At 72.5% G+C, this 52,492-nt stretch carries 47 protein-coding genes and 1 riboswitch; of the genes, 39 read left to right on the top strand and 8 right to left on the bottom strand.

The genetic code is table 11. The annotated features are described in order from the left end of the window. Positions 1-192 precede the first annotated feature (192 nt). Positions 193-1,650: an amino acid permease gene (locus tag ACFULQ_RS31205; protein ID WP_383550385.1), complete on the top strand. Its 1,458-nt coding sequence runs from the start codon at positions 193-195 to the stop codon at positions 1,648-1,650. Between the two features lie 10 nt (positions 1,651-1,660). Continuing rightward, positions 1,661-2,113, top strand: a complete 453-nt coding sequence (locus ACFULQ_RS31210) for an Lrp/AsnC family transcriptional regulator (protein WP_383550387.1) — start codon at positions 1,661-1,663, stop codon at positions 2,111-2,113. Here ACFULQ_RS31210 and ACFULQ_RS31215 read toward each other — a convergent pair. Then, positions 2,106-2,564 (bottom strand): hypothetical protein, encoded by a 459-nt coding sequence (locus ACFULQ_RS31215; protein WP_383550389.1) that lies wholly within the window; start codon positions 2,562-2,564, stop codon positions 2,106-2,108. The two genes, ACFULQ_RS31210 and ACFULQ_RS31215, sit on opposite strands and share 8 nt — an antisense overlap. 41 nt (positions 2,565-2,605) lie before the next feature. Then, the gene (locus tag ACFULQ_RS31220) at positions 2,606-3,346 is read right to left on the bottom strand and encodes a GntR family transcriptional regulator (protein ID WP_383550391.1); all 741 of its coding nucleotides are present in this window, start codon (positions 3,344-3,346) and stop codon (positions 2,606-2,608) included. A 214-nt stretch (positions 3,347-3,560) separates the two neighbouring features. On the opposite strand from ACFULQ_RS31220, the gene ACFULQ_RS31225 reads away from it, so the two are divergent. The 8 genes from ACFULQ_RS31225 to ACFULQ_RS31260 all read left to right on the top strand — a co-directional run bounded on the left by ACFULQ_RS31225 (position 3,561) and on the right by ACFULQ_RS31260 (position 12,971). After that, a complete protein-coding gene (locus tag ACFULQ_RS31225; RefSeq protein ID WP_383550392.1) occupies positions 3,561-4,715 on the top strand; it encodes an ABC transporter substrate-binding protein in 1,155 nt (384 codons plus the stop codon). After that, positions 4,712-5,608 (top strand): ABC transporter permease, encoded by an 897-nt coding sequence (locus ACFULQ_RS31230; protein ID WP_383550394.1) that lies wholly within the window; start codon positions 4,712-4,714, stop codon positions 5,606-5,608. Before ACFULQ_RS31225 ends, ACFULQ_RS31230 begins: the two co-directional genes overlap by 4 nt. After that, entirely contained in the window at positions 5,596-6,408 is an 813-nt protein-coding gene (locus ACFULQ_RS31235) for an ABC transporter permease (protein WP_383550396.1), read from the top strand. Before ACFULQ_RS31230 ends, ACFULQ_RS31235 begins: the two co-directional genes overlap by 13 nt. Before the next feature lie 3 nt (positions 6,409-6,411). After that, positions 6,412-7,479: an ABC transporter ATP-binding protein gene (locus tag ACFULQ_RS31240; protein ID WP_383550398.1), complete on the top strand. Its 1,068-nt coding sequence runs from the start codon at positions 6,412-6,414 to the stop codon at positions 7,477-7,479. Positions 7,480-7,540: 61 nt separating this feature from the next. Continuing rightward, positions 7,541-8,959, top strand: a complete 1,419-nt coding sequence (locus tag ACFULQ_RS31245; protein WP_383550400.1) for an HAD-IA family hydrolase — start codon at positions 7,541-7,543, stop codon at positions 8,957-8,959. A 105-nt stretch (positions 8,960-9,064) separates the two neighbouring features. Continuing rightward, on the top strand, positions 9,065-10,288 hold the full coding sequence (locus ACFULQ_RS31250; RefSeq protein WP_383550402.1) for an MFS transporter: 1,224 nt from the start codon (positions 9,065-9,067) through the stop codon (positions 10,286-10,288). 116 nt (positions 10,289-10,404) lie between these two features. Continuing rightward, the gene (locus ACFULQ_RS31255) at positions 10,405-11,193 is read left to right on the top strand and encodes a carbon-nitrogen hydrolase family protein (RefSeq protein WP_383550404.1); all 789 of its coding nucleotides are present in this window, start codon (positions 10,405-10,407) and stop codon (positions 11,191-11,193) included. Between the two features lie 62 nt (positions 11,194-11,255). Then, on the top strand, positions 11,256-12,971 hold the full coding sequence (locus ACFULQ_RS31260; RefSeq protein ID WP_383550406.1) for a flavin monoamine oxidase family protein: 1,716 nt from the start codon (positions 11,256-11,258) through the stop codon (positions 12,969-12,971). 267 nt (positions 12,972-13,238) lie between these two features. Here ACFULQ_RS31260 and ACFULQ_RS31265 read toward each other — a convergent pair whose 3' ends face one another. After that, on the bottom strand, positions 13,239-13,925 hold the full coding sequence (locus tag ACFULQ_RS31265) for a DUF5995 family protein (protein ID WP_383550408.1): 687 nt from the start codon (positions 13,923-13,925) through the stop codon (positions 13,239-13,241). A gap of 172 nt (positions 13,926-14,097) precedes the next feature. Between ACFULQ_RS31265 and ACFULQ_RS31270 the strand changes: the two genes are divergently transcribed. Beyond that, entirely contained in the window at positions 14,098-15,228 is a 1,131-nt protein-coding gene (locus ACFULQ_RS31270) for a glycoside hydrolase family 6 protein (protein WP_383550467.1), read from the top strand. 78 nt (positions 15,229-15,306) lie between these two features. On the opposite strand, the gene ACFULQ_RS31275 is transcribed toward ACFULQ_RS31270, so the two are convergent. After that, the gene (locus tag ACFULQ_RS31275) at positions 15,307-16,518 is read right to left on the bottom strand and encodes an MFS transporter (protein WP_383550410.1); all 1,212 of its coding nucleotides are present in this window, start codon (positions 16,516-16,518) and stop codon (positions 15,307-15,309) included. A gap of 114 nt (positions 16,519-16,632) precedes the next feature. Here ACFULQ_RS31275 and ACFULQ_RS31280 point away from each other — a divergent pair, with 114 nt between their 5' ends. From ACFULQ_RS31280 to ACFULQ_RS31365, 18 genes are all read left to right on the top strand, one after another. Then, on the top strand, positions 16,633-17,814 hold the full coding sequence (locus tag ACFULQ_RS31280; RefSeq protein ID WP_383550412.1) for an ROK family transcriptional regulator: 1,182 nt from the start codon (positions 16,633-16,635) through the stop codon (positions 17,812-17,814). A gap of 212 nt (positions 17,815-18,026) precedes the next feature. Beyond that, a riboswitch (FMN riboswitch) is annotated at positions 18,027-18,157 on the top strand. A 156-nt stretch (positions 18,158-18,313) separates the two neighbouring features. Then, on the top strand, positions 18,314-18,919 hold the full coding sequence (locus ACFULQ_RS31285) for a riboflavin synthase (RefSeq protein WP_383550414.1): 606 nt from the start codon (positions 18,314-18,316) through the stop codon (positions 18,917-18,919). Further along, a complete protein-coding gene (locus tag ACFULQ_RS31290; protein WP_383550416.1) occupies positions 18,916-19,557 on the top strand; it encodes a nicotinamide riboside transporter PnuC in 642 nt (213 codons plus the stop codon). Before ACFULQ_RS31285 ends, ACFULQ_RS31290 begins: the two co-directional genes overlap by 4 nt. Next, positions 19,554-20,843, top strand: a complete 1,290-nt coding sequence (locus tag ACFULQ_RS31295; protein ID WP_383550418.1) for a bifunctional 3,4-dihydroxy-2-butanone-4-phosphate synthase/GTP cyclohydrolase II — start codon at positions 19,554-19,556, stop codon at positions 20,841-20,843. The genes ACFULQ_RS31290 and ACFULQ_RS31295 overlap by 4 nt, the downstream gene beginning before the upstream one ends. Positions 20,844-20,868: 25 nt before the next feature. Further along, positions 20,869-21,354, top strand: a complete 486-nt coding sequence (gene ribH / locus ACFULQ_RS31300) for a 6,7-dimethyl-8-ribityllumazine synthase (RefSeq protein ID WP_057583696.1) — start codon at positions 20,869-20,871, stop codon at positions 21,352-21,354. A 34-nt stretch (positions 21,355-21,388) separates the two neighbouring features. Then, positions 21,389-21,661 (top strand): phosphoribosyl-ATP diphosphatase, encoded by a 273-nt coding sequence (locus ACFULQ_RS31305; RefSeq protein ID WP_018534786.1) that lies wholly within the window; start codon positions 21,389-21,391, stop codon positions 21,659-21,661. Between the two features lie 44 nt (positions 21,662-21,705). Beyond that, positions 21,706-22,563 (top strand): ATP phosphoribosyltransferase, encoded by an 858-nt coding sequence (gene hisG / locus ACFULQ_RS31310; RefSeq protein WP_383550421.1) that lies wholly within the window; start codon positions 21,706-21,708, stop codon positions 22,561-22,563. Positions 22,564-22,578: 15 nt separating this feature from the next. Continuing rightward, positions 22,579-23,037 (top strand): PH domain-containing protein, encoded by a 459-nt coding sequence (locus ACFULQ_RS31315; protein ID WP_356464463.1) that lies wholly within the window; start codon positions 22,579-22,581, stop codon positions 23,035-23,037. A gap of 179 nt (positions 23,038-23,216) precedes the next feature. Beyond that, positions 23,217-24,551, top strand: coding sequence for a hemolysin family protein (locus ACFULQ_RS31320; RefSeq protein ID WP_383550423.1), 1,335 nt, complete (start codon positions 23,217-23,219; stop codon positions 24,549-24,551). After that, positions 24,548-25,633: a hemolysin family protein gene (locus tag ACFULQ_RS31325; protein WP_383550425.1), complete on the top strand. Its 1,086-nt coding sequence runs from the start codon at positions 24,548-24,550 to the stop codon at positions 25,631-25,633. Before ACFULQ_RS31320 ends, ACFULQ_RS31325 begins: the two co-directional genes overlap by 4 nt. A 168-nt stretch (positions 25,634-25,801) precedes the next feature. Further along, a complete protein-coding gene (locus tag ACFULQ_RS31330; RefSeq protein ID WP_383550427.1) occupies positions 25,802-27,643 on the top strand; it encodes an AAA family ATPase in 1,842 nt (613 codons plus the stop codon). Continuing rightward, on the top strand, positions 27,640-30,141 hold the full coding sequence (locus ACFULQ_RS31335; RefSeq protein WP_383550429.1) for a protein kinase: 2,502 nt from the start codon (positions 27,640-27,642) through the stop codon (positions 30,139-30,141). Before ACFULQ_RS31330 ends, ACFULQ_RS31335 begins: the two co-directional genes overlap by 4 nt. Then, positions 30,138-31,568, top strand: a complete 1,431-nt coding sequence (locus tag ACFULQ_RS31340) for a hypothetical protein (RefSeq protein WP_383550431.1) — start codon at positions 30,138-30,140, stop codon at positions 31,566-31,568. Before ACFULQ_RS31335 ends, ACFULQ_RS31340 begins: the two co-directional genes overlap by 4 nt. After that, positions 31,565-32,227 carry a 4Fe-4S single cluster domain-containing protein gene (locus ACFULQ_RS31345; protein WP_383550433.1) on the top strand — a complete coding sequence of 221 codons (663 nt, stop codon included), beginning with the start codon at positions 31,565-31,567 and terminating at the stop codon, positions 32,225-32,227. Before ACFULQ_RS31340 ends, ACFULQ_RS31345 begins: the two co-directional genes overlap by 4 nt. Further along, complete coding sequence (locus ACFULQ_RS31350; RefSeq protein ID WP_383550435.1) at positions 32,215-32,904, top strand: FHA domain-containing protein; 690 nt, start codon at positions 32,215-32,217, stop codon at positions 32,902-32,904. Before ACFULQ_RS31345 ends, ACFULQ_RS31350 begins: the two co-directional genes overlap by 13 nt. A gap of 1 nt (position 32,905) precedes the next feature. Further along, entirely contained in the window at positions 32,906-35,710 is a 2,805-nt protein-coding gene (locus tag ACFULQ_RS31355) for a CHAT domain-containing protein (protein WP_383550437.1), read from the top strand. Between the two features lie 35 nt (positions 35,711-35,745). Continuing rightward, positions 35,746-35,997: a hypothetical protein gene (locus tag ACFULQ_RS31360; RefSeq protein ID WP_383550439.1), complete on the top strand. Its 252-nt coding sequence runs from the start codon at positions 35,746-35,748 to the stop codon at positions 35,995-35,997. Between the two features lie 6 nt (positions 35,998-36,003). Next, a complete protein-coding gene (locus ACFULQ_RS31365; protein WP_383550441.1) occupies positions 36,004-36,651 on the top strand; it encodes a DUF6338 family protein in 648 nt (215 codons plus the stop codon). A gap of 15 nt (positions 36,652-36,666) precedes the next feature. On the opposite strand, the gene ACFULQ_RS31370 is transcribed toward ACFULQ_RS31365, so the two are convergent. Further along, positions 36,667-38,529: an AAA family ATPase gene (locus ACFULQ_RS31370; protein ID WP_383550443.1), complete on the bottom strand. Its 1,863-nt coding sequence runs from the start codon at positions 38,527-38,529 to the stop codon at positions 36,667-36,669. A 432-nt stretch (positions 38,530-38,961) separates the two neighbouring features. Continuing rightward, positions 38,962-39,582 (bottom strand): uridine kinase, encoded by a 621-nt coding sequence (locus tag ACFULQ_RS31375; RefSeq protein ID WP_383550469.1) that lies wholly within the window; start codon positions 39,580-39,582, stop codon positions 38,962-38,964. Positions 39,583-39,816: 234 nt separating this feature from the next. On the opposite strand from ACFULQ_RS31375, the gene ACFULQ_RS31380 reads away from it, so the two are divergent. From ACFULQ_RS31380 to ACFULQ_RS31390, 3 genes are all read left to right on the top strand, one after another. After that, complete coding sequence (locus ACFULQ_RS31380; protein WP_383550445.1) at positions 39,817-41,175, top strand: peptidase C39 family protein; 1,359 nt, start codon at positions 39,817-39,819, stop codon at positions 41,173-41,175. Positions 41,176-41,313: 138 nt separating this feature from the next. Beyond that, positions 41,314-41,454 carry an SCO1431 family membrane protein gene (locus ACFULQ_RS31385; RefSeq protein ID WP_383550447.1) on the top strand — a complete coding sequence of 47 codons (141 nt, stop codon included), beginning with the start codon at positions 41,314-41,316 and terminating at the stop codon, positions 41,452-41,454. Between the two features lie 66 nt (positions 41,455-41,520). Then, complete coding sequence (locus tag ACFULQ_RS31390) at positions 41,521-42,183, top strand: TetR/AcrR family transcriptional regulator (protein ID WP_383550449.1); 663 nt, start codon at positions 41,521-41,523, stop codon at positions 42,181-42,183. A gap of 53 nt (positions 42,184-42,236) precedes the next feature. On the opposite strand, the gene ACFULQ_RS31395 is transcribed toward ACFULQ_RS31390, so the two are convergent. Next, complete coding sequence (locus ACFULQ_RS31395; RefSeq protein ID WP_383550451.1) at positions 42,237-43,472, bottom strand: glycoside hydrolase family 18 protein; 1,236 nt, start codon at positions 43,470-43,472, stop codon at positions 42,237-42,239. Positions 43,473-43,815: 343 nt separating this feature from the next. On the opposite strand from ACFULQ_RS31395, the gene ACFULQ_RS31400 reads away from it, so the two are divergent. From ACFULQ_RS31400 to ACFULQ_RS31410, 3 genes are all read left to right on the top strand, one after another. Continuing rightward, on the top strand, positions 43,816-44,988 hold the full coding sequence (locus ACFULQ_RS31400) for an acyl-CoA dehydrogenase (protein WP_383550453.1): 1,173 nt from the start codon (positions 43,816-43,818) through the stop codon (positions 44,986-44,988). Positions 44,989-45,328: 340 nt separating this feature from the next. Next, a complete protein-coding gene (locus ACFULQ_RS31405) occupies positions 45,329-46,441 on the top strand; it encodes a hypothetical protein (protein WP_383550455.1) in 1,113 nt (370 codons plus the stop codon). Between the two features lie 69 nt (positions 46,442-46,510). Continuing rightward, positions 46,511-47,605: a phosphotransferase family protein gene (locus tag ACFULQ_RS31410; RefSeq protein ID WP_383550457.1), complete on the top strand. Its 1,095-nt coding sequence runs from the start codon at positions 46,511-46,513 to the stop codon at positions 47,603-47,605. A gap of 16 nt (positions 47,606-47,621) precedes the next feature. On the opposite strand, the gene ACFULQ_RS31415 is transcribed toward ACFULQ_RS31410, so the two are convergent. Continuing rightward, on the bottom strand, positions 47,622-48,053 hold the full coding sequence (locus tag ACFULQ_RS31415; RefSeq protein WP_383550459.1) for a hypothetical protein: 432 nt from the start codon (positions 48,051-48,053) through the stop codon (positions 47,622-47,624). 269 nt (positions 48,054-48,322) lie between these two features. Between ACFULQ_RS31415 and ACFULQ_RS31420 the strand changes: the two genes are divergently transcribed. From ACFULQ_RS31420 to fxsA, 4 genes are all read left to right on the top strand, one after another. Then, the gene (locus ACFULQ_RS31420) at positions 48,323-48,763 is read left to right on the top strand and encodes an Lrp/AsnC family transcriptional regulator (RefSeq protein WP_037714765.1); all 441 of its coding nucleotides are present in this window, start codon (positions 48,323-48,325) and stop codon (positions 48,761-48,763) included. 52 nt (positions 48,764-48,815) lie between these two features. Next, complete coding sequence (locus tag ACFULQ_RS31425; RefSeq protein ID WP_383550461.1) at positions 48,816-50,402, top strand: amidohydrolase; 1,587 nt, start codon at positions 48,816-48,818, stop codon at positions 50,400-50,402. A gap of 578 nt (positions 50,403-50,980) precedes the next feature. Then, complete coding sequence (locus ACFULQ_RS31430) at positions 50,981-51,784, top strand: polyprenol monophosphomannose synthase (RefSeq protein ID WP_383550463.1); 804 nt, start codon at positions 50,981-50,983, stop codon at positions 51,782-51,784. 91 nt (positions 51,785-51,875) lie between these two features. Further along, the gene (gene fxsA, locus ACFULQ_RS31435; RefSeq protein ID WP_383550465.1) at positions 51,876-52,445 is read left to right on the top strand and encodes an FxsA family membrane protein; all 570 of its coding nucleotides are present in this window, start codon (positions 51,876-51,878) and stop codon (positions 52,443-52,445) included. Positions 52,446-52,492 lie beyond the last annotated feature (47 nt).

Below are 52,492 nucleotides of genomic sequence, written 5' to 3' on the forward strand. Positions count from 1 at the left end.
GCCCCCGTCGAGAGGCGGGGGCCGCGCGCGTTCCGGCGCACCCGCAAGGGGTGCGGCGCAACGAACGCCCGCCCTTCGGCGCGGAACGCAACGATCTTGCGAGTGCGTGCAAGGTTGCCGCATTACGACTGTGACGCCCGGGCTCGTAGGGTGCTGCGCTGTACCCACCTGCAACGACGAAGGAGTCAGCGCGTGCTCGACCAAGGCGCACCCCCGCGACAGCCCACCCCACAGGCGACGGGGCTCGGCGCGCGCCTCATGCGGCGCAAGCCGGTGGAACGCCTCGTCGCCGAGGGCGGCCAGGGCGAGGGAGGGGCACTCCGGCGCTCGCTCGGGCTGTGGCAGCTGACGATGATCAGCATCGGCGCCACCCTCGGCACCGGCATCTTCGTCGTCCTCGGTGAGGCGGTCCCCAAGGCAGGCCCGGCCGTCACGCTCTCCTTCGTGATCGCCGGACTCACCGCCCTGTTCTCCGCCCTCTCCTACGCCGAGCTGGCCGGCACCATCCCGGTCTCCGGCTCCTCGTACTCGTACGCGTACGCAACCATGGGCGAACTGATCGCCTGGATCTGCGGCTGGTGTCTGGTCCTGGAGTACGGCGTCTCGGTCGCCGCCGTGGCCGTCGGCTGGGGCGAGTACCTGAACGAGCTGCTCGACGGGACCATCGGCGTCACCGTCCCGGACGCGCTCTCCGCCCCGCCCGGCGACGGCGGCGTCTTCAACCTGCCCGCCCTGATCGTCGTACTCCTCGCGATGACCTTCCTGCTGGGCGGCGCCCGGGAGTCGGCCCGTGCCAACACCGTCATGGTGATCGTGAAGATCGCCGCGCTGGTGCTGTTCTGCGCGATCGGCGTCCAGGGCTTCCGCTCCGGGAACTACGAGCACTTCATGCCGCTGGGCATGGCGGGCGTGAGCGCGGCCGGTGCCACGCTGTTCTTCTCGTACATCGGCTTCGACGCCGCCTCGACCGCCGGTGAGGAGGCCAGGAACCCCCAGCGCGACCTGCCGCGCGCGATCATGCTGTCGCTGGTCATCGTCACCGCGCTGTACGTCCTGGTCGCGGCCGTCGCCGTCGGCGCGAGGCCGTGGCAGGGCTTCAACGACTCGGAGGCCGCGCTCGCCCAGATCATGCGGGACGTCACCGGGCAGACCTTCTGGGGCACCCTGCTGGCGTTCTGCGCGGTCGTCGCCATCGCGAGCGTGGTCCTGACCGTGCTCTACGGCCAGACCCGCATCCTCTTCGCGATGTCCCGGGACGGACTCGTGCCGAAGGTGTTCGCGCGGGTCCACCCGAAGACCGGGGCGCCCCGGGCCAACACCGTGATCGTGTCCCTGTTCTGCGGAGTGCTGGCGGCGGCGATCCCGCTGGGGCAGCTGGCGGACGCCACCAGCATCGGCACGCTCTTCGCCTTCGCGCTGGTCAACATCGCCGTCGTGGTGCTGCGCCGGACCCGTCCGGACATGCCCCGCACCTTCCGCGTCCCGCTCTCACCGGTCTTCCCGGCCGTGGGCTTCGGCCTCTGCGTGTGGATGATGGGCAGCCTGTCCACCGTCACCTGGGTGGTCTTCGGGGTCTGGATGGCCGCCGGGCTCGTGTTCTACTTCGTGTACGGCCATCGCCGTTCCCGACTCGCAACACCCGAAGGCTGATCCACCCACCGTGCTGAACGATCTCGACGAACGCATCGTGCACGCCCTCGCCGAGGACGCCCGCCGCTCCTACGCGGACATCGGGCAGATCGTCGGTCTGTCCGCGCCCGCCGTGAAGCGGCGCGTGGACCGGCTGCGCGCCACCGGAGCCATCACCGGCTTCACCGTACGGGTGGATCCGGCGGCCCTCGGCTGGGAGACCGAGGGGTTCGTCGAGATCTACTGCCGGAGCAACACCTCCCCGGAGACCATCCAGCGGGGTCTGGAGCGCTATCAGGAGGTCGTGGCCGCGTCCACCGTGACCGGGGACGCCGACGCGGTGGTGCAGGTCTTCGCCTCGGACATGCGGCACTTCGAGCGGGTCCTGGAGCGGATCGCGGGGGAGCCGTTCGTGGAACGCACCAAGTCGGTGCTGGTGCTGTCGCCGCTGCTGCGGAGGTTCTCCTCCGGGTCGCCTACCTGACCCGCTCGGCACGTCGCCGGGCCCCGGCCACCAGTCGCCCGGTGAGCAGGGCGTGCGCGCCCGAGGAGATGACCAGCAGCCGGTAGAGGGCACCACCGGGTCCGGGGAACCGGGCCCGGGTCTCGGCCCGCAGCCGGGTGCTGCCGTCCCCGGCCTCGTCCAGGCGGAAGATCAGGGCGTACGTCGAGAAGTGGTGCCGCCCGACCAGGACGAGCTCCCGGCCGGGCCTCGCGGCGGCCACCCGGAACCCGGGGAACGCCGAGCCCTCGGCGAGGGGCCGCGGTCCGGACGCCGTACGGTCGGCGACGCCGACGAGACGGCCGTAGCGGGCGGAGCGGGGGCGCCCGAAGGACTGGTCCAGGGTCTCGCCGAGTGCGTGCCAGACGGAGCCGGCGTCGGCCCGGACCAGCGTGGTGTGCTCGTCGATCCGGGGCAGTGCGGGGATGTCCATCCGAACCTCCGTCGCCGATGGTCGTTTCGAGTCCGCGAGCTCTACTCCGCAGTCTTCCGCGCCAGCGCGTTGTTTCCTATCGAGTTGTGGACGCTGAAGCTCACCGCGTCCGAGCGGTAGCGGTCGTCGGACCACTCCACCGGGCGGCCCTCGCGGGTCGTGGTGACGCGGCGGACGCGTAGGAGCGGGCTCGTGCGGCGGATGTCCAGCAGCTCCGCGTCCCGTGCCCCCGCCGCCACCGCGTCGATGACGTGCTCCCCGTAGGCGAAGACCAACCCCGTGTCGTCGTACAGGCGTTGGGTGACCGAGGGGCAGTCCGGCTCGATCGCCTCGACGGTCGGGGAGATCCAGTCGGCGTACACCGTCCGCTCCAGCAACACCGGTTCGCCGTCCAGACCGCGGACCCGTAGGACGTGCAACACCGGGGTGCCGACGGCCACTTGGAGGCGGATCGAGTCCTCCTTCGACGCCGGACGGTACTCCTGCGCGACCACCTGCCCGGTCGCCTCCCGGCCCATCGCGCGCGCCCATTCCGCGAAGCTCCTGAGCTCCGCGAAGCTCTGGCTGCGGCGGCTGGCGAGGACCACGCGGCGGGCGCCCTGGCGGGAGCCGATGAGTCCCTCGGCGGTCAGCGCGGCGACCGCCTGGCGGACCGTTCCGCGCGAGACGCCGTAGTGCGCCGCCAGCTCCGTCTCGGCGGGCAGCAGACTGCCGACGGTGTACTCCTCGCGGTCGATCGCCCGGCGCAGTTCGTCGGCGATCTCCTCGTGTCGCGCCGTCATGCTTCCCCTCCGAGTCGAACGCTGTGCACAGCGTGACCAGCCTAGTCGACGATGCAAGTGTTCCGTGGGCGTGCGGAATGTGCGGAAAGTAGGGGGTCAACGTTTCGACGTTGTTTACGAACACGACACCATCGGCGGCCTTACTGGGGCCAACTTGTTCAGACAAGTTTCCTCCCTCTGGCTCCTGCACCCTCGCGCGTCCCTTGGAGAAGCCGTGACCGTGTCCCTGCCGAGAAGCGCCGCCGCCGGTGTTCTCGCCACCCTCGCCGCCCTCGCCCTGAGCGCCTGTGGCGCCGCTCCCGACACCGAGTCGACCACCGCCGACGGCAAGAGCGCCGCCACCGCCACCTCCGCCGCGGACTTCGGCGGCCTGGACAAGCTGGTCGCCGCCGCGAAGAAGGAGGGCACGCTCAACGCCATCGCGCTGCCCCGCGACTGGGCCAACTACGGCGCCCTGATCGACGGCTTCCAGAAGAAGTACGGCATCAAGATCTCCGTCGAGAACCCCGACGGCTCCAGCCAGGACGAGATCAACGCCGTGACCTCCCGCAAGGGCCAGGACCGGGCGCCCGACGTCCTCGACCTCGGCAGCTCCTTCGCGCTGAGCGCCGCCCAGCAGGGACTGCTCGCGCCGTACAAGGTCCAGTCGTACGACGACATCCCCACCGGACAGAAGGACGCGCAGGCCCGCTGGTACAACGACTACGGCGGCTACATCTCCATCGGCTGCGACGCCAAGCGCGTCAAGACCTGCCCCACCACCTTCGCCGACCTCCTCAAGCCGCAGTACAAGGGCCAGGTCGCCCTCAACGGCAACCCCACCAAGTCCGGTTCGGCCTTCGGCGGTGTCTACGCGGCAGCCCTCGCGAGCGGCGGCTCCTTCGACGACATCCAGCCCGGCCTGGACTTCTTCGCCAAGCTGAAGAAGAACGGCAACTACACGCCCGTCGAGTCGACCCCGGCCACCGTCGAGAAGGGCGAGACGCCCATCAGTATCGACTGGGACTACCTGAACGCCGGGTACGCCGACGAGTTCAAGTCCAAGGGCGTCGACTGGAAGGTGTCGGTCCCGAGCGACGGCCAGTTCTCGCAGTACTACTCCCAGGCCGTCAACAAGGACGCCCCGCACCCGGCGGCCGCCCGGCTGTGGCAGGAGTACCTCTACAGCGCCGAGGGCCAGAACCTCTGGCTCAAGGGATACGCCCGCCCGGCCCTGATGACCGCCATGGAGAAGGCCGGCACCCTCGACAAGGCCGCCGCGGCCAAGCTGCCCGAGGTCACCGGAACGCCCAAGTTCCCGACCGAGGCCCAGCAGGGCAAGGCCAAGACGGTCCTCGGACAGGGCTGGGCGAAGGCCGTCTCCGGATGACGGCCACCGCCGTACGGGTGGACCCGGCGCCCGCCGCCCAGGTCAGGCGGCGGCGCCGGTCCCTCGGCTGGGTCGCCGTCCTCCCGCTGCTCGCGTTCGTCGCCCTCGCCTTCGGGCTGCCCGCGATCGCCATGCTGGACGGCGCGTTCACCGCCAAGGACCCGGCCACCGGGGCGACTTCGTACACCCTCGACAACCTGACGACCTCCCTCAAGGGCGCGTACCTCACCGCGCTGCTCGGCAGCGTGAAGCTGTCGGCCGTCTCCGCGGCCCTCGGCACCCTGGTCGGACTGCCGCTCGCCCAGGCCGTCGTGACCTCCCGCTTCCGCGCCCTGCGCGAGGCCGTGCTCACCGCCTCCGGGGTCCTCGCCAACTTCGGCGGGGTCCCGCTGGCCTTCGCCTTCGTCGCCACCCTCGGCAACGCCGGCGTACTGACCAAGCACCTCGGCCTCACCGACAAGGGCTGGGACCTCTACAGCTTCTGGGGCCTGGTCATCGTCTACCTGTACTTCCTGATCCCGCTCATGGTCCTCACCATCACCCCCGCCCTGGACGGACTGCGCGTCCAGTGGCGCGAGGCCGCCCAGAACAACGGGGCGACGACCGTGCAGTACTGGCGCTTCGTCGCCCTGCCCGTCCTGCTGCCCACCCTGCTCGGCGGGTTCGTGCTGCTCTTCGGCAGCGCCTTCGCCGCCTACGCCACCGCCGCCGCGATGGTGGGCAGCTCCATTCCGCTGGTCACCCTCCAGATCGCCGACGCGATCTCCGGCAACGTCCTCGTCGGCCAGGAGAACGTGGCCCTCGCCCTCAGCCTCGACATGGTCCTGGTCGCCGGCCTGGTCATGGCCGTGTACCTGCCCCTTCAGCGAAGGAGCGCCCGATGGCTCGCCTGAACCTGTGGCGGTGGGGGGTGCTCGGCCTCGCCGGGCTGTACTTCCTGGTGCCGCTGGCCGCGTCCGTCGTCTTCACCGTCGACGTGCCGGGCCAGGGGATCACCTTCGACGCCTACACCCAGATCTTCTCCACCGACGGCTTCGTCTCCAGCCTGCTGCTCTCGCTGGAGCTGGCCCTCGCCACCATCGCCGTCGTGCTGCTGCTGATGGTGCCCGCCATGGTCGCGCTGCGGCTCGGGGCACCGCGGCTCCGGCCGGTCGTCGAGGTGGTGTGCTCGCTGCCGCTCGTGGTGCCGCCGATCGCGTTCGTCGCCGGCATCGGCACGGTCCTCAAGTGGGGCCCCGACCACCTCTCGCGCACCCCGCTGTTCGAGACCTTCGTGGCGATCCAGAACCCCGACTTCCCGTTCGTGCTGGTCCTCGCGTACGTCGTGATGGCGCTGCCCTTCGTGTACCGGGCCCTGGACGCGGGTCTGCGGGCCGTCGACGTCCGCACCCTCGTCGAGGCCGCCCGCAGTTGCGGTGCCGGCTGGCCGCAGGCCCTCGTCCGGGCCGTACTGCCCAATCTGCGGGGCGCGCTGCTCAACGCCTCCTTCCTCACCCTGGCCCTGGTGCTCGGCGAGTTCACCGTGGCCCAGCTGCTGGGCTTCCGGCCGTTCGCCGTGTGGATCGTCAACGTCAGTGGCTCCCAGGCCCAGTTGTCCGTCGCCGTGTCCGTGCTCAGCCTGCTCGTGACGTGGGTGCTGCTCCTCGTCCTGGCCGGCTTCGGCGGCCGTACCCGTACCGCTTCCCGGGGATGAACCATGACCGTTCTTGAACAGACCCAGACGACCGCGGCGACCGTCGAATTCCAAGGTCTCCGGCGGGAGTTCGGCCAGACCGTCGCCCTCGACGGGCTGGACCTGACCGTGCGGCCCGGTGAGCTGCTCGCCCTGCTCGGTCCGTCCGGCTGCGGCAAGACGACCGCGCTCAGGATGCTCGCCGGGTTCGAACACCCTGACTCCGGGCGGGTGCTGGTGGACGGCGAGGACGTCAGCCGGGTCCCCGCCCACCGCCGGGACGCCGGGATGGTCTTCCAGTCGTACAGCCTCTTCCCGCACCTCCACGCCCTCGACAACGTGGCCTTCGGACTGCGGATGCGGGGGGTCCGTACGGCCGAACGACGTTCCAGGGCAGCCGAGTTGCTGGACCTCGTCGGGCTCGCCGACAAGGGCGGGCGGTTCCCGCACGAGCTCTCCGGCGGCCAGCAGCAGCGGGTCGCGCTGGCCCGTGCGCTCGCCCTGCGCCCGCGCGTCCTGCTGCTCGACGAGCCGCTGTCCGCGCTGGACGCCAAGGTGCGGCTCAGCCTCCGCGAGGAGATCCGGCGGCTCCAGCAGGAGCTCGGCATCACCACCCTCTTCGTCACCCACGACCAGGAGGAGGCCCTGTCCATGGCGGACCGGGTCGCCGTGATGCACGCCGGCCGGCTCGAACAGTGCGCGGCGCCGAGTGAGTTGTACGGCCGGCCCGCCACCGCCTTCGTCGCCGAGTTCGTCGGCACGATGAGCCGGATCCCCGGCCGGCTCGCCCAGGACACGGTCGACGTGCTGGGACAGCGGCTGCCGGTCGACGGCCCGGTGCCGACCGTGACCGAGGTCGACGTACTGGTGCGTCCGGAGGCCGTGCGGGTGCGGGCCGAGGCCGACGGGGCGTCCCAGGTGGTCGCCACGTCCTTCCTGGGCGCGGCCGTCCGCGTCACCGTCCGGCTCGCCGACGGCACCGAGGTCAAGGCCGACCTGCCCGCCCACGAGTCCGCCGAGCTCACCGCCGGCACCCGGGTGAGCGTGTCGCTGCCCGAGCGGCCGGTGCTGGTGGCGGAACGCACTCGCTGACCCGCGGAACGCACCCGCTGACCCGCCCCCCCATGACGATCCCCCCACGAAAGAGACAACCGTGAGCCGACTCCCCCTCCAGGCCGTCCTGTTCGACATGGACGGCACGCTCGTCGACACCGAGCGGCTGTGGTGGGAGGCGGTGGAGCGGGTCGCCGGGCGGGCGCTGACCGAGGCGGACCGGCCGGACGTGCTCGGCCGCCCGGTCGAGCACACCGCCGCCTGGCTGGCCGCGGCCACGGGCACCCCGGCCGCGGACCTCGCCGACACCCTGCACCGGGAGTTCGCCGACCGCGTCCGCACCGGTGTCGTGCCCCGCCCCGGCGCCCTCGACCTGCTCGACGCGCTCGCCCGCGAGGGTGTCCCGACCGCCCTGGTGACCGCGTCCCCGCGAGCCGTCGCCGAGGTCGTCCTGGAGGCCCTCGGAGGCGCGAGCCGGTTCGCCGTCTCCGTGACCGCCGACGACACCGAGCACACCAAACCCGCCCCCGACCCCTACCTCGCCGCCTGCCGCGCCCTCGGCACGGACCCCGCGAGCTGTGTCGCCGTCGAGGACACGGAGACCGGCGTCCGCTCCGCCGAGGCGGCCGGCTGCGCGGTCCTCGCGGTGCCCTCGCTGGCCCCCATCGAGGCGGCCCCGGGCCGTACGGTCCTGACCGGAGCGGAGGGCCTGGAGGGCGTCACCGTGGCCCGGCTGCGCGCCCTGCTGCCGTACCGGCTCCGCGTGATGACCTGGAACCTCTGGTACGGCGGCACCAAGGTCCACGACCACCGCGCCAAGCAGCTCAAGGTCATCACCGAGACCGGCGCCGACGTGGTCGGACTCCAGGAGACGTACGGCACCGCCGCCGAGGAGCTCGCCGAGGCGCTGGGCTGGCACCACCACAGCGCCGGGTCGAACCTCGGCATCATCAGCCGGTTCCCGGTCATGGCCGTGCTGGGCGACCCGGACGTCGGGTTCTACGGAGCCGCCGGCGCGCGGATCGCCGTAGCGGACCAAGAGGTCGAGGTGTGGACCGCGCACCTCGACTACGAGCACTACGGGCCCTACGCGGCCGAGCCGCTCGCCCGCGAGGAGGTGCGGCTCGGGCAGATGCGGGACACCCTGCGCCGGATCGGGGACGCCGCGCCCGCCGTCCTCGTCGGGGACTTCAACTGCCCCTCCCATCTGGACTGGCCGGACGTCGAGTGGCCGGTGACGAAGGCGGCCGAGGAGGCGGGGTTCCGTGACTCGTACCGGGAGGCGCACCCGGACGCCGTGCGGGACCCGGGGCACACCTGGTCCCCGGTGCACGCCGCGCCGGAGCCGCAGGACCGCATCGACTTCGTGCTGCACCGGGGGCTCCGGGTCCTCGACTCGCTCACGCTCGTCAGCGGCACCCCGCGGACCTGGCCGGATGTCGAGGACAACGATTGGCCCTCCGACCACGCCGCCGTGATCACCACATTTTCGCTGGGCAGCGGGCCCGGGACTGTCTAGCATCGGTGACATGACCTGGCGACATTGATCCACCAGCCGTGCCTCCCGAGGGCCGCCTCGGACGCCGTACCCACGACGTCCGAACCGCCCTTCCGGGAAGGCCTCATGACACTCTCACCCGCAGGTGTGCCCGCGACCGGCGTCCGCCGGCTGACGACCACGCTGTACGGCTACGCGTTCCTCGACGACCTCGTCCTGCTCTACCCGGTGTACGCGCTGCTGTTCGCGGACACCGGCCTGCCGCTCTGGCAGATCTCCTCGCTGTTCGCCCTGTGGTCCCTCACGGCCGTCGTCCTGGAGGTGCCCTCCGGTGCCTGGGCCGACACCGTCTCGCGGCGCCGGCTGCTGTGGCTCGGCCCGCTGCTCACCGCGGCCGGCTTCGCACTGTGGGTGACCGTGCCGTCGTACGGCGCCTTCGCGCTGGGGTTCGTCCTGTGGGGCGCCGGCGGAGCTCTCGGTTCCGGTTCGCTGGAGGCGCTGGTCTACGACGAGATGGAACGGCTCGGGGCCGCCGACCGGTACGCCCGGGTGATGGGCCGGACCCGGGCGGCCCGGCTGCTGGCCACGGTGGCCGCGATGGGCCTCGCCGGGCCGGTCCTCGCGCTGGGCGGCTACCCGGCCGTCGGCGCCGCGAGCGTCCTGGCCTGTCTGCTGGCCGCGGTCACCGCGACCCGGCTGCCGGAGCACCGGGTGCCGGCCGAGAAGGGGAGCACCAGCTGGGCGGCGACCCTGCGGGCCGGGGTCGCCGAGGCCCGCGGCGACCGGGCCGTGCGGGGCGCCCTGCTGCTGATCCCGGCCGTCGCCGCGGTGTGGGGAGCGCTCGACGAGTACGTGTCGCTGCTGATCCGCGACCTCGGCGTGGCCGACACCACCGTGCCCTGGCTGGTCCTGCTGGTCTGGGCGGCCGTCACCGTCGGCAGCCTGTTCGCCGGGCCCGCCGAACGCCTCGGCACCCGGGGCCTCGCCGCGCTGATCGCGGGGGCCGCGGTGGCCCTGGCCGTGGGCGCCGGGGTCCGCACCCCGGCCGGCATCGCCCTCGTCGGCCTCGCCTTCGCCGGCTTCCAGCTGGCCGAGGTGCTCGCCGACGTCCGCCTCCAGCACCGCGTCGGCGACGCCCGGCGGGCCACCCTGACCTCGGTGGCGAGCCTGGGCACGGAACTGGTCACGGTCGCCGTGTTCGGTCTGTACACCCTGCTCGGAGCGTCACTGGCGCACAGCACGGTCTTCGTCGTCCTGTCCGTGCCGTACCTGGTGACGGCGCTGGTGCTGGTCCGGGGATGTCGGCGAGCGCGCAACGAATCGCCGCAGGAGCGCATCCGCACGCAATGAACTGCTTACCGGCGCGCAACGGCTCCTTCTTGTTCGCGCCGGTGAGCCGCCCGTACCTTCTATATGGCCCGCTACGTGGCCCCCACATCCACCTTCCGCCCCGGTGAGGATCACGCATGCGCACCGCCCTGCTCCAGAGCTCCGGCCGCCCCGGCTCCGTCGAGGGGAACCTCAAGGTCCTCGACGAGGCCGCGGCCCGGGCCGCCGCCGCGGGTGCCGCGCTGCTGGCCGCTCCGGAGATGTTCCTCACCGGGTACGCGATCGGCGACGACATCGGCCGGCTCGCCGAGGCGGCCGACGGGGACGGCGCGGACGCCGTCGCGGAGATCGCCACCCGGCACGGTCTGGCGATCGCGTACGGATACCCGGAGCGCTCCGGCGACGCGGTGTACAACTCCGCCCAGCTGATCTCCGCCGACGGCACCCGCCTCGCGAACTACCGCAAGACCCACCTCTTCGGCTGCTTCGAACGCGACCACTTCACGCCGGGCGAGCAGCCGGTGGTCCAGGCCGAACTGGGCGGCCTGCGCGTCGGGTTGATGATCTGCTACGACGTCGAGTTCCCGGAGAACGTCCGCGCCCACGCCCTCGCCGGAACGGACCTGCTGGTGGTGCCGACGGCCCAGATGCACCCGTTCCAGTTCGTCGCCGAGTCACTCGTGCCGGTGCGGGCCTGGGAGAACCAGATGTACGTCGCCTACGTCAACCGGGTCGGCCAGGAAGGGGAGTTCGACTTCGTCGGGCTCTCCGTGCTGGCCGGGCCCGACGGGGTGGCCAGGGCCCGCGCCGGGCGCGGTGAGGAGCTGATCCTCGCCGACCTCGACCCGGCCTTCCTCGCCGCCTCCCGCGAGGCCAACCCGTATCTGGCCGACCGCCGACCCGGCCTCTACGGGTCCCTCGTCTGAACACGGGTCCCTCGCCCGGCCCACCCGCTTTCCCCAAGCCCGCTTCAAGGAGTTCGCACCCCATGACGTCCACCGTGCCCAACGCCGTCGAGCACGCAGACGAGCAGCAGCCGCCGATCACCATGTTCGGTCCGGACTTCCCGTACGCCTACGACGACTTCCTCGCCCACCCGGCGGGCCTCGGGCAGATACCGGCCACCGAGCACGGCACCGAGGTCGCGGTGATCGGCGGGGGTCTCTCCGGCATCGTGGCCGCGTACGAGCTGATGAAGATGGGCCTCAAGCCGGTCGTGTACGAGGCCGACCGGATCGGCGGCCGGCTGCGGACCGTGGGCTTCGAGGGCCAGGGCACGGAGGGCCTCACCGCCGAGATGGGCGCGATGCGCTTCCCGCCCTCCTCCACGGCCCTCCAGCACTACATCGACCTGGTCGGTCTGCAGACCCGGCCCTTCCCCAACCCCCTTGCGGAGGCCACCCCTTCGACGGTGGTCGACCTCAAGGGCGAGTCCCACTACGCCGAGACGATCGACGACCTCCCGCAGGTCTACCGCGATGTCGCCGAGGCCTGGAACAAGTGCCTCGAAGAGGGCGCCGACTTCAGGGACATGAACCGCGCCCTGCGCGAGCGGGACGTGCCGCGCATCCGCGAGATCTGGGCGCGGCTCGTGGAGAAGCTCGACAACCAGACCTTCTACGGCTTCCTCTGCGACTCCGAGGCGTTCCGGTCCTTCCGGCACCGGGAGATCTTCGGCCAGGTCGGCTTCGGCACCGGCGGCTGGGACACCGACTTCCCCAACTCCATCCTGGAGATCCTGCGGGTCGTCTACACCGAGGCCGACGACCACCACCGGGGGATCGTGGGCGGCTCGCAGCAGCTGCCGGTCCGGCTCTGGGAGCGCGAGCCGGAGAAGATCGTGCACTGGGCGTACGGGACCTCGCTGAAGTCCCTGCACGTCGACGGCGAGCCCCGGCCGACCGTGACGCGGCTGCACCGGACGGCCGGCAACCGGATCACCGTGACGGACGCGGACGGTGACATCCGTACGTACCGGGCGGCGATCTTCACCGCGCAGTCCTGGATGCTGCTGTCGAAGATCGCCTGCGACGACTCGCTCTTCCCGATCGACCACTGGACGGCGATCGAGCGCACGCACTACATGGAGTCGTCGAAGCTGTTCGTGCCCGTGGACCGGCCTTTCTGGCTGGACAAGGCCGTCGACGACAGGGGAAACCCGACCGGGCGGGACGTCATGTCGATGACGCTCACCGACCGGATGACGCGCGGGACGTATCTGCTGGACGACGGCCCGGACAGGCCCGCCGTCATCTGCCTCTCCTACACCTGGTGCGACGACAGTCTGAAGTGGCTGCCGCTGTCCGCGAACGAGCGGATGGAGGTCATGCTGAAGTCCCTCGGCGAGATCTATCCCAAGGTCGACATCCGCAAGCACGTCATCGGCAGCCCGGTGACCGTCTCCTGGGAGAACGAGCCCTACTTCATGGGCGCGTTCAAGGCCAACCTGCCCGGCCACTACCGCTACCAGCGGCGCCTGTTCACCCACTTCATGCAGGACCGGCTGCCCGAGGACAAGCGGGGCATCTTCCTCGCCGGCGACGACATCTCCTGGACGGCGGGCTGGGCCGAGGGCGCGATCCAGACCGCCCTGAACGCGGTCTGGGGCGTCATGCACCACTTCGGCGGCGAAACCGACCCGACCAACCCGGGGCCGGGCGACCTGTACGACGAGATAGCGCCGGTGGAATTGCCGGAGGACTAGGGCCGTCCGGCGGTCAGGCCGGCTCCACGGAACGGCGCTGATCGTCGCAGGTGGGGCGGGTCTGGTGCGTCGACCTGCAGGCGCGGGCGAAGGGCGACGACGCGACGGGCGGCTGTCGCGCGAGGTTTGTTCGGGCGTGGGGCGTGGGGCGTGGGGCGTGGGGCGTGGGGCGTCGGCAACCGGCGACCACGCCGCGGACCGGCAGCCGGACCCCGCGACGCCGGCCTGATCCGCCGGACGGCCCCTGGGCCCTGCCCGGCCCGGGGTTCAGTCCGGAAGCGGTGTCAGCAGCATGCGGCTTGCGAAGCCCACCGCCGTGTCCAGGCGTTCGGTGAACTCGGCGGCCACGTCCGGCAGTCCGCGCAGGGCCCACAGGGCTCGGGCCGCGGTCCAGGTGGCGTCCCGGGCGCGGTCCAGGCTCCAGGAGCCGAGGAGATGGGTGAGCGGGTCGGCGATCTGGAGGAGGTCGGGGCCCGGCATCAGCTCTTCGCGGATGCGCTCCTCCAGCGAGACGAGGAGGTCGCCCACGCGGTCGAACTCGTCCTCCACCTCGACGGGTTCGCAGCCGAGGCTACGACAGGTGTCCACCACGGCGAGCGCGAGGTCGTGCCCGATGTGCGCATTGATGCCCGCCAACGCGAACTGCAGGGGTCGTACCCCGGGATGCCGGCGGAACTGGAACAGCGGCCGCCAGCAGGCCGGCGGACGGTGTTCCCGGGCGGCCGCGTCCACCGCCGCCAGATAGCGCTCGGCGAACCGCACGTCCAGCGTGATCGCGGCCCGTGCGTCCGGGAACCGGCCGCCGTCGACGCAGCGCTCGACCGCCTCGGTGACGGCGAGGTAGACGCGGTTGAAGACCGCCACGCCGTCCCGCTCGGGAAGAGCCTCGTCGAGGGCGCGCATACGGGAGAGGACCGCGTCGAGAGGAGTGGTGAACTGTTCCAATTGCGCCATAAGCGCAGGGTCCCAGTCCTAGGCTGGCCGGGGTACCGGCGGGCCCGACGCTTCCCCAGAACGGGGGACGCTGCCCGCCGCGCGAGGGGGGAGCGAGAGGGTGTCAGGCTCACGTGCCCAGCGACTGGCCGCGCGCCGCGCCGCCCGCAGGCGTGCCGTGGGCCGGAGCGCCATGGTCGCGGTGGCCTTCCTGGTCACCGCCGTCGGCACCGCGACCGGGATGGTCTCCGGGCTCGACGACCGTGCCGCCTCCGACGAGGCGCGGCCGGCACCGACCGACGGCCGGCCGAGTCCGGACAGGGACCGGGTCCCGCCATCGAGCCCCGGTTCGCCGTCCGCCGCCCCCGCCGCCTCCCCGTCCGTCTCCACCAAGGCGAGCGCGTCCCCGAAGCCCGCGAGCAGGTCACCGAGCCCCACCAGGACCCGAGCCACCACCGCGGCCCGCCTCTACCGCCATCCCTCCTCCCAGGTGCTCGAATGGGTGCGGGAGAACCCGCGCGACTGGCGGGCCGGCGTCATAGAGTCGCGTATCGCCGACCGGCCGGCCGCGGTCTGGTTCGCCGACTACACCCCGGCGACCATCACCTCCAGGGTCCGCGCGGTCACCTCCGGCGGCGCCGCGCAGGGCCGGGTCCCGGTGGTCGTGGCGTACGCGGTCCCGGAGCGTGACTGCGGCGGCGCGTCCCAGGGCGGGGCGCCGGACCTCGCCGCGTACGACGCCTGGATCGACCGGTTCGCCGCGGGGCTCGGCTCCCGGGAGGTGATCGTCGTCCTGGAGCCCGACTCGATCGCCCAGTCGGACTGCCTCTCGGCGGCCGCGCGGGCCGGCCGCTTCGCCTCGCTGGCCCGCGCCGGCCGCGTCCTGAAGGCCGCGAACCCGAGGGCACGCGTCTACTACGACGCCGGCCACTCCGGCTGGAACCCGGCCGCGCAACAGGCGGCCCTGCTGAGGCAGGCGGGCGCCGCCTCGGCCGCCTCCTCCGACGGGATCTTCAGCAACGTCTCCAACTTCCACACCACGTCCGCCGAGATCGACTACGACCGTCAGGTCCTCGCCGCTCTGGGCGGACCGCCCGGACTGGGCGCCGTCATCGACACCAGCCGCAACGGCAACGGCGCCCCGCCCGAGGGCCAGTGGTGCGACCCGGCCGGCCGGAAGATCGGGCAGGCCCCGACCCTGAACACCGGCGAACCGCGGATCGACGCCTACCTGTGGGTGAAGCTCCCGGGGGAGTCGGACGGCTGCAAGGGCACACCGGGCACGTTCAGCGCCTCGTACGCCTATGACCTGGCCTCGCCGTAAAGCCTGCTGTAAAGCCTGCTGTGAGGCCGGTTGTAAGGCTTGCCGCAAAGCCTGCCGCAAGGCCCGACGGGAGCGGTCTCAGCCCCGCGGGTCCGGAACCGCCGCCGCCGGGGCGCCGACCTTCGACCGATCCCGGTCGCCGGCCCGCAGCACCCCCGCGAAGGCCACGAGTCCGCAGGCCAGGACCGTCACCAGGATGAACGACACCATCAGGCTGGTGGCCTGGGCCAGCGTGCCGATCGCGCTCGGGGCGACCAGCCCCGAGGTGTAGGTGATCGTCGCGACACCGGCGATCGCCAGACTGGGGTTGGACCCGCTGCGACCCGCGGCGGCGAAGCACAGCGGCACCACCACCGCGATGCCGAGCCCCATCAGCGCGAACCCGCCCATCGCCACGGCCGGCTGGTCGGCGACCACGATGAGCAGTCCGCCGAGCACCGCCAGGACCCCGCTCGCCCGCACCGTGCGCACCGCGCCGAAGCGGTCCACCAGCCGGTCCCCGGCGATCCGCGCGAGAGCCATGGTGAGCGTGAAACCGGTCGTGCACGCGGCCGCGAGCCCGGCCGAAGTCTCCAACTGGTCCCGCAGATACACCGCCGACCAGTCCAGACTCGCCCCCTCCGCGAACACCGCGCAGAACCCGACCGCGCCGATGAGCAGCGCCGACTTCGGCGGCAGCGCGAACCGGGGCGGCGGCTCCTCGTCCTCGGTGGGCTGGAGGTCCAGCACCCAGCGGCAGGCGAGCAGACCGAGCAGGGTGAGGGTGACCGAGGCGAGCGCGTGGTGCAGCCGGGCGTCCGAGCCCAGGTGCGCGGCGAGGGTGCCGGCCGCCGAGCCGATCAGGGCGCCCGCGCTCCACAGGCCGTGCAGCCCGGACATGATCGAGCGGTCGAGGCGGTTCTCGACCTCGACGCCCAGCGCGTTCATCGCCACGTCCGCCATGCCGGCCGTGGCGCCGTAGACGAACAGGGCCACGCAGAGCGTCAGCAGGTTCGGGGCGAGCGACGGCAGCACCAGGGCCAGCGTCCACAGGGAGATCAGGCCGCGCAGCGCGTTCCGGGCCCCGAAGCGGTGACTGACCCGGCCGGCCAGCGGCATCGCCACGGAGGCGCCGAGCGCCGGGAAGGCGAGCGCCAGGCCCAGCTGGCCGGCGCTCACCGAGGAGTGCTCCTGGATCCACGGCACCCGTGTCGCGAACGAGCCGGTCACGGCCCCGTGCACGGTGAAGACGGCGGCCACCGCGTACCGGGCCCGCCGTACCTCCACTGATGTGTGGACCACATCGCTCATTGTCGGGCCCCTCCCCGGATCCTCGTCGTCCCGCTGTCGCCGCCGTAAACTATCAGGAACCCTGCCTGATAGATAGCGCATATCCGGCTCTGTGGATCTGAGAGGATTCCCGGCATGCCCGCATCCCCGAGCACCGCCCGGGCCATCAACGACCGGCTCGCCCTGCGCCTGCTCCAGCAGGAAGGCCCGCTGACGGCAGGCCAGTTGAAGCAGCTCACCGGGCTGTCCCGGCCGACCGTCGCCGACCTCGTCGAGCGCCTCGCCGCCGCCGGACTGATCGGCGTGGTGGGGGAGTCGGGGGAGCAGCGCCGCGGCCCCAACGCCAAGCTGTACGGCATCGTCGCCGACCAGGCCCATCTGGCGGCCCTAGACGTCCGGACCGAGGGCGTCTCCGTCGTCGTCTCCGACCTGCTGGGACGCGTGCTGGCCGAGGCGTCGGTGCCGATCGGCGGGGACACCGGGACGGGCCCCGCGGTCGAGCAGGCCGTCGCGCTGGTCGAGCGGGCGGCGAAGGAGGCGGGGGTGGCCGAACTCCACACCGTCGGCATCGGCGCCCCCGGTCTGATCGACCCGGCGAGCGGCGAACTCCGTGACTCCACCGGCCTGCCGGAATGGCACCGCCGACTGGTCCTGGCGCTGGGCGAACGGCTCCCCGGGACCCGTATCCACGTCGAGAACGAGACCAACCTCGCCGCGCTGGCGGAACAGCGCGAGGGGATCGCCCGGGACCGGGACACCTTCGTGCTGTTGTGGCTGGGCCAGGGCACCGGCGCGGCGGTGGTCCTGGACGGCATCCTGCGGCGGGGCGCCTCGGGCGGCACGGGGGAGATCGGGTTCCTGCCGGTGCCGGGGACGGCGGGACTGCCCTCGGCGGTGGACTGTGAAGGCGGCTTCCATTCGCTGGCCGGCTCGGCGGGGATCGTGAGACTGGCGGTGGAGTGCGGCCTGACGCTGCCAGCGGACGGGGCCGCCGGCGTGGTGCGGGAGGCGGTGGCGCACGACGAGTCCCGCTTCCTGGACGCTCTGGCCGACCGGCTCGCCGTGGGAGTCGCCTCGGTCGTCGCCGTCCTGGACCCGGGCTGCGTGGTGCTAGGGGGCGAGGTCGGCCAGGCGGGCGGGACGGACCTCGCCGGGCGAGTGGAGCGCAGGGTCCGCGGCATGTCACCGCTGCCCACCCAGGTGCGCGCGAGCACGCTGGGCGGCGGGGCGGTTCTGCGCGGAGCCCTGCTCACGGCGAGCGGCAGGGCCCAGGACGAGGTGTTCGCACCCCGCCAGGGGCGAAACGGACGTACCTGAGACCCATCGGCTTCACGATGAAGACCCGGCGGCGGGCAAGGGCCGTCGTCACCGCCGCCGGGCCCGTCTCTACGGGTGTCCACCCACGGCGACCCTAAAAAGGACTAGACCATTAGGTCAAGAGGTTTCCGGCCACGGGGTTGTGAGCCACTGCACACGCCTCGCCCGTATGGACGCCGATCGGGCGTGGCAGACTGGTTGCGTACCAGAAGCAGCGCACTCCGGGGTCGGTGAAAGTCCGAACCGGCGGTTACAGTCCGCGACCCGACCGCTTCCAGCGGCCGGTTGACCAGGTGAAATTCCTGGACCGACGGTTAAAGTCCGGATGGGAGGCAGTGCGCGGCGGGCGGGCATACCTGTATGCGCGCCGCCGTAACAGGCTTCACCCTCGCGGGGGTGAGTCCCGTCCGGCGTCGCCCTCGGTGTCCCTGCTCGTTCATTCTGTCGTCATCGACAGCCCCGGAGTCCGTGCCCGAATGAGGCAGGGAGGACCCGGGAAGTGTTCACCGGAATCGTCGAAGAGCTGGGCGAGATCACCGCCGTCGAGAACCTCGGCGACGCCTGTCGCTTCCGACTGCGCGGCCCCGTCGTCACCGAAGGCGCGCACCACGGAGACTCCATCGCCGTCAACGGCGTCTGCCTGACCGTCGTCGAGCACGAGGGCGACGAGTTCACCGCCGACGTCATGGCCGAGACCCTCGACCGCTCCAGCCTCGGCGCGCTGGGCGTCGGCTCCCGTGTCAACCTGGAGCGTCCCACCGCCGTCGGCGCACGCCTGGGCGGCCACATCGTCCAGGGGCACGTGGACGGCACCGGCGAGGTCCTGGAGCGCAAGCCCTCCGAGCACTGGGAGATCATCAAGATCTCGCTGCCCGCGGACCTCTCGCGCTACGTCGTCGAGAAGGGCTCCATCACGGTCGACGGCATCAGCCTCACCGTCGTGGAGGCCGGGCCCGACTACTTCACCGTCAGCCTCATCCCCACCACCCTCGCCCTGACCACGCTCGGCCTCAAACAGCCCGGCTCCCCGGTCAACCTCGAGGTCGACGTCGTCGCCAAGTACGTCGAGCGCCTGCTCGCGAGCGGTCAGGGGGCGGGGAAGTGAACTCCCTGAACACCGAGGCCTTCACGCTGTTCGGCCAGCACATCCTCTGGTCGGACATGATCGGCAACATCCTCGGCCTGATCGCCCTCGCCCTCGGCTGGCGCCGCAACCTCTGGAGCTGGCCGGTGCAGTTCGTCTCCGGCCTCATCCTCTTCGGCGCCTTCTACGGGCACCTCACCGGCAGCGCGGGCAAGCAGGCCGTCGTCATGCTCGTCGCCCTGTACGGCTGGTGGCAGTGGAACCGCACCAAGGGGCAGTCGGGCGACGGGCACATCACGCCCCGGTTCGCCTCCTGGCGTGAGCGCGGGGCCCTCGTCGGCGCCGCCGCCGTCGGCACCGTCGCCGTCGCCCTGCTCTTCAAGGCCTACCCGAGCCTGTCCTGGGACCCCTGGCCGGACGCGTACATATTCGTCGGCACCGTCGTCGCCATGTACGCCCAGGCCCGCGGCATGGTCGAGTTCTGGTTCGCCTGGCTCCTCGTCGACCTCGTCGGCGTCCCCCTGAACTTCGCCAACGGCTACGCCTTCTCCGGCTTCGTCTACGTCATCTACGGCGCGCTCGTCCTGTGGGGCATGCGCGACTGGTGGCTGCGCTCCCGGCAGTCCGCGCGGCCCGTCATGGAAGGAGCGCCGGCATGAGCGCGGCACCGATTCTCTACAGCACCGACGGGTTCGAGGACTTCGCGCTGGACCCGGTCGAGCAGGCCATCGCCGACATCGCGGCCGGCCGACCCATCGTGGTCGTCGACGACGAGGACCGCGAGAACGAGGGCGACCTGGTCGTCGCCGCCGAGAAGATCACCCCCGAGATCGTCGCCTTCATGATGAGCGAGTGCCGCGGCCTGATCTGCGCCCCCATGGAGGGCGACGAACTGGACCGGCTGAAGCTCCCGCAGATGGTCGACGACAACACCGAGTCGATGAAGACCGCCTTCACCGTCTCCGTGGACGCCTCCGGCGCGCACGGTGTGACCACCGGGATCTCGGCCTCCGACCGCGCCACCACGCTCCGGCTCCTCGCGAGCGGCGACGCCGAGCCCACCGACTTCGTCCGGCCCGGCCACATCTTCCCGCTGCGGGCCCGCGACGGCGGCGTGCTCACCCGCAACGGCCACACCGAGGCCGCCGTCGACCTCGCCCGGCTCGCGGGACTGCGCCCGGCCGGCGCGATCGTCGAGATCGCCGGCGAGGACGGCCGGATGCTGCGCCTCCCGGAGCTGATCCCCTTCGCCCGCAAGCACGGCCTGACGATCATCTCCATCGAGGACCTGATCGCCTACCGCCGCACCAGCGAGCCCACCGTCCGCCGCGAGGCCGAGACCCGGCTGCCCACCGCCCACGGCACCTTCACGGCGTACGGCTACCGCTCCACCGTCGACGGCGTCGAGCATGTCGCCCTGGTGCACGGCGAGATCGGCGACGGCGAGGACGTCCTGGTCCGCGTCCACTCCGAGTGCCTCACCGGTGACATCTTCGGCTCCCTGCGCTGCGACTGCGGCCCCCAGCTCGACGCCTCCCTGGAGCGCATCCAGGAGGAGGGCAGGGGAGTGCTGGTCTACCTGCGCGGCCACGAGGGGCGCGGCATCGGTCTGCTGTCCAAGCTGCGGGCCTACGAGCTCCAGGAGCAGGGCCGGGACACCCTCGACGCCAACCTGGAGCTCGGCCTGCCCGCCGACGCCCGGGACTACGGCGCGGGCGCGCAGATCCTGGAGGACCTCGGCGTCCGCAGCCTGCGCCTGATGACCAACAACCCCGACAAGTCCGACGCCCTCCTGCGCCACGGCCTCAAGGTCACCGGGCGGGAGCCGATGCCCGTACAGGCGGGCGAGCACAACCTCCGCTACCTGCGCACCAAGCGGGACCGGATGGGCCACGACCTGCCCTGGCTGGACGCCGCCCCGGTGTCCACCTGCAGCAACCAGTAAGCACTTCGAGGGAGAGTTCGAGAACGTGAGCGGCAAGGGTGCACCGGAGCTGTCCGTACGCAACGTGGGGGACCTGCGGGTCGCCGTCATCGCGGCGCAGTGGCACGAGAAGGTGATGGACGGACTGGTGGACGGCGCGCTGCGCGCCCTGCACGACCTGGGGATCGACGAGCCGACCCTGCTCAGGGTCCCCGGCAGCTGGGAACTCCCGGTCGTCGCCAAGGTCCTCGCGGGCCGCGGCTACGACGCGATCGTCGCCCTCGGTGTCGTCATCCGCGGCGGCACCCCGCACTTCGAGTACGTCTGCCAGGGCGTCGTCCAGGGCCTCACCCAGGTCTCCGTGGAGACCGGTGTCCCCGTCGGCATGGGTGTGCTGACCTGCGACACCGAGGAACAGGCCCTGGACCGCGCCGGAATCGAGGGCTCGAACGAGGACAAGGGCCACGAGGCGGTGACCGCCGCGGTGGCCACGGCGGCCACCCTCCGCTCAGTATCTGAACCGTGGCGCTGACGAAGGTGTCATGTGGCATAGGCTGAGCGACACCATGTCCAATAAGACGTTCGAGGAGCTCTTCACCGAGCTCCAGCAGAAGGCCGCCACCGGCGACCCCGCCACCTCCCGCACCGCAGAACTGGTCGGCAAGGGGGTCCATGCCATCGGCAAGAAGGTCGTCGAAGAGGCCGCCGAGGTCTGGATGGCCGCCGAGTACGAGGGCAAGGAGGCGGCCGCCGAGGAGATCTCGCAGCTGCTGTACCACGTCCAGGTGATGATGGTCGCGCGCGGGATCTCCCTCGACGACGTCTACGCCCACCTGTAAGCCAGTCGCCGAACACACCCCTGAGAGCAAAGGAAGCCGACCTCATGCTGCGCATCGCCGTCCCCAACAAGGGTTCCCTGTCAGGACCTGCGGCGGACATGCTGCATGAGGCCGGCTACCAGCAGCGCCGCGAGTCCAAGGAACTGCGGATCGTCGACCCGGTCAACGACGTGGAGTTCTTCTACCTCCGCCCCCGGGACATCGCGATCTACGTCTCCTCCGGCCGGCTCGACATCGGCATCACCGGCCGTGACCTGCTGATCGACTCCGGCGCCGACGCCGAGGAGATCCTCCCGCTCGGCTTCGCCCGCTCCACCTTCCGCTTCGCCGCCAAGCCGGGCACCGCGACCGGGATCGAGGACCTCAAGGGCAAGACGGTCGCCACCTCCTACGAGGGGATCGTCGCAGGACACCTCGCCGACAACGGCGTCGACGCCGCGGTCGTCCACCTCGACGGCGCCGTCGAGACCGCCATCGAGCTCGGCGTCGCCGAGGTCATCGCGGACGTCGTCGAGACCGGCACCAGCCTGCGCAACGCGGGCCTGGAGGTCTTCGGCGAGCCCATCATGAAGTCCGAGGCCGTCGTCATCCGCCGCACCGGCGCGGACGCCGAGGAGGCCGCGGAGTCCAAGGTGCAGCAGTTCCTGCGCCGCCTCCAGGGCGTCCTGGTGGCCCGGACGTACGTGATGATGGACTACGACTGCCGGGTCGAGCAGTTGGAGAAGGCCGTCGCGCTCACCCCGGGCCTCGAGTCCCCCACCGTCTCCCCGCTGCACAACGAGGGCTGGGTCGCCGTCCGCGCGATGGTCCCCGCCAAAGAGGCGCAGCGCATCATGGACGACCTCTACGACATCGGCGCGCGGGCCATCCTGACGACGGCCATCCACGCCTGCCGTCTCTGAGGAGCCGTACCGCAGATGTCCTCCGAACCGCCCGCACTCCCCGTCACGTTCCGGCCGGGCCGCACCCGTGTGGTCCTGCTCACCGCCGGAGTCGCGATCTTCGTCACGATCACGGTGATCGCGCTGCTCCTGGAGCAGCTCGGCCCCGGCGAGCGCCTGAGCTTCGTCGTCACCGCGGCCCTGCTCGCCGGTGTGCTGTTCCTGCTGGCCAGGGTGAAGGTCGTCGCCGACGAGTCCGGCGTCACCGTCCAGAACATCGCCAGCAGGCGGCGGCTGGAGTGGGCCGAGATCATCCAGGTGAACCTCCGCCCGGGCGACCCGTGGGTGTTCCTCAACCTCAGCGACGGCACCAGCCTGCCCGCGCTCGGCATCCAGCCGGGCATCGCGAAAGAGCAGGCCATCGCCGACGCGAAGGCCCTGCGGGCGCTCGCCGAGGCCCGTTCCACCGCCCGCTCCGACGAAGATCAGGGCTGACTCAGGGGCTTCCACCCTGCCGCAGTCGGCCCTGTCTTGATTAATCTGTTGGCGGAGGCGTTTTCATCGCGCCTCCGCCTCTCGTTGTTCCTGCTACCCGAGGAGTGACTCCCTCCAGCGATGGACGGATCGTCCTGTAGTACCTGCGCCGCCCCCTCCCGACATACCGAGGCGGCGGCATGACCATCCCCCTGCTGCTCCTCGGAGCGGCGTTCCTGCTGATTCTCGCCAACGGCTTCTTCGTGGCGGCCGAGTTCGGCCTCGTCACCGTGGAGGCCACCGACGCCGAGAAGGCAGCCGCGGAAGGCGACCGGAGGGCCCGCCGGGTCGCCGAGTCGCTCAAGGAGCTGTCCTTCCAGCTCTCCGGCACCCAGCTCGGCATCACCATCACCTCCCTGGTCGTCGGCATGCTCGCCGAACCGGCCCTCGCGGAGCTGCTGCACGGCCCGTTCACGGCCGTCGGCATCCCGGAGGGCGCGGTCTCGGGCGTGGCCGTCGTCGTCGGCATGCTGCTGGCCTCCGCCGTGCAGATGGTGATCGGCGAGCTCGTGCCCAAGAACTGGGCGGTGTCCAAGCCGATGCAGGTCGCCCGCTTCGTCGCCGGCCCGCAGCACGCCTTCGCGCGGCTGTTCCGGCCGGTGATCGCCGCCCTGAACGCGGTCGCCAACCGTCTCGTCCGCGCGCTCGGCATCGAGCCCGCCGAGGAACTGGCCTCCGCCCGCACCCCCGGCGAACTGGTCTCCCTGGCCCGGCACTCCGCGCAGGCCGGAGCCCTGGAACAGGACACGGCCGACCTCTTCGTGCGCACCCTGTCGCTCGGTGAGCTCACCGCGCAGCACGTGATGACCCCGCGCGTGAAGGTCAGCTCCCTCCAGGCCTCCGCGACCGCCGAGGACGTCGTCAACCTCACCCGCGCCACCGGACTGTCCCGCTTCCCGGTCTACCGCGAGAAGATCGACGAGATCGTCGGCATGGCCCACCTCAAGGACGCCCTCGCGGTCCCCGCGCAGGACCGGCTGCGCACCCCCGTGGGCCGGATCGCCCGCCCGGCGCTGCTGGTGCCGGAGACGCTCCCGGTCCGGCCCCTGCTGGCCCAGCTGCGCAGCGAGCAGCCCATCGCGGTCGTCGTCGACGAGTACGGCGGCACCGCCGGCGTGGTCACCCTGGAGGACATCGTCGAGGAGATCGTCGGCGAGGTCCGCGACGAGCACGACGGCCAGGACGTCCCCGAACTCGCCGCCGCCCCGCCCGAGGACGGCCGCCTCGCCTGGGACGCCGACGGCAGCTGCCGCGTCGACATCCTCCAGCGCATAGGCCTCGACGTGCCCGAGGGGCCGTACGAGACCGTCGCCGGGCTGGTCGCCGACCTGCTCGGCCGTATCCCCGCCGTCGGTGACCGGGCCGAGCTGCCCGGCTGGCGGCTCACCGTGCGCCAGGTCGGGCACTACCGCGCCGAGCGGGTCCGCCTGGTCCGCACGGTCCCCGCGGTGAACGTCATGGAGGCCGCCCGATGAGCGTGCTCCAACTCCTCTTCGCCGGGCTGCTCGTGCTCGCCAACGGCTTCTTCGTCGGCGCCGAGTTCGCCCTGGTCTCCGTGCGCCGCAGCCAGATCGAACCGCTCGGCACCGCGCGGGCCCGCCAGGTCCTGTACGGCCTGGAGCGGCTGCCCCAGATGATGGCGGCGGCCCAGTTCGGCATCACGGTGTGCTCCCTGACGCTCGGCGCGGTCGCCGAGCCGACGGTCGCCAAGCTCCTGGAGCCGGTCTTCGAGTGGATCCATCTGCCGCACGGCATGATCCACCCGCTCGGGTACGTCATAGCCCTGGCCGCGGTCGTCTTCTTCCACCTCGTCATCGGCGAGATGGTCCCGAAGAACCTCGCGATGGCCGCCCCGGAGAAGGCCGCGCTGTGGCTCAGCCCGGGGCTGGTGGCCTTCGCGCGACTGTGCCGGCCCATCACCATCGCCCTCGGCGCCTGCGCCGCCGCCATCCTGCGGCTCTTCCGCGTCGAGCCCAAGGACGAGGTCGAGGCGGTCTTCACCAGCGAGCAGCTCAACCGCCTGGTGGAGGACTCCGGGCAGGCGGGCCTGCTCGACCCCGAGGAACAGGAGCGCCTGGAGGACGCGCTGGAGCTGGGCTCGCGCCCGGTCACCGACGTCCTGCTCAAGCGCGAGTCCCTGGTGACGGTCCGCCCCTCGGTGACCCCGGGCCAGATCATCGAGCTCACCGGTCGCACCGGGTACTCCCGCTTCCCGATCGCCGCGGAGAACGGCGTGTTCATGGGGTACCTGCACGTGAAGGACGTACTCGATCTGGAGGACTCGCAGCGGGCGGTCCCTCAGCAGATCTGGCGGCCCATGACGAAGCTGCGGTCCGACCTGCCGCTCGACGACGCGCTGACGGTGATGCGGCGCGCGGCCACCCACCTGGCCCAGGTGGCGGACGGATCCGGCAAGGTGCTGGGTCTGGTCGCGCTGGAGGACGTGCTGGAACTGCTGGTCGGCGAGGTCCGGGACCCCGCGCACCGGGAGCTGCCGGAGGTGCGGGTCACCGAGCCCCGGCCCAGCGGGGCGCCCGAGGAGGCACTCGCGAGCTGAGCTCCGCGGGGGTGGACTTCGGCCTGCGGGGGTGGACTACGGCATGTGTCCGCCCCCGCGTAGCCGTTCGCCACCGGTTCTTGAGGGCCCCTTTCCCGCCACCCGGCCGCGCCTGCGGGCCGTCGATAAACTCACTGCGATCGCGCCAAGTGAGGTTCGGGGGCTGGCATGGCGGATCTCGACAAGGCCGCCGTGCGCGGCGAACCACCTGCGTGGCTGCGCGAGTTGGACACCGCCCTGCTCACCCACGCACAGGTCATGTTCTACGGCAACGTCCGTGACATGTACCTCGTCCCGGGCCCGTCCGGCTGGCTGCTGCCCGACATCCGCGGCGGGATCTGGTCCTGTCTGGAACGCGCGGGCTACCGCTTCCTCGTGGTGGCCGACCCGGTCGACGGCGTCCAACTCCTCCCGCACGCACCGGAGATCACCGCCCTCGCACAGGACGTGATCGGGACCGGCATCGGCAGCGGCGGGCGGCTCAGCCCGGAGCGGCTCCTCCAGGTGATCCGGCGGGTGGCCGAGGCCGATGTCCGGGCCGGGGTGCTGGTCGACTACGCGGCCCGGCTGATCCGCGACCCCCGCCAACTGGAGCCCGAGGAACACCACTTCTTCGCCGCCTGCGAGAAACTCGCCCACACCACCCGCCCGGTACGGCTGGCGGGCGAACCCGGCCAGCGCTACAACCCGGTGCTCTGGGTGGTCGGCGGGGAGCGCGACCTGCCCTCCTGGTTCACCGCCGACAACCCGGCCTTGCGCCGCGTCGCCCTGCCCGTGCCCGACCTCACCGACCGCCGCACCACCGCCGAGATCCTCGCCCCGACCCTGCTGCCCGCCGACCTTCCCGAGGCGCGCCGGGAGGAGTACGTCCACCGGTTCGCCGCCCAGACCCAGTCGCTGACCCTGCGCAGCATGGTGGAGATCGCCCGGCTCGCGGCGGCCGGCACCGAGCAGACCTCCGAGGTGATCGAGGCGGCCGCCCGCTCCTACCGGGTCGGCATCGTGGAGAACCCCTGGAGCCGGCCCGCCCTGCGTGACCAGCTCATCCACGCGCACGACGGGCTGCGCCGCCGGGTCCTCGGCCAGCCCGAAGCCGTCGCCCGCGCGCTGGACATCGTGACCCGCTCGGTCATGGGACTGTCCGGTGCCCAGTCCTCGGCGACCGCCTCGCGGCCGCGCGGGGTGCTGTTCTTCGCCGGGCCGACCGGGGTCGGCAAGACCGAACTGGCCAAGGCGCTCACCGAGTTGGTGTTCGGCGACGAACGGGCCTACATCCGCTTCGACATGAGCGAGTTCGCCGCGGAGCACGCGGCAGACCGGCTCATCGGCGCCCCGCCGGGTTACGTCGGCCATGACGCGGGCGGCGAGTTGACCAACGCGATCCGGCAACGGCCGTTCAGTCTCGTGCTGTTCGACGAGATCGAGAAGGCGCACCCGAGGATCCTCGACAAGTTCCTCCAGATCCTCGACGAGGGACGGCTCACCGACGGCATGGGCTCCACCGTGTACTTCTCCGAGGCCCTGCTCGTGTTCACCTCCAACCTCGGCATGACGGCCCGCGACGCCGACGGACGCCCGCTGCTCACCCCGGACACCCCGCGCGAGGAGCTGGTCGCCGAGGTCACCGCCGAGATCGGGCGGCACATGGCGGAGCGGCTGAACCGGCCCGAGCTGCTCAACCGGATCGGCGACAACATCGTCGTCTTCAACTTCGTGGGCAAGGAGGCCGCGACCGACATCTTCGAGCTGCTGGTGGCGCGGATCCTGCGGCTCGTGGAGCGGGAGTGCGGCAGCCGGATCACGCTCGCCGCCGACGTCCGCGCCCAGCTGCTGGAACTCGCCACCGCCGACACCTCGCTCGGCGGCCGCGGCATCGGGTCCGTCCTGGAGACGGCCCTGGTCAACCCGCTGGCCCGGGCCCTGTTCGCCCAGGGAGAGGCGGCCCCGCCCCACCAGACCCTGACGGGCCTGCTCCCGGCACCGGCGGGGTGGGAGGCGGTGCTGACATGAGCGAGAACTTCGGGGGACGGCCGCCGGAGGGAGGCCGGCGGTGGCGTCAGTTCGGCGGCGGGGAGCTGTGGCCTCAGACCGAAGGCGGGGAGCGGTCGCTCCGCTACGGCGGTCAGGGGCCCGGTGAGCACGGGCCCGTGCCCGCCGGTGAGCCGCGGCCTCCGTACCCGGCACGCCCCGGCCCCGCCGTCCCGCCCACCCGCTACGACCGCCCCGACCCCCGCACCGGCTACCAGCAGCCACCGGCGACCCGTGCCGAACCCGGCCGCACCCCGCGCTCCGGCGGTCCCGCCCCGCTGCACCTGCTGCCGACCGCGCTGCGGGACCGGTACGAGGTCGTCGGGCACCGGGACGGCGGGGCCGAGGCGGACATCCTGATCGCCGCCGACCGCACGGTCCCCGGCGCCCCCGCGGTCGTCGTCAAGACCTACCGCCGGCAGCTGCCGCACGCCGAGGACGTGTGGGCCAGGCTCGCCACCGTCCAGCATCCGCACCTCGCCCGGCTGGTGGAGTCCGGCCACTCCGACGGCCGCCAGTACGAGGTCATGGAGTGGATCCCGGGCAGCCCTCTCTCCGACCTGATCCCCGGCCCGCCCTGGCCGCCCGCCGCGGTCACCGAGGCCGTACGGCAGCTCACCGACGCGCTGGCCGCACTGCACCGACTGGGCATCGTGCACCGCGACCTCAAGGCGGAGAACGTCATCCTGCGGGACGGCACCCCCGGCGGGCCCCCGCACCTGGTCCTCATCGACTTCGGGCTCAGCCGCCTCGACGAGGAGTACCGCTTCACCGACTTCGCCGCGGGCACCGACCACTATCTCGCCCCCGAACTCCTGCTGCGCGGCGGCGGTGCCAGCACCCAGGCCCGCGACTGGTGGGCGCTCGGCATGCTGCTGCGCGAACTCCTCACCGGCGCACGGAACTTCACCGGCTTCGGCTCCCACGCCCTGTACGAGGCCATCGTCCTGCGGCCCGTCCAGCTGGACGCCGTCACCGACCCGCGCGCCCGGCTGCTGTGCCGCGGACTGCTCACCGTCGACCGGGACGACCGCTGGGGCGCCGGGGAGATCGGGGAGTGGCTGCGCGGCGGCAGCCCGCCGGTCGTCTCCCCGGCCCACCGGCAGCCCGACCTGCCACCCCTGACGCTCTTCGGGCGCACCTTCCGCGACGGCGCCTCCCTCGCCCAGGCGCTGCGCGAACCCGGCTTCTGGCAGGCGCTGTCCGAGTCGCTCGCCGCGTCCACCGGCGACCGCGAGAGCCTGCCGCTGTACCCCTGGCTCCACTCCCTCGCCGTGCAACGGCAGGTGGCCGCGGCGGTGGTGGAGCGCCTCGTCGGCACCCTGGCGGATCCGGCCCTCGCCCCGGACGTGCGGGTGCTGCGGCTGCTGCACTGGCTCGACCCGGCCGGCCGGCCGATGTGGCGCGGCCTGCCGATGGACCGCGACGCGCTCGGCTCCCTCGCGCAGCGTGCGGCGGACGGCGCCGAGGAGGACGTACGCCTGGTGGACGAGGTGTGGCGGTGGCGGCTGCTGCCCGAGTTCGCGCGGTTCGCGGGCAGCGACGGGCTGCGGGGCACCGCGGAGACCTGGCAGTCGTACGTCCACGGTCATCCGGCCGCCGTGGCGCGCGTGCTGCCCTGGATCCCCCGGGTCCACCAGCAACCGCCCCGCGGCACCCCGCCGCCCCCGCCCGAGTCCCCGCAGCTGGTCCTGGCCCCGCTGCTCGCCCTGGCGCTCAACCCGGCCCTCGCGGACACCCGGAGCAGTGAGCTGCGGCGGATCTTCGCCGCCCAGGACACCGCACCCGTGCCCGTCCTGCCCGGCACCACCCCCGAGATGTGGCAGCTCACCGCCTACGCGCCCCAGTGGTACACCACCGTGCGCCGGGGCGAGGAGGACCTGCGCGGCGGCCCCGACGGCGACCCGGTCGGTCTGGAGGTGCTGCGCGACTACGCCCCGTACGCCGTCGCCGACGCCCGGGACGAGCGCGCCCGCCGGCATGCCGCGCTGGCCGCGGACCAGGGGCGGCTCGCGCTGTGGGCCGACAAGGAGCGGCAGCGGACGAACGGCAGGATATGGGCGCAGTTGCGTGCCGCCTTGCCCCTCCTCGGCTACATCCTGTTGCTCGTGGTGGTCGGCGCCGGTTGGGCCAGGGTCGCGCCGGGCCTCGCGGTGCTGACTGTGCCCGGTGTTCTGGTCGCCGTGTTCCAGTTCGCCGGGGAGGTGTCCCTGGCGGGGCGGATCGCGGGGCAGTACGGGCCCGACTACCGGCTGTTCGGGCGGCGCGGCCGGAACCTCCAGCAGGCCGGGCAGGCGAGCCGGGGGCTGTTCCGGGGCTTCATGACCCTGACGCTGATCCTTCTCGTCCTCGCCCTGCTGCCGGTGCTGTGGCCTGTCGCGGCCGTCGCCCACTTCGTGTCGCTGCGCAGACGCCGCAACCGGTGGGAGCGGATGTACGAGGTGGAGCGGGGACGGGTGCTGGGGAGGGGGCCGTCGTGAGTGCCGAGATGGTGGCCGTCGGAACGGTCGGAATGGCCATCCAGTCGTTCGGGGCCGGTACCGCCGCGACCGCGTCCGTCGGGGTGGCGGGCGCCGGAGCGGGGGCGGGTGCCGGAGCGGGTGTGGGTGCCGGGGCCGCCGGTGCGGGTGGGGCCGGAGGTGCCGGTGCCGCCGGCGGTGGGGTCGCGCTCGTGCCCGTCGCCGCCGTCGTCGTGCTCGGGGTGGCCGCCGCCGTGGCGCTGTCGCTGGCCATGAGTCCCGCGCTGCGGACCCTCGGCGACCGGATGGAGCGCGAGCGGGTGGCGTGGGAGCGGCGCAAGGAGTGCGAGGCGCACCTGGACGTCCAGGTGGTCCGGGTCCTCGGCTGCAACGCGGCCCTGCACAGCCTGCGCACCGGCCCCGACGCGGCGGGACTGCCCGAACCGCTGGTGCTGGCCGGGCAGTCCGCCGAGGAACTGCGCGTCTGGTGCGACAGCGTGGAGGGGGCGGTCGGGCGCGCCCGTGAGGTCCTGCACACCCGCACGGTGGAACGCGTCCGCGCGGCCCTGCGCACCGCGGCCCCGCCCGCGCCGAAGGTCTCCCGGGAGGCCGCCGCCGTCGGACCCGACCCGGTGGAACTGCGCGAGCGGGCGAAGCGCGAGGAACTGCTGGCCGCCACCGAACGCGCCCTGCTCCGCATGCCCGCCGACGCCCGTATCCGGGACCGGAACCGGGTGGACGAGACCGCCCGCGCGATCACCACCGCGGGCTCGGTGACGGAGGGCCGCAACCTCCTCACCGAGCTGCGGGTCCGCGTCACGGAGGCTCAGGCCGCGGCGCGGACGGGGCGGGCGGACCGGTTGGAGGCGGCGGCACTCGTACAGCCGCTGCTGGCCGCGGACCAGGGCGCGCACCCGGCGTTGCGGCGCAGCCTTGAGCAGGTCATGGCCGGTGAGCGTGGCCTCGACGCCGGGCTGCGCGCCGAGGCCCAGCAGGTCTGCGAACGGGTTCGTGCCGCCGCCGAGTCCGCCTACCTGGTCCGGCTGGAGCGGACGCTCGCCGACGTGCTCACCGAGGCGGGCTACGTCGTGGAGGACCTCGGCACCGCCCGGCCCGCGGCGGGCGCGCTCACCGTACGGCGCCGGGACTGGGACGGCGTCGCCGCACACCTGCGGGTCGGCCGACAGGGCACCGACGCGGTGATGGTCGGCCGCCTGGAGGCCGAGGGCGCCGGAGCGGCCCACTACGAGGAGGCCCGCGCGGAGTGGTGCGCCGACGTGGCCACTCTCTCCGCCGCCTTCGCAGAGCGGGGCATCCCGCTCCAGGTCAGCGCCCGCGACGGCGACCGCCCGGCGCCCGCACGTGACCGTCGTCAGGGCGAGGCGCGGGGCGAGACCCGGGGCGAGGTCCGGGGCGAGGCTCGGGGCGAGCGGAGGCACGGCGGATGAAACTCCTGCTCAACCGGGCCCACTACCCCGTCACGGTGCTCGGCCACGGCACTCGGGCGGGCCTGTGGGTGCAGGGCTGCACCCTCGCCTGCCACGGCTGCATGGCCCGCGACACCTGGGCGGTGGGCGGCCCGCAGGACGCGGTCGAACCGGACGTACCGGCTCGCTGGGTCGGCGCGCTCCCCGGTCCCGTCGACGGCGTGACCGTCTCCGGCGGCGAGCCCTTCCAGCAGCCCGAGGCCCTGGCCGAGCTGCTGGCCGCGCTGCGCACCGCACGCCCCGGCACGGATCTCGACCTCCTCGTCTACTCCGGCTACCCCTGGTCCCGCCTCGCCCGCTGGGCCGCCGCTCGACCCGCCCTCGGGCTCTGCGACGCGGTCGTCGCTGGACCGTACGTACGCCACCGGGACACCGGCTCCGCGCTGCGCGGGTCCGACAACCAGCGGGTCGTGCCGCTGACCGCGCTCGGTGAGCGGCGGTACGGAGACGGGCGGTACGGGGAGAGCGGCGGGGCCGCGGGCCGGCCCGGGCTCCAGGTCGGGGTCGAGGGCGACCGGATCTGGACGGTCGGGCTGCCCCGGCCCGGTGAGCGGGAACGCCTCAGAGCCGCGCTGACGGCGCGCGGGATGGTCGTACAGGAGGCGCCATGGCACGGCTGAAGTGCCCCGACTGCCCGGCCGAGGTCGTCGAGGGAGACCTCGTCTGCAAGGAATGCGGGACTCTGCTGGTGGGATTGAAGCAGCCGGTCCCATGGCTGGAGCCGGAGGCTGCGCCGGGGGCCGGGAGTGTGTCGGCGATCGGGGGTGGGTCGGTGACCGTGGCCGAGCCGGTCGTCGGGCCCGAGCCGGTCGTCGGGCCGGGGCCCGAGCCGAAATCCGGGGGCGAGGTCCGCCTTGAACCCGATACCGACCCCGACCCCGCCCGAGATCCCGACCCCCGTCCCGGCCCCGGACCCGTCCGTGGGACCACCCCCACCCCCCTCCCCACCACCGTCGACCGCGCCGGCGTCCTCGAACTCCGTTTCCCCGACGGGAGCGTCGTCGTCCGGCCCGGCCGGGAGGTCGTGCTCGGCCGGGACCCCCAGCTGTGCCCGGTCACGGCCGCGCGACTCGCCGCGTACGACAACGTCTCCCGGCGGCACGCCACCGTGGGCCTCGATCCGGACGGCACCTGCTGGGTCCGGGACGAGGGCTCCACCAACGGCACCTTCGTGGACGGCCGGGAACTCGAACCCGGCGAGCGCGGCGCCCTGCGCGACGGCGCGGAGCTGCGGCTCGCCTCGGACGTCGTCGCCCACGTGCGCCGGATGCCGGACAACCCCGGGGGAGGCGGCTGACATGACCGAACTGCTCCGGGTGACGGCCTACATGGAGCTCACCGACGCCCTGTCGAAGCTGCACCAGCACGCGAATGAGTACCGCACCCGGGTCGAGCACGACCCGCACACCCGGGCGGTGTTCGAGCGGGCGGTGCGCCAAGGCGACAAAACGCTGCGGCTGCTGCGGGAGTTCGAGGCGCGCGGCTGGAACGCCGAGCCCACCGCGGCCGACCGGGTCGGCTCGGACGTGGCGCAGATCCTGCTCGGCCTGTACGAGCGCGAGTCGACCAACGGGCTGACCGTCGGCTGGGGGCGTGCGGAGACCGACCGGCACTGGGCCGCAGCCGACGCGTACCTCGACCTGGCCGTGCCCGCGGAGCAGGTCCGCCACCTCTCCTTCCGCGCGAGCGTGGAACTCGACCAGGGCCGCGCCCACCGCGCCCTGCGCCTCGCGGACCGTGCGGAGGGCATCGGGCTGCCGCCGCGCACCGGCCGCGTCGAGGACTTCGCGCAGGGGGACCCGCGGGCCGTCCGCGGTTCCGCGCTGCGTCTGCTGTACGACCCGTCGAGCGCGCTCAGGGTCCTGGAACCGGTGCGGCGGGAACTGGAGGAGGCGTTCGAGGAGGCGGGAGGTGTTCCCGGGCCCGTGGAGACCTGGGAGTTGGTGGCCGAGATCCAGAAGGCGGCCGAAGTGGGCGACTTCGCGGAGGCCGTGGCGCGGGCGGGCCGGATCCACGCCCTCCAGACCGCCTCCGCCGTCCACGAACGGGTCCTGGACACCTGGGCGGCGGCGCTGCGGGACGTGGGACGTCTGGAGGAGGCCGAGGAGGCGTACCACGACCTGCTGCCGTACTACGAGGCGCAGGGACTGCCGGAGATCGGGTATCTCCAGCTGGCCGCGGTGGCGGGGGAGCGGGGTGCGGTCGGCCAGGCGGAGCGGTATCTGGATCTGGCGGCGCCGCTGTTCGCGCCAGGGGCGGGGGCGGGGGCATCGGTGGACGGTGGCGGGTCCGGCCCCGACCCCATGACTTCCCTGCGGGCCAACGTGCGGCTGACCCGCGGGGCGGTCTACTGCCGGCTGCGGGCCGAGGGCGCCCGCGCCGAGGGGCGGCTCGCCGCGGCCCTGGAGTGGTGCGACCGGGGGGACGCCTGTCTCGCCGTACGGCCGGACCACGCCGCCGCGGTGGGCCTGTACGCCGAACGGGCCCGTGCGCAGCGGGAATCGGGGCGACTCGGCGCGGCCGCGGACGCCTGCCGTGCCGCCGTCGAGGAGCTGGGGCTGCTGCTGGGCGTCCCGCTCGGCCACCGCTTCGACACCCTGCATCTGCGCTTCCGGCTGCCGATGCTCCGCGAGGCCCTGGCCGTGGCCCTCGACGCGGGCGACGCGGACCTCGCCGCACGGGTCACCGACCTGGTCAAGGCCCGCGCCTTCGCCGCCCGCCTCGCCCTGACCCGCGTCCCGGAGCACACCGGGCACGCCCCTGATACCGGCGGGGGTGCTCAGCACACCGGCCACCCTCCAGACACCGCCCCCGACCACCGCCGTCACGCCTTCGACCAGCTCACCGAACGCATCGGCCGAGCCGAGGACACCGGTGACGTCGGAGCGGCCCGCGCCCTGCGCGCCGAGCGGGCCGAACTGCTCACCCGGATGCGTGCCGTCGACGCGCGCTGGCAGCTCATCACCGAGCACCCCGGCTTCGACGCGCCCCGGCTGACCGCCTTCCTGCGCACCGCCGGCCCCCGGTGCGTGGCCCTGAGCCTGTACGAGGAGGACGGCGCCGCCGTCGCTGTGCTCGCCACACCCGACGGGCTGCGGCTGGGGTCGCGGGAACTGTCCGCGGGGACGCGCGCGGCGCTGGAACGGCACGCGGCCACCGTCGGCACCGGCGCGAGCGACTTCTGGGCCCAGAGCGGACTGACCCTGGCCGACCTGGTCCCCGACGACCTCGCGGACACCGTGGCGAACGCCGGCACCTGTCTGCTCTCGCCCCACGGCCGCCTGCACCACCTCCCCTGGACCCTGGTCCGCCACCGCGGCCGTCACCTCGTCCGCGGCACCGCGCTCGGCATCGTCCCCAACCTGGCGAGCATCCCCCTCCTCGGCGACGCTCCCCGGGGCCCGGTCCGGAACGTGGCCCTGATCGGCGTGACGGAACGGACCGCGGGAGGCCGCCGCGTTCCCCAGTTCCGTGACCTCGGCCGCGCGATCGACCTGCTCGCGCAAGGACTCGGCCCCGCACGGCTCCACGGCCCGCCCGTCGTCGGTCCGGACGCCACGGCAGAGACGCTCCGAGACCTGCTGCGGACGCCACCGGCCACGGGACCCCACCCCGGCCCCGCCCCCTCGGTGCTCTACCTCGCCGCCCACGCCGGCGCGGCCCCCGGCGCGCCTTTCGGAGGTCTGGTCCAGATGGCCGACGCGGAGGTGACCACCGGCGAAGTGCTGCTCGGGCGACTGCCGTTCACCGAGGTCGTGCTGCCCGCGTGCAGTACCGCCTACCGGCCCGCCCGGGACAGCAGCGGCGGCCACGGGGCGCTCGCCGGAGTCGAGGGGCTGCCCGCGGACGCGCTGGACCTCGCCGGCGACGAGGCGACCTCGCTGGTGCACGCTTTCCACGAGGCCGGCGCCGCGTTCGTCCTCGCGAGCCCGTTCACGGTGCACGACACCCCGGCCCTCCGGTTCTCGCTGTTCTGGTTCCAGCACCGCCTGACCGGCGCGGGCCCCTTGGAGGCGACCCGCCGGGCCGCGGTGTCGATGCTCGACCAGGGCAAGTACCGCCCGGAGCACTGGGCCGGCATCACCGCGTACGGAGCACGGTGACCGGGACGACGAGGAGAGCGAGCGAGGGAGAGGCCATGGAACCCACAGAACCCACAGAACCCACAGCACCCACAGACCCCACGGCACCGCACCCGCAGGACCACGTGGTCCCGGACTTCGGCGCGTTCGACGACGCGGTGGAGAACCCCGACGGCGAGCCCATGGGAGTCGTCCTCGTGGACGGCGACTACCGCCCCGACCTGGGCGGAACACCCCCGGCGCCCCCGGCCGACCCACAGCCCACGAGCCCGGGACCGGTGCCCGCCCCACCCCCGCCCACCGAGTGACCCCGCATGCCCTCGGACTTCACCGGACTGCTCGTCCTCCTCTTCTCCGCCGTCCCCGGCTACCTCTACCTGACCCGCTACGAGAGCCGCGCCCTGCGCGAACGCCCGGGCGCGGCACGGGAGATCGCCGAGCTGGTGGCCGTCGGGATCTGCGTCACCCTCGCCGCCGCGGCCGCCGTGTTCGCGCTCGCCGAGGTGGTCCCGGGACTCGCCACCCTGGACGGCACCGCGACCGGTGGCCCCTATCTGCGCACCCACGCCTGGCCCGCGGCCCGCTCCGGAGCCCTCACCCTGGCGCTGAGCTGCATGACCTGCGCGGCCCTGGGGGAGTACCGGGGCCGCAGACAGGGCGCCGGAGCCGCGGGCAACCTGCCCGGCACGGTGTGGTCGGTGCTGATGCGGGGCGGGTCGCCCGAGCAGGGCCCGCCCGAGGTGGAGATCCTGATGGACGACGGCACGGTCGTCACCGGCCGCTGCTACATGGTCTCGTCGGAGACCGACACGGCCTTCCGGGACGTGGCCCTGCGTGAGCCGATCACCGTCCGGGCCGCCGGGGTGACGTTCCCGCCGTCGCCGTCCGCGCACTTCGTCATCGTGCCCGGCGCCCGCATCCGCCTCATCAGACTCACCGCGAAGCTCAAGGACCGGCCGTGAGGGCCGGCCCGGGTCTCACATCGCCGACGGATCCTGCGGCCCCCGCCCCGACAGGACCTCCCCGTACGCCTGCATCAGATCCGGCAACCGCAGCGTCGACAGGTCGTCCCGGCTCAACATCCCCGGATACACCGACAACCGCAGATCCCGGTACGCGCAGCTCTTCTCGTACAGCGTCCGCAGGAACCGCCCGTTGCCCAGTTCGTCGATCCACCCCTGGTCCACCACGTGCCCGGCGATGGAGCGCAGCTCGTCCAGCGCCTCCTCGTCCCACACGTCACCGTTCTCGGCGGCCAGCACCTCGCCGATGGAGGTGAGTTCGAGGGGGCGGTACGAGGGGAAGTCGACGCGGGTGGTGAAGCGGGACGACAGTCCGGGGTTCGCGGCCAGCAGCCGGTCCATGCCCTCCGGGTAACCCGCCAGGATCACCACCAGGTGATCACGGTTGTCCTCGGCCCGCTTCAGCAGCACCTGGAGCGCCTCGTCGCCGTACGCGTCGCCCTTCCCGTAACCGGAGTTGGAGAGCGAGTAGGCCTCGTCCACGAACAGGACCCCGCCGAGCGCCGAGTCGATCAGTTCGTTCGCCTTGACCGCCGTCTGGCCGAGGTACTCCCCGACCAGGTCCGCCCGCTGCGCCTCCACGAGATGGTCGCCGCCGAGCAGGCCGAGGGCGTAGAACACGCGGCCGAGGATGCGGGCCACCGTGGTCTTGCCGGTGCCGGAGGGCCCCGAGAAGACGAAGTGACGTTTGGGCGGCTGGACCGGAAGCCCCTGCCCGGCCCGCAGCCGGGCCATGTTCAACTGGGCGGACAGCGCCTTGACCTGGCGCTTCACGGGCTCAAGACCCACCATGCGCTCGAGTTCGGCGAGCGCCTCCTCCAGCAGGACCGGGTCGGTGGGCCCGGCGGGCAGCGTCCCCGCCGGGGTGCCGGAGCGTTCCCGGCCGGCCGGGTCCGTCATCGACGGCAGCGGCCCGGTCGGCGGCTCCGGCGAGGAGAGCTTCACATCCCGCCCCTCGACGCCGAACAGCGGGTCGACCCCGTCGGGGCCCTCCAGCACGTCCTGCCCGAACCCGGTGAGCGTGATCGCCGCGAGGTCGGCGGGGTCGTCGTACCCGTCCCCCTCGGCGATCGCGGCGAGCCGGGCCGAGGTGTCCATGAAGGCGGGGTCGACGCGGTGCACCGCCCGGTAGAGCGGGAGCGCGGCGGCGGAACGGCCCGTGCCCTCGTGGGCCCGGGCCAGCCAGTACCGCAGTTCCTTGCGCTGCGGCTGCTCGCTGCGACAGCGCATCAGGGCCGCCGAGAGCAGCGGTTCGGCCTGGCCGAACATCTCCAGGCGGACCCGGGCCATGCCCCCGAACAGACCCGCCTCGATGCCGAGCATGGCGTCGTCGATCAGCGGATCGGTGTGCCGGACCAGCTGGTCCCAGTCCTTGACGAGATAGGCGCGGCAGGCGTGCAGGAAGCGGACCTGGTGGTCGGTGTCCACCGGCGGCAGGCTCGCGAGGGCCCGGTCCAGCTCGGGGACATGCCGGCCGTCCAGCCAGTGCGAGGCGTGCGCGAGCAGCAGGTCACGCGGGCTCTCCAGCACCGGCTGCACCCACCAGCCCAGCCAGTACCAGGAGTTGAGGGTACGGCGGTGGCGTGCGCGTTGCTCGCCGAAGCGCTCGCGGTGCCGGAACATCCGTAGCAGCGCGGTCGTCGTGTCGACGCGCAGCGCGTGCAGTCCGAGCCAGCCGTCGGCCATCCCGGGATCGATCCGCACCGCGGCCCGGAACTCCTCCTCCGCCTGTGGGTAGGCGCCCATCGTGTAGGCGTCCACACCTCGCAGCCAGGCGAGGTCGGCCGGGGCCTCGGGGCCCTGCGTGCCGAAATCCATCACGTCCCCCACAAACCGTGCCCCCGTGGTGTCACCACCGGGCCGACGCCCGGTGGCCGCCTTCGTCCAACCGCTGTGCCGCGGACCGGAGTTGCAACGGTGCGCAGAGCAGCTGTCCGTAGGTCGCACCGAGGGCATCGTACCTGCGGTGGTGTCGCCCGCCGTAGGGTGCCGCACAGGCCGTTTAGCGAGGTGGGAGCACAGGGGGCGCACCGCGGACGGTGACCGAGGGTGAGCGAATCGCGCCTCACAGCGTGCATATTTCTGTGTGAGGGCAGAACGAAGCCCCCGATCACGGGGGAACAACCGGGGGCTTCGCGACTTGGAGCGACCTCGAACGGTCGCACATTGAGAACGTAAGACCTGTACGGCCCCCCGGTCAAGCGGAGTTGGGCGACTCAGGCAAGTTCTTACCGGGGGGTCTTCACAGGTTCAACACATCGACGTCGACCCGTCACCGTGTGTCACGTCCTGATTCGATCCGGGAGTCACCGCAGGCCCTTCGAGGGTCTCGTATCCCTTGCGACACTGCCGTACCAGCAGATCGGCGAAGGGCCGGGAGGGGTCTTCGGCGAAATGCCGTTGTTCCGCCGCGACCCATGCCTCCCAGAACTCCCGCTGCTCCGCCCCGTCCCGGGACCGTCCGCGCGCCCAGGACTCCTCGCGGGGCAGGTCCATCCACAGCAGGCGCGCGAGGTGCGGCCGCAGCGCGCGCCGGCCCGCGCCGACCCCCTCCAGCAGGATCACGGGCGCAGGCGGCAGGGCGCGGGTCGCTCCGAAGCGCCGGGCGTGCCAGTCGTAGGGGGCGTAGTGGGCGGTCTCGCCGCGGCCCAGCGGATCGATCACCTCGCGCAGCAGCCGTCCGGTCCACTCGAACAGTTCGTCGTGGCTCGCGATGTCGTCGAGGTGCAGCACCGGGGCGCCCCCGAGCGCGTCCGCCAACTGCCCGGCGAACGTGGACTTTCCGGAGCCGGCGTGGCCGTCGACACCGATCAGTCGGACCGGGCCGCAGGACGGGGGGAGCCGGCGGAGCCGGGAGGCGAGGACGTGGATGACGGTTCCTGGAGGCGCTCATACGGAGTGGCGGTCGGGTCCGTCCAGTCTAGTGAGGGGCCCGCGATCGCCGTCGGAGCCGCGGCTTCCCAGGTCATGCCAGTGGACAAGACCAATATTGGTGGGCGTGGCATGGCCGGAAGTGCTGGCAGGAGCATGGCGCCTCATCCATAGTTGGCGCACAACCGTGCACCGGACCCGCCCCGACTCGGACCCCTGGGGGTTTTCCCACCCATGAGCAGAGCCGAACAGCCGTCCCGCAGAACCGTTCTCGCCGTCGCGGTCGCCGCCGCGGTGGCCGGGGGCGCGGGCCCCGCGGCCGCCGTCGGCACCACGGCCGACGCGGATCCCGACGAGGCTGCCCGCCTGATCGACAACCATGCCTGGACCACGTACGGCGACTGGCGCGCCGGCACCGCGAAGGGCACCCGCGCCGTCGCCGGCAGCCGCCCCGGCCTCGTGATCGGCGCCGCCGTCGGCACCACCGACTACACCGACCCGCACACCGGGACCACTGCCACCTGGGAGTACGCGACCTGGACCGCCCCGGTCCACCGGCTCGCCGTGCCCTCGACCGAGGTGATCGCGTCCTGGAACGCCCACACCCCGGCCGGCACCTGGATCCAGGTCGAGCTCCAGGGGGCGTACTCCGACGGCACGGCCACCCCCTGGTACGTGATGGGCCGCTGGGCCGCCGGGGACAGGGACATCAGGCGGACCTCGGTCGACGACCAGACCGACGGCAAGAGCACCATCTGGACGGACACCTTCGCCATCGACGACCCGGCGACCGGGCTGCGCCTGGCGTCGTACCAGCTGCGGCTGACCCTGTACCGCAGGCCGGGCGCGAAGAACACGCCGACCGTGTGGCGCCTGGGCGCCATGGGCTCGGACGTACCCGACCGCTTCACCGTCCCGGCCTCCACGCCCGGTCTCGCCCGTGAGCTGATCGTCCCGCGTTACTCGCAGGAGATCCACGTGGGCCAGTACCCGGAGTACGACAACGGCGGCGAGGCCTGGTGCAGCCCCACCAGCTCGCAGATGATCATCGAGTACTGGGGCGGCCGGCTCACCGCCGAGCAGCTGTCCTGGGTCGACCCCTCTTACGCCGACCCGCAGGTCTGCCATGCGGCCCGGTACACCTACGACTACCAGTACGCGGGCTGCGGCAACTGGCCGTTCAACGCGGCCTACGCGGCGACCTTCAAGGGCCTCCAAGGCGTGGTCACCCGGCTCGGCTCGCTCACCGACCTGGAGACCCTGATCGCGGCCGGCATCCCGGCCATAACGTCCCAGTCGTTCCGCAAGGAGGAGCTCACGGGAGCCGGTTACGGCACCTCCGGGCACCTGATGACGGTGATCGGCTTCACCGCCGAGGGCGATGTGATCGCCAACGACCCGGCCTCGCCCGGCAATGAGGCGGTGCGGCGCGTCTACCAGCGGCGCGAATGGGAGAACATCTGGCTGCGCACCAAGCGGTACAACGCCAGCGGCAAGGTCGTCTCCGGTACCGGAGGCGTCTGCTATCTCTACTTCCCCGCCCGCCCGACCGCGCGCCAGCGCAAGGCGCTCGCAGCGGTGGGCGTGCGCTGAGGTCTCCGGGGCCCCGGGCGACCGGGGCCCCGTGGCCGGCCCTGTGACCAAGGTCTCTGCCGGAAAAGCCGCTTTAGGTGGCAAGGTGGACGGATCGGTGGGGGGAGTCCACCAGTCGTCCCAGAGCAGCGAGAGATCATGACCGCACAGTCAGCCACCGCCGCCCGCACCCGCACCGGCGGCCCCCAGGACGACGGCCCGAGCGTCGTCGAACACATCGCGGGCTGGGCCCTCGTCGCGGTGCTCGCCATGCTCGTCACGCAGCTCGGTCTGCTGTGACCTGATCCATAGGTGACCTGACATACTGCGCTTGTCCCGCCGCCAGCCCGAGATCAGGGTCGAAATTTGAATATCAGTGATCAGCGTGAAGCCGCCCGGCCGCGGGCCCGCGGCACCGAGCGCTCGGTTGCGCGCCGCGCCGAACTCATCGCCATCGGGCGGAAGTTGTTCGCGGACACCTCCTACGACGCGCTCTCCATGGACGACATCGCCAAGCAGGCGCATGTCGCCAAGGGGCTGATCTACTACTACTTCCAGTCCAAGCGGGGCTACTACCTGGCGATCATCCAGGACTCCGTCGCCGACCTGGTCACCTACGCGGCGAGCGGTCTGGAGATGGAGCAGGTGGACCGCGTCCACCGCACTCTGGACAGCTATCTGCGCTACGCCGAACACAACCAGGCCGCCTACCGTACGGTCGTCAGCGGCGGCGTCGGTTTCGACGCCGAGGTGCACGCCATCCGGGACGGGGTGCGCGAGGCGATCGTGGCGACCATCGCCGAAGGGGCGTACGGCCGTACCGACATCGCCCCGCTGGCCCGCATGGGACTGCTCGCCTGGGTGTGCAGCGTCGAGGGCGCCACCCTCGACTGGATCGACGGCCCGCCCCAGCTCTCCCGCGACACCATGCGCGAGCTGCTGGTGAAGGCGCTCGGCGGCTCGATGCGCGCCATCGAGGAGATGGACCCGAACTACCCCGCGCCCAGGCCCGCCCGCCGGGACGGCTGACGGCAAGGGGCGGAGGCTCGTGGTCCCCCGCCCCAAGTCCTGTGCCGGGCCCGCTAGTTGATCGCCCTGATCAGCTCACCGCCCGAGGTGTCCCCGCTCAGCTCCCAGAAGAAGGTGCCGCCGAGGCCCTGCTGGTTCTTGTACGTCATCTTCGTCGCGATGGTCGCGGGAGTGTCGTAACTCCACCAGTTGTTGCCGCACTTGGCGTACGCCGTGCCGCCGACCGTCCCCGTCGCCGGGCACTTGGTCTTGAGCACCTTGTAGTCGTCGATGCCCTGCTCGTAGGTGCCCGCCGCCGGGCCCGTCGCGGTGCCGCCCGGCGCCGACTGGGTGACGCCGGTCCAGCCGCGGCCGTAGAAGCCGATGCCGAGCAGCAGTTTCGAGGCCGGGATGCCGAGGCCCTTGAGCTTGGCGATCGTCGCCGAGGTGTAGAAGTCGGCCTTCGGGATGCCCGAATAGCTGTTCAGCGCCGAGTGCGGGGCCGTCGGTCCCGCCGCGTCCCAGGCGCCGAAGTAGTCGTACGTCATGGGGTTGTACCAGTCGACGTACTGGGCCGCGCCCGCGTAGTTCGCCGCGTCGATCTTGCCGCCGGCCGTGGCGTCCGCGGTGATCGCGGCGGTGACCAGGGAGCCGCTGCCGAACTTCGCGCGCAGCGCCGCCATCAGGTTCTTGAAGGCCTCCCGGCCGCTGGTGTCACAGGTGTTGCCGCACGCGTTCGGGTACTCCCAGTCGATGTCGATGCCGTCGAAGACACCGGCCCACTTGGAGTTCTTCACCAGGTCGTAGCAGGACTGGGCGAAGGCGGCCGGGTTCCTCGACGCCTCGCCGAACCCGCTCGACCAGGTCCAGCCGCCGAAGGACCACAGGACCTTGAGGCCGGGGTGCTTCTTCTTCAGCTTCAGCAGCTGGTTGAAGTTGCCCCGCAGCGGCTGGTCCCAGGTGTCGGCGACACCGTCCACCGACTCGGCCGCCGTGTAGGCCTTGTCGGTCGCCGCGTAGGCGTCGCCCATCGCGCACTTGCCGCCGGTGACGTTGCCGAAGGCGTAGTTGATGTGGGTCAGCTTCGCCGCCGAGCCGGAGGTCTCGATGTTCTTGACGAAGTACTTGCGGTCGTAGGTGCCCCATTCGGTGAAGTAGCCGACGACCTTGGAGCCGGCCGCCTTCGCGACGGGAGCCTCGGAGGGGGTCGCGGTCGCGCTGGTCGCGCCGGCCAGCAGGCCCGCGCCGAGGACCGCACAACACGCGGCGGAGATCAGCGCCCGGAAACGGGCGCGCTGGGGAAAGTGCATCGGTGTCTCCTCGTGGGGGAGAGGGGAACGCCAGCTGATTGGCATGAACGCGGTAAGGCGTTGCCGGAACAGTAGGAGGACTAGACCACCACGTCAATGGTTCGGACCAATTCCGGTCCGTCCTTCGGGCCGGTTGTCGGAGCTCTGGGCTATCGTGAAGTAAGCGGTCGTTAACCAGTGACCAGGGGTCCCCGATCGGGCATACTCACAGGGCGCAGCCGCTGGTCAGCAGCTTCCGTGACCCGGGAGACGTGAGCAGCGACAGGCGCCCAGTGAGACCCGCGGAGCCGCCCCACCCCACGGCGTGCGCCCGCCAGCGCCCTACAGGGAGGAGAGCGTCGCCATGCCCGACCGCGCCCCGCAGCCGGTGGACCGGCAACTGCCCACGGACGAGGCCCGGGACCTGATCTCGCTCGTCCGCGACATCGCGCAGCACGAGATCGTCCCGCGGGCGGCCGAGGAGGAGGACGCCGGGCACTTCCCGCGCGAGGTCTTCACCCTGCTCTCCCGCACCGGCCTGCTCGGCCTGCCCTACGACTCCGAGCACGGCGGCGCCGACCAGCCCTACGAGGTCTACCTCCAGGTCCTCGAAGAGCTCGCCGCGGCCCGCCTCACCGTCGGCCTCGGCGTCAGCGTGCACACCCTCGCCTCCTACGCGGTCGCCGCCTACGGCACCAAGGAACAGCAGGTCGAGCACCTGCCCGCGATGCTCGGCGGCGGGCTCCTCGGCGCCTACTGCCTCTCGGAGCCCTCCTCCGGCTCCGACGCGGCCTCGCTGCGCACCCGGGCCGTCCGGGACGGCGAGGACTGGGTGATCACCGGCACCAAGGCCTGGATCACCCACGGCGGGGTCGCCGACTTCTACACCGTCATGGCCCGCACCGGCGACGAGGGCCCGCGCGGGATCACCGCGTTCCTGGTCCCCGCCGACGCCCCCGGCGTGAGCGCCGCGGCCCCGGAGAAGAAGATGGGCATGAAGGGCTCACCCACCGCCCAGGTGCACTTCGACGGCGTACGGGTCCCGGACGCGCGGCGCATCGGCGACGAGGGCCAGGGCTTCGCGATCGCCCTGTCCGCGCTGGACTCGGGGCGGCTCGGCATCGCGGCCTGCGCGATCGGACTGGCCCAGGCGGCCCTCGACGAGGCGATCGGCTACGCGACCGGGCGACAGCAGTTCGGCCGGCCGATCGCCGACTTCCAGGGCCTGCGCTTCATGCTCGCCGACATGGCGACCCAGATCGAGGCGGGCCGGGCGCTGTACCTCGCGGCGGCGCGGCTGCGGGACGCCGGGCGGCCCTTCGCCAAGCAGGCGGCCATGGCGAAACTGCACTGCACCGACACCGCGATGAAGGTCACCACCGACGCCGTCCAGGTCCTCGGCGGCTACGGCTACACCGCCGACTTCCCGGCCGAGCGGTACATGCGCGAGGCCAAGGTCCTTCAGATCGTCGAGGGCACCAACCAGATCCAGCGGATGGTCATCGCCCGTCACCTAGCGGGTCCTGAGACCCGCTGAACTGCCCGGGCCTGACCTGCGGCGCCGCGAGCCGGACCCACTCCGGGTCGTGGCGCCCCGGCAGGGTGCGCCCGCCGCTGGCCCAGGTGCGCATCAGATCGCGGTAGATGGGCGGGTCCTGGGGCGGCGGCGGAGCGGGACGGTAGGAAGGCGGAACCGATTCTGCGACCGGCGCGTAGGCAAGGGTCATACCGGGGCAACGCGGAAGCCGACGAGGGGGTCACCGGTCCCGGCAATCGAGCGTGAGTTCACCGGCGTCCGGCCGAACATCTGGCCACTGACGGCGCTCTGACGTACCGTCAGCCCCCACCCCACGGCCAGGCCGGCAGGGAGGTTGACCGTGCCCGACGACCGCCCGGTACCGCTCGACGAGTACCCCGTGCACCAGGTGCCCCTGTCCATGAAGTACGTGGCGACGGGCGACCGCAACGCCTACGACCGCTGCATCTTCCACGTCCTCGACCACGAGGGACGCGCCCTGCTGATCCTCGGGCTCGGGGTGTACCCCAACCTCGGCGTCATCGACGCCTACGCCACCCTGCGCCTCGGCGACACCCTGCACGCGGTGCGCGCCTCGGACGCCCTGCGGGACGACGCCCGGACCGACCTGAGCGTCGGCCCGCTGCGCATCCTCGTCGAACGCCCCCTGCGGGACTTCGTCCTGAGCTGCGAGGCCGCCCCGGACGACCCGGAGGGACTGTCGTACGAGATCAACTGGACCGCCGACTTCCCGGCCCTGTGGGAGCCGCACCACCTCCAGCGACGGGGCGGCCGGCTCACCCTGGAGGGCCGGCGGTTCGTGCAGGCCGGGCACTGCGAGGGCTGGATCCGGGTGGGCGGGCGCGAGATCCGGGTCCAGGGCTGGACCGGGACCCGGGACCGCAGCTGGGGGGTGCGGCCGGTGCCGGGGGAGGAGGGCGGCCGGTTCGCCGAGGAGCACCCGACGGAGGGCTTCCACTGGATCTGGTGCCCGGTCCGCTTCGAGGACCGCTTCCTCATGGTGATCGTCCAGGAGGACGCCGACGGCCACCGCTCGCTGAACGACGCGACCCTGGTCCGCCCCGGCCGGCGCGACCGCCAACTCGGCTGGCCCCAGGCCGAGATCAGCTACCGCAGCGGCACCCGTCACCCGGAGCGCGCCCTCGTCCACCTCGGTGACGTCCGCAAGCCCATGGAACTGGAGGTGGAGGTCCTCACCTCCTCCCCGCTCGCCCTCGGCGCCGGCTATCCACCCGCCGACGACTGGCAGCACGGCACCTGGCAGGGCCGCGACTGGACCGACCGCCGCAGCTACGACCTCTCGCGGGAGCACCCCCTGACCGCGTTCGGCGTCACCGACCACGCCGCCCGCTTCCGGCTGGACGGCCGGACCGGTCACGGCATCTTCGAGCACGGCTCGATCGGCCGGCACGACCCGAGTGGCTTCACGGGGTTCGACTCGGTGGCGCCGTAAGCAAGTTCAGGCAGCGCGAGCGGGATTCCGGTTGCGCGAGACGTGAGTCGCCAGAAGGGAGTCGACCCCATGGCCACAGCACCCCGCCCCCGCACCACCACCCGCGACCCGGAGGAACTCGCCCACCGGCTCACGGCCTGGCTCGGCGCCCGCCTGCCCGGCGCCAAGGCGGTCGGCGTCACCGTCCCCGCCTCCAACGGCCTGTCCAGCGAGACCCTGCTCTTCGACATCGAGCACCCCGAACCACCCCTGCGCTCCTGCGCGTTGCGGCTCGCCGCGGACCCGTCGGCGTACACCGTCTTCCCGGTCTACGACATGGTCCGCCAGTACCGCACGATGAACACCGTCGCCCGCCGAACGGACCTTCCCATCCCCAAGGTCCAGTGGCTGGAGGAGGACCCGGGCCCGCTCGGGGCCCCCTTCTTCGTGATGGAGCGGGTCGAGGGGCGCGTACCGCCGGACGTCATGCCGTACACCTACGAGGGCAACTGGCTGCACGCCGCGAGCGATACCGAACGTGAGCACCTGGAGGCGGCCACGGTAGGACTGCTGGCCCGCCTGCACGACCAAGTCCCTTTGGAGGAAGCCGAGTTCCTGGCCCTGCCCGGCGGGGGAGACGCACTGCGCCGCCATGTCACCGCCCAAAGCGCCTACTACGACTGGGTGGTGGCCGGACTGCCCCGCTCACCCCTCATCGAGCAGGCCTTCGACCGGCTGGAGGAGCTCTGGCCGCGCGAGTCGTGCCCGCCCGTCCTGAACTGGGGCGACGCCCGCATCGGGAACGTCGTCTACGACGGCTTCGACCCCGTCGCCGTACTGGACTGGGAGATGGCGGCCCTGGCCCCGCGTGAGGTGGACCTCGGCTGGACGGTCTACCTGCACCGCTTCTTCCAGGACCTCACGGTCGCCTTCGGGCAGCGCGGACTGCCCGACTTCCTGCGCCGCGACCGCATCGAGGCCCGCTACGCCGAACTCACCGGCCACCCACCGCACGACATGGACTTCTTCACGCTGTACGCCGCGCTGCGGCACGCGATCGTCATGCTGCGCATCGCCTACCGGCAGGTGCACTTCGGTGAAGTGGCACTACCGGCGGACCCGGACACACTGATCCTGCACCACGGCAGCCTGCGGGCCATGGTGCAGGGCAGTTACTGGGACTGAGACCGGGTGAGAGAGCTCAGGCGGCCTGGCGGCGCATCACCGGCACGCGCATGGGGCGCGAACCCGGGCCACCGACGTGCGAGAAGGGCTGGGTCCGCCAGTCGAGCCCCTGGGGGAGCGTCAGCAGCAGGGCGGTGTCCTGCTCCTGAGGCTGCGCCGACTCGTCGGCCGAGCGGGCCTCGGCGGCCCTGCGACCCGTACCGGCGCAGACGGTCAGGCCGAACGGGTTCCACGGCGAGGCGCACAGCGCGTGCTCCGGCAGCACCTCCTCGTCCGCCAGCAGGGCGATGGGCTGCGCGCAGTCCGGGCAGATCACCCGGTACATCTCGAAGGTGTCGTACGCGTCGAACTCGTCGTCGAGAGCGTCGGGTTCGACGCCCTCCGGCTCGGGCTCGACGACTGCCAGGCGCTTGGGCACGGTACGACCAGGGCGCTTAAGACTCTGCATTGGGTTCTCCCCCTCGGGCTGGGCCGTGACGGCACTGCGGCCTCGACCACAGCAAGCACTTCCCGCCCGGTCGTGGAGGTAATCACGAGAACATCACGGAGGCTCCCGCAGGGGTGTGGCCTTCGTCACATGCCTCTCGCAGATGCCCGTGGCGGTCGCTTTGTCCCTCAGGCGGCGCACAGACAACCCCCGGGTCACATCACGAACCGGGCATGACCTGGGCCGCTGAGGTATCCGAGGAGATCAGGCGCACTGTAGGTTCTTGCGCCATGGAGGAGCTGGACCGACAAATCGTGCAGCTGCTCGTCAAGGACGGGCGGATGAGTTACACAGACCTGGGCAAGGCCACGGGCCTGTCCACGTCGGCCGTGCACCAGCGGGTGCGACGGCTGGAGCAGCGCGGTGTCATCCGCGGATACGCCGCGGTGGTCGACCCCGAGGCGGTGGGCCTGCCCATGACGGCCTTCATCTCGGTGAAACCCTTCGATCCCAGCGCCCCCGACGACATCGCGGACCGCCTGAAGGGCGTCCCCGAGATCGAGGCGTGCCACAGCGTGGCGGGCGACGAGAACTACATCCTCAAGGTGCGCGTGGCGACCCCGCACGAACTGGAGGAGCTGCTGGCGAGGCTGAGGAGCCTGGCGGGCGTCTCGACGCGTACGACGGTGGTCCTGTCGACCCCGTACGAGGCCCGCCCACCGCGCATCTGATCAGGCGGGGCCCGCAGCCGTACGGCGGGCGGCCCCTGAAACACTGTCCCCCATGAGTGAACAGCAGACGGTGCTCCTGCGCCGCGGCGAGGTCCACAGCCCCGCCGACCCCTTCGCCACCGCGATGGTCGTCGAGCGCGGACAGGTGGCGTGGGTCGGATCGGAGGGCGCCGCCGACGCCTTCGCGGACGGTGTCGACGAGATCGTGGACCTGGACGGCGCCCTGGTCACCCCCGCGTTCACCGACGCACATGTGCACACCACCGCGACCGGCCTCGCCCGCACCGGCCTCGATCTCTCCGACGCGCCCTCCCTGGCCGCGGCGCTGGATCTCGTACGGGACTTCGCGACCGCCCGCCCTCACGACCGCGTCCTGCTCGGGCACGGCTGGGACGCGGCCCGCTGGCCGGGTGGCCGACCGCCCACGCGCACGGAACTCGACGAAGCGACCGGCGGCCGCCCCCTGTACCTGAGCCGTATCGACGTCCACTCGGCGGTCGTGACGACGGCACTCCTCGACATGACGGCCGTGGGCCCCGTAGACGGACCTCTCACCGCCGACGCCCATCACGCCGTACGCGCTACGGCGCTCGCCTCCGTCTCCCCGGCCCAGCGCACGGAAGCGCAGCGCGCCGCCCTCGCGCACGCGACCTCCCTCGGCATCGGGACCGTTCACGAATGCGCAGGCCCCGAGATCTCCTCGGAGGACGACTTCACCGGCCTGCTGCGCCTCGCGGAGGCGGAGCCCGGTCCACGGGTCGTCGGCTACTGGGCGGAACAGGACGTCGACAAGGCGCGCGAGCTCGGCGCGGTCGGCGCCGCCGGGGACCTCTTCGTGGACGGCGCCCTCGGCTCCCACACCGCCTGCCTGCACGAGCCCTACACCGACGCCGACCACACCGGCACCGCCTACCTGGACACAGCCGCCGTGGCCGCCCATGTCATCGCCTGCACCGAGGCGGGCCTCCAGGCCGGCTTCCACGCCATCGGCGACGCGGCCGTGACCGCCGTGGTCGAGGGTGTCCGCGCCGCCGCGGAGAAGCTCGGCCTCGCCCGGGTCCGCGCCGCCCGGCACCGCGTCGAGCACGCCGAACTGCTCACCCCGGAGGCCATCGCCGCCTTCGCCGAACTCGGTCTGACCGCCTCCGTCCAGCCCGCCTTCGACGCCCTGTGGGGCGGCGAGGACGGCATGTACGCCCGGCGTCTGGGCCAGGAGCGGGCGAGGCGTCTGAACCCCTTCGCGGCCCTCCTGCGGGCCGGTGTGCCGCTCGCCTTCGGCTCCGACAGCCCGGTGACCCCCCTCGACCCGTGGGGCACGGTCCGCGCGGCCGCCTTCCACCGGACCCCCGAGCACCGGGTCTCCGTGCGCGCCGCCTTCACCGCGCACACCCGGGGCGGCTGGCGGGCGATCGGCCGGGACGACGCGGGCGTCCTGGTGCCGGGCGCCCCGGCGGACTACGCGGTGTGGCGTACCGACGAACTGGTCGTGCAGGCCCCCGACGACCGGGTGGCCCGCTGGTCCACCGACCCGCGCTCCGGCACCCCCGGCCTGCCCGACCTGACGCCGGGCCGTGACCTGCCGGTCTGTCTGCGCACGGTGGTCGGCGGACGGACGGTCTTCGTACGGCCGGGCGAGTGATCTCGCGGGGCGGCGCGGCACCCCTCGCCCGCCGCCACCCTGTCGCGCGACCTGCGCATCCTCCCCGCTGACCAGGGCGTTGACGGCGGAGCCGCAGGTCAAACGACTGTTGACAGCCGACGGCAGGGGGCCGGTAGGTTCGGCCGGGTCCACCACCGGACGCCCGACCGCGGAACCTCCGCCCAGTCGTCGCAGCGCCGCTGGGTCAGGGACGGTGTGCCGCACCGGGGCACCGCCACTGGGAGCCAGGCTCAGCGCTCGCGCCACGTCGAGGGAACGTTCCGTCCGGCCGGGGAGGTGTGACCCGGGTGGGGCCCGGGCGCTCAGTAGACAACGGCTTTCGGTCGACCCGCAGCCAGCGGGCCCCAGGTCGGCCCGAAGGGTGCCGGGCCCCCATCCGCAGCAACCGCAGTGGGAGAGTTGCCGTCGGCCGGGGCTGCAATTTCGCCACAGCGGCCGAAAATCGTACTCTTACCCCGCTCTTGTGGAAACGACACCAGCATACGAACGCCTTGTCACGTCATCGCAGGCCGTGCGCACTATGGTGGACGCCTGCGCATTGACTCGAAGGGGCAGCAGTGAACGACGGCGACGGGACCCCCACGGCCCAGGAGAGGCGGTTCGGCCCGCTCGGCACGGCCTTGGTGATCATTCCGACCTACAACGAGGCGGAGAACATCAAGGCGATCGTCGGCCGGGTGCGGGCAGCCGTCCCGGAGGCGCACGTCCTCGTGGCCGACGACAACAGCCCCGACGGCACCGGCAAGCTCGCCGACGAACTGGCCGTCGAGGACGACCAGGTCCACGTCCTGCACCGCAAGGGCAAGGAAGGCCTCGGCGCCGCCTACCTCGCGGGGTTCCGCTGGGGCCTGGAGCAGGGCTACGGCGTCCTGGTCGAGATGGACGCCGACGGCTCCCACCAGCCCGAGGAGCTGCCCCGGCTGCTGACCGCGCTCAAGAGCGCCGACCTGGTGCTCGGCTCGCGCTGGGTGCCCGGTGGCCGGGTCGTGAACTGGCCCAAGTCCCGCGAGTTCATCTCCCGGGGCGGCAGCCTCTACTCCCGGGTCGCGCTCGACCTGCCGCTGCGGGACATCACCGGCGGCTACCGGGCCTTCCGCCGCGAGACCCTCGAAGGCCTCGGCCTGGAGGACGTGGCGTCCCAGGGCTACTGCTTCCAGGTCGACCTGGCCCGCCGTGCGGTCAAGGCCGGCTTCCATGTCGTGGAGGTGCCCATCACCTTCGTCGAGCGTGAACTCGGCGACTCCAAGATGAGCCGCGACATCCTGGTGGAGGCCCTGTGGCGGGTCACCACGTGGGGCGTGGGGGAGCGCGTGGGCAGGATCACCGCACGCGGAAAGCGCGGGGCGAGCCCGCAGCCGTAGTCCTGCGGTCGTTCGGCGGCCCGACGACGGGGGCGGCTCCTCCCCTTATGCCCTTATGCCGTGCTGAGCCGCGCCCAGGCACACTGGAGACATGACGACAGGCGCTTCGACCCCCACCTACCCCGCCCGGCCCCGCCGCTCCCGTGTCCGCACCTTCCTGCCGCTGGGCGTCGCCGCCTGGCTGGTGCTGGAGATCTGGCTGCTGACCCTGGTCGCGGGCGCGGCGAGCGGGTTCGCGGTGTTCCTGCTGCTGGTCGCCGGCTTCGTGCTCGGCTCGGTGGTGATCAAGCGCGCCGGCCGCCGCGCCTTCCGGAACCTGAACGAGGCGCTCCAGCGGGGCGGCGCCCCGTCGAGCTCGGGCAGCAGCGGCAACGGCCTGATGATGCTGGGCGGCCTGCTGCTGATGATCCCCGGCCTGATCTCCGACGCGGTCGGCCTGCTCCTGCTGATCCCGCCGGTCCAGAAGGCCGTCGGCCGCTATGCCGAGCGCACCTTCGACCGCAGGCTCCGCGCAGCGGGCCCGGGCACCCTCGGGGACGCCTTCCAGCAGGCCCGGATGCACCGCCCCGACGGCAAGGTGGTCCAGGGCGAGGTCATCCGCGACACGCAGGACGGGCCGCAGGACACCCCGCGGGACCCGAGGCCGCCCCTGACCCGCTGACCGCCGGGCTGACCGGCGGCGCAAAACCGCGGGCGCCGTACGTGGAG

The organism is Streptomyces sp. NPDC057253, from assembly GCF_042669125.1.
Taxonomy (GTDB): Bacteria; Actinomycetota; Actinomycetes; order Streptomycetales; family Streptomycetaceae; genus Streptomyces.

Bases quoted from the DNA above. Each gene is read 5' to 3' on its own strand.
- ACFULQ_RS31215 (WP_383550389.1), bottom strand. From the start codon at position 2,564: ATGGACATCCCCGCACTGCCCCGGATCGACGAGCACACCACGCTGGTC.
- ACFULQ_RS31220 (WP_383550391.1), bottom strand. From the start codon at position 3,346: ATGACGGCGCGACACGAGGAGATCGCCGACGAACTGCGCCGGGCGATC.
- ACFULQ_RS31230 (WP_383550394.1), top strand. From the start codon at position 4,712: ATGACGGCCACCGCCGTACGGGTGGACCCGGCGCCCGCCGCCCAGGTC.
- ACFULQ_RS31235 (WP_383550396.1), top strand. From the start codon at position 5,596: ATGGCTCGCCTGAACCTGTGGCGGTGGGGGGTGCTCGGCCTCGCCGGG.
- ACFULQ_RS31240 (WP_383550398.1), top strand. From the start codon at position 6,412: ATGACCGTTCTTGAACAGACCCAGACGACCGCGGCGACCGTCGAATTC.
- ACFULQ_RS31250 (WP_383550402.1), top strand. From the start codon at position 9,065: ATGACACTCTCACCCGCAGGTGTGCCCGCGACCGGCGTCCGCCGGCTG.
- ACFULQ_RS31255 (WP_383550404.1), top strand. From the start codon at position 10,405: ATGCGCACCGCCCTGCTCCAGAGCTCCGGCCGCCCCGGCTCCGTCGAG.
- ACFULQ_RS31260 (WP_383550406.1), top strand. From the start codon at position 11,256: ATGACGTCCACCGTGCCCAACGCCGTCGAGCACGCAGACGAGCAGCAG.
- ACFULQ_RS31265 (WP_383550408.1), bottom strand. From the start codon at position 13,925: ATGGCGCAATTGGAACAGTTCACCACTCCTCTCGACGCGGTCCTCTCC.
- ACFULQ_RS31270 (WP_383550467.1), top strand. From the start codon at position 14,098: ATGGTCGCGGTGGCCTTCCTGGTCACCGCCGTCGGCACCGCGACCGGG.
- ACFULQ_RS31275 (WP_383550410.1), bottom strand. From the start codon at position 16,518: ATGAGCGATGTGGTCCACACATCAGTGGAGGTACGGCGGGCCCGGTAC.
- ACFULQ_RS31280 (WP_383550412.1), top strand. From the start codon at position 16,633: ATGCCCGCATCCCCGAGCACCGCCCGGGCCATCAACGACCGGCTCGCC.
- ACFULQ_RS31295 (WP_383550418.1), top strand. From the start codon at position 19,554: ATGAGCGCGGCACCGATTCTCTACAGCACCGACGGGTTCGAGGACTTC.
- ACFULQ_RS31305 (WP_018534786.1), top strand. From the start codon at position 21,389: ATGTCCAATAAGACGTTCGAGGAGCTCTTCACCGAGCTCCAGCAGAAG.
- hisG (WP_383550421.1), top strand. From the start codon at position 21,706: ATGCTGCGCATCGCCGTCCCCAACAAGGGTTCCCTGTCAGGACCTGCG.
- ACFULQ_RS31315 (WP_356464463.1), top strand. From the start codon at position 22,579: ATGTCCTCCGAACCGCCCGCACTCCCCGTCACGTTCCGGCCGGGCCGC.
- ACFULQ_RS31320 (WP_383550423.1), top strand. From the start codon at position 23,217: ATGACCATCCCCCTGCTGCTCCTCGGAGCGGCGTTCCTGCTGATTCTC.
- ACFULQ_RS31325 (WP_383550425.1), top strand. From the start codon at position 24,548: ATGAGCGTGCTCCAACTCCTCTTCGCCGGGCTGCTCGTGCTCGCCAAC.
- ACFULQ_RS31330 (WP_383550427.1), top strand. From the start codon at position 25,802: ATGGCGGATCTCGACAAGGCCGCCGTGCGCGGCGAACCACCTGCGTGG.
- ACFULQ_RS31335 (WP_383550429.1), top strand. From the start codon at position 27,640: ATGAGCGAGAACTTCGGGGGACGGCCGCCGGAGGGAGGCCGGCGGTGG.
- ACFULQ_RS31345 (WP_383550433.1), top strand. From the start codon at position 31,565: ATGAAACTCCTGCTCAACCGGGCCCACTACCCCGTCACGGTGCTCGGC.
- ACFULQ_RS31350 (WP_383550435.1), top strand. From the start codon at position 32,215: ATGGCACGGCTGAAGTGCCCCGACTGCCCGGCCGAGGTCGTCGAGGGA.
- ACFULQ_RS31355 (WP_383550437.1), top strand. From the start codon at position 32,906: ATGACCGAACTGCTCCGGGTGACGGCCTACATGGAGCTCACCGACGCC.
- ACFULQ_RS31360 (WP_383550439.1), top strand. From the start codon at position 35,746: ATGGAACCCACAGAACCCACAGAACCCACAGCACCCACAGACCCCACG.
- ACFULQ_RS31365 (WP_383550441.1), top strand. From the start codon at position 36,004: ATGCCCTCGGACTTCACCGGACTGCTCGTCCTCCTCTTCTCCGCCGTC.
- ACFULQ_RS31370 (WP_383550443.1), bottom strand. From the start codon at position 38,529: ATGGATTTCGGCACGCAGGGCCCCGAGGCCCCGGCCGACCTCGCCTGG.
- ACFULQ_RS31380 (WP_383550445.1), top strand. From the start codon at position 39,817: ATGAGCAGAGCCGAACAGCCGTCCCGCAGAACCGTTCTCGCCGTCGCG.
- ACFULQ_RS31385 (WP_383550447.1), top strand. From the start codon at position 41,314: ATGACCGCACAGTCAGCCACCGCCGCCCGCACCCGCACCGGCGGCCCC.
- ACFULQ_RS31395 (WP_383550451.1), bottom strand. From the start codon at position 43,472: ATGCACTTTCCCCAGCGCGCCCGTTTCCGGGCGCTGATCTCCGCCGCG.
- ACFULQ_RS31400 (WP_383550453.1), top strand. From the start codon at position 43,816: ATGCCCGACCGCGCCCCGCAGCCGGTGGACCGGCAACTGCCCACGGAC.
- ACFULQ_RS31410 (WP_383550457.1), top strand. From the start codon at position 46,511: ATGGCCACAGCACCCCGCCCCCGCACCACCACCCGCGACCCGGAGGAA.
- ACFULQ_RS31415 (WP_383550459.1), bottom strand. From the start codon at position 48,053: ATGCAGAGTCTTAAGCGCCCTGGTCGTACCGTGCCCAAGCGCCTGGCA.
- ACFULQ_RS31420 (WP_037714765.1), top strand. From the start codon at position 48,323: ATGGAGGAGCTGGACCGACAAATCGTGCAGCTGCTCGTCAAGGACGGG.
- ACFULQ_RS31425 (WP_383550461.1), top strand. From the start codon at position 48,816: ATGAGTGAACAGCAGACGGTGCTCCTGCGCCGCGGCGAGGTCCACAGC.
- fxsA (WP_383550465.1), top strand. From the start codon at position 51,876: ATGACGACAGGCGCTTCGACCCCCACCTACCCCGCCCGGCCCCGCCGC.